Source organism: Bradyrhizobium sp. CCBAU 65884 (genome assembly GCF_028128835.1).
Lineage (GTDB): Bacteria > Pseudomonadota > Alphaproteobacteria > Rhizobiales > Xanthobacteraceae > Bradyrhizobium > Bradyrhizobium ottawaense.
On record NZ_LBJU01000124.1, the window covers coordinates 1 to 57,507 of the forward strand.

52 protein-coding genes and 1 pseudogene (1 of these 53 only partly in view) are annotated in these 57,507 nt (G+C 64.8%); 11 read left to right on the top strand and 42 right to left on the bottom strand.

The window, feature by feature from the left end; translation table 11 throughout:
* The 8 genes and pseudogenes from XI03_RS24940 to tolQ form a co-directional block, all read right to left on the bottom strand.
* Positions 1–530 (bottom strand): annotated as a pseudogene (locus tag XI03_RS24940) (tol-pal system protein YbgF); the annotation flags it as partial.
* Between the two features lie 204 nt (positions 531–734).
* The gene (pal, locus tag XI03_RS24945; RefSeq protein ID WP_018317777.1) at positions 735–1,223 is read right to left on the bottom strand and encodes a peptidoglycan-associated lipoprotein Pal; all 489 of its coding nucleotides are present in this window, start codon (positions 1,221–1,223) and stop codon (positions 735–737) included.
* Between the two features lie 305 nt (positions 1,224–1,528).
* The gene (locus tag XI03_RS24950; RefSeq protein ID WP_271593592.1) at positions 1,529–2,269 is read right to left on the bottom strand and encodes an N-acyl amino acid synthase FeeM domain-containing protein; all 741 of its coding nucleotides are present in this window, start codon (positions 2,267–2,269) and stop codon (positions 1,529–1,531) included.
* 190 nt (positions 2,270–2,459) lie between these two features.
* Positions 2,460–4,790, bottom strand: a complete 2,331-nt coding sequence (locus tag XI03_RS24955; RefSeq protein ID WP_038974611.1) for a putative bifunctional diguanylate cyclase/phosphodiesterase — start codon at positions 4,788–4,790, stop codon at positions 2,460–2,462.
* A gap of 252 nt (positions 4,791–5,042) precedes the next feature.
* Positions 5,043–6,389: a Tol-Pal system beta propeller repeat protein TolB gene (gene tolB / locus XI03_RS24960; RefSeq protein ID WP_028140320.1), complete on the bottom strand. Its 1,347-nt coding sequence runs from the start codon at positions 6,387–6,389 to the stop codon at positions 5,043–5,045.
* A gap of 41 nt (positions 6,390–6,430) precedes the next feature.
* A complete protein-coding gene (locus XI03_RS24965) occupies positions 6,431–7,390 on the bottom strand; it encodes a protein TolA (RefSeq protein ID WP_271593593.1) in 960 nt (319 codons plus the stop codon).
* A gap of 3 nt (positions 7,391–7,393) precedes the next feature.
* Complete coding sequence (tolR, locus tag XI03_RS24970; RefSeq protein WP_018317772.1) at positions 7,394–7,843, bottom strand: protein TolR; 450 nt, start codon at positions 7,841–7,843, stop codon at positions 7,394–7,396.
* 43 nt (positions 7,844–7,886) lie between these two features.
* A complete protein-coding gene (gene tolQ, locus XI03_RS24975) occupies positions 7,887–8,603 on the bottom strand; it encodes a protein TolQ (protein ID WP_018317771.1) in 717 nt (238 codons plus the stop codon).
* Positions 8,604–9,127: 524 nt separating this feature from the next.
* Here tolQ and XI03_RS24980 point away from each other — a divergent pair.
* Positions 9,128–9,646: a DUF2231 domain-containing protein gene (locus XI03_RS24980; protein ID WP_271593594.1), complete on the top strand. Its 519-nt coding sequence runs from the start codon at positions 9,128–9,130 to the stop codon at positions 9,644–9,646.
* A gap of 93 nt (positions 9,647–9,739) precedes the next feature.
* Here the strand turns inward: XI03_RS24980 and XI03_RS24985 are convergent, their stop codons facing one another.
* Positions 9,740–10,504, bottom strand: coding sequence for a serine O-acetyltransferase (locus XI03_RS24985; protein WP_271593595.1), 765 nt, complete (start codon positions 10,502–10,504; stop codon positions 9,740–9,742).
* A gap of 320 nt (positions 10,505–10,824) precedes the next feature.
* On the opposite strand from XI03_RS24985, the gene XI03_RS24990 reads away from it, so the two are divergent.
* Positions 10,825–11,988, top strand: a complete 1,164-nt coding sequence (locus XI03_RS24990) for an acyl-CoA desaturase (RefSeq protein WP_271593596.1) — start codon at positions 10,825–10,827, stop codon at positions 11,986–11,988.
* Between the two features lie 90 nt (positions 11,989–12,078).
* On the opposite strand, the gene XI03_RS24995 is transcribed toward XI03_RS24990, so the two are convergent.
* From XI03_RS24995 to XI03_RS25025, 7 genes are all read right to left on the bottom strand, one after another.
* Entirely contained in the window at positions 12,079–12,843 is a 765-nt protein-coding gene (locus XI03_RS24995) for a peptidoglycan-binding domain-containing protein (RefSeq protein WP_271593597.1), read from the bottom strand.
* A gap of 44 nt (positions 12,844–12,887) precedes the next feature.
* Positions 12,888–13,781, bottom strand: a complete 894-nt coding sequence (locus XI03_RS25000) for a peptidoglycan-binding protein (RefSeq protein ID WP_271593598.1) — start codon at positions 13,779–13,781, stop codon at positions 12,888–12,890.
* 391 nt (positions 13,782–14,172) lie between these two features.
* Entirely contained in the window at positions 14,173–14,664 is a 492-nt protein-coding gene (locus XI03_RS25005) for a DUF2852 domain-containing protein (protein WP_038948384.1), read from the bottom strand.
* A 122-nt stretch (positions 14,665–14,786) separates the two neighbouring features.
* Positions 14,787–15,527 carry a TetR/AcrR family transcriptional regulator gene (locus tag XI03_RS25010; RefSeq protein ID WP_028140328.1) on the bottom strand — a complete coding sequence of 247 codons (741 nt, stop codon included), beginning with the start codon at positions 15,525–15,527 and terminating at the stop codon, positions 14,787–14,789.
* Between the two features lie 129 nt (positions 15,528–15,656).
* Positions 15,657–16,022, bottom strand: coding sequence for a YciI family protein (locus XI03_RS25015; RefSeq protein ID WP_271593599.1), 366 nt, complete (start codon positions 16,020–16,022; stop codon positions 15,657–15,659).
* A gap of 58 nt (positions 16,023–16,080) precedes the next feature.
* Positions 16,081–16,485 (bottom strand): YciI family protein, encoded by a 405-nt coding sequence (locus tag XI03_RS25020; RefSeq protein ID WP_091956420.1) that lies wholly within the window; start codon positions 16,483–16,485, stop codon positions 16,081–16,083.
* Positions 16,486–16,611: 126 nt separating this feature from the next.
* On the bottom strand, positions 16,612–16,974 hold the full coding sequence (locus XI03_RS25025) for a nuclear transport factor 2 family protein (protein ID WP_271593600.1): 363 nt from the start codon (positions 16,972–16,974) through the stop codon (positions 16,612–16,614).
* A gap of 316 nt (positions 16,975–17,290) precedes the next feature.
* Here XI03_RS25025 and XI03_RS25030 point away from each other — a divergent pair, with 316 nt between their 5' ends.
* The 4 genes from XI03_RS25030 (at position 17,291) to XI03_RS25045 (ending at position 21,402) form a co-directional block, all read left to right on the top strand.
* Positions 17,291–18,955 (top strand): methyl-accepting chemotaxis protein, encoded by a 1,665-nt coding sequence (locus XI03_RS25030; RefSeq protein ID WP_271593601.1) that lies wholly within the window; start codon positions 17,291–17,293, stop codon positions 18,953–18,955.
* Between the two features lie 186 nt (positions 18,956–19,141).
* On the top strand, positions 19,142–19,930 hold the full coding sequence (locus XI03_RS25035; protein ID WP_152102389.1) for an SDR family NAD(P)-dependent oxidoreductase: 789 nt from the start codon (positions 19,142–19,144) through the stop codon (positions 19,928–19,930).
* 128 nt (positions 19,931–20,058) lie between these two features.
* Positions 20,059–20,496, top strand: coding sequence for a hypothetical protein (locus tag XI03_RS25040; RefSeq protein WP_028140334.1), 438 nt, complete (start codon positions 20,059–20,061; stop codon positions 20,494–20,496).
* 543 nt (positions 20,497–21,039) lie between these two features.
* Positions 21,040–21,402, top strand: coding sequence for a hypothetical protein (locus XI03_RS25045; protein WP_271593602.1), 363 nt, complete (start codon positions 21,040–21,042; stop codon positions 21,400–21,402).
* 112 nt (positions 21,403–21,514) lie between these two features.
* Here the strand turns inward: XI03_RS25045 and XI03_RS25050 are convergent, their stop codons facing one another.
* The 4 genes from XI03_RS25050 to XI03_RS25065 form a co-directional block, all read right to left on the bottom strand.
* Positions 21,515–21,928 (bottom strand): VOC family protein, encoded by a 414-nt coding sequence (locus tag XI03_RS25050; protein WP_028140336.1) that lies wholly within the window; start codon positions 21,926–21,928, stop codon positions 21,515–21,517.
* 30 nt (positions 21,929–21,958) lie between these two features.
* Positions 21,959–22,498 carry an SRPBCC family protein gene (locus XI03_RS25055; RefSeq protein WP_028140337.1) on the bottom strand — a complete coding sequence of 180 codons (540 nt, stop codon included), beginning with the start codon at positions 22,496–22,498 and terminating at the stop codon, positions 21,959–21,961.
* Between the two features lie 207 nt (positions 22,499–22,705).
* Positions 22,706–23,998 carry an RNA polymerase sigma factor gene (locus XI03_RS25060; RefSeq protein ID WP_028140338.1) on the bottom strand — a complete coding sequence of 431 codons (1,293 nt, stop codon included), beginning with the start codon at positions 23,996–23,998 and terminating at the stop codon, positions 22,706–22,708.
* Complete coding sequence (locus tag XI03_RS25065) at positions 23,995–24,363, bottom strand: YciI family protein (RefSeq protein WP_028140339.1); 369 nt, start codon at positions 24,361–24,363, stop codon at positions 23,995–23,997. Before XI03_RS25065 ends, XI03_RS25060 begins: the two co-directional genes overlap by 4 nt.
* Positions 24,364–24,505: 142 nt before the next feature.
* Here XI03_RS25065 and XI03_RS25070 point away from each other — a divergent pair, with 142 nt between their 5' ends.
* Together XI03_RS25070 and XI03_RS25075 are read left to right on the top strand one after the other, a co-directional pair.
* A complete protein-coding gene (locus XI03_RS25070) occupies positions 24,506–25,471 on the top strand; it encodes a 2-hydroxyacid dehydrogenase (protein WP_271593603.1) in 966 nt (321 codons plus the stop codon).
* Positions 25,472–25,767: 296 nt separating this feature from the next.
* A complete protein-coding gene (locus tag XI03_RS25075; RefSeq protein WP_161966359.1) occupies positions 25,768–27,735 on the top strand; it encodes a methyl-accepting chemotaxis protein in 1,968 nt (655 codons plus the stop codon).
* A gap of 167 nt (positions 27,736–27,902) precedes the next feature.
* Here the strand turns inward: XI03_RS25075 and XI03_RS25080 are convergent, their stop codons facing one another.
* Positions 27,903–28,565 carry a TetR/AcrR family transcriptional regulator gene (locus XI03_RS25080; RefSeq protein WP_271593604.1) on the bottom strand — a complete coding sequence of 221 codons (663 nt, stop codon included), beginning with the start codon at positions 28,563–28,565 and terminating at the stop codon, positions 27,903–27,905.
* Between the two features lie 103 nt (positions 28,566–28,668).
* On the opposite strand from XI03_RS25080, the gene XI03_RS25085 reads away from it, so the two are divergent.
* A complete protein-coding gene (locus XI03_RS25085) occupies positions 28,669–29,313 on the top strand; it encodes a glutathione binding-like protein (RefSeq protein WP_028140343.1) in 645 nt (214 codons plus the stop codon).
* Positions 29,314–30,293: 980 nt separating this feature from the next.
* On the opposite strand, the gene XI03_RS25090 is transcribed toward XI03_RS25085, so the two are convergent.
* The 9 genes from XI03_RS25090 to XI03_RS25130 all read right to left on the bottom strand — a co-directional run bounded on the left by XI03_RS25090 (position 30,294) and on the right by XI03_RS25130 (position 42,193).
* The gene (locus tag XI03_RS25090) at positions 30,294–31,598 is read right to left on the bottom strand and encodes a TRAP transporter large permease (RefSeq protein WP_271593605.1); all 1,305 of its coding nucleotides are present in this window, start codon (positions 31,596–31,598) and stop codon (positions 30,294–30,296) included.
* A 31-nt stretch (positions 31,599–31,629) separates the two neighbouring features.
* Positions 31,630–32,223 (bottom strand): TRAP transporter small permease subunit, encoded by a 594-nt coding sequence (locus XI03_RS25095; protein ID WP_028140345.1) that lies wholly within the window; start codon positions 32,221–32,223, stop codon positions 31,630–31,632.
* Positions 32,224–32,230: 7 nt separating this feature from the next.
* Entirely contained in the window at positions 32,231–33,229 is a 999-nt protein-coding gene (locus XI03_RS25100) for a TRAP transporter substrate-binding protein (protein WP_271593606.1), read from the bottom strand.
* A gap of 33 nt (positions 33,230–33,262) precedes the next feature.
* On the bottom strand, positions 33,263–34,921 hold the full coding sequence (locus XI03_RS25105; protein WP_271593607.1) for a hydantoinase B/oxoprolinase family protein: 1,659 nt from the start codon (positions 34,919–34,921) through the stop codon (positions 33,263–33,265).
* 2 nt (positions 34,922–34,923) lie between these two features.
* Positions 34,924–37,008: a hydantoinase/oxoprolinase family protein gene (locus tag XI03_RS25110; protein WP_028140348.1), complete on the bottom strand. Its 2,085-nt coding sequence runs from the start codon at positions 37,006–37,008 to the stop codon at positions 34,924–34,926.
* Positions 37,009–37,149: 141 nt separating this feature from the next.
* Complete coding sequence (locus XI03_RS25115; RefSeq protein ID WP_271593608.1) at positions 37,150–37,971, bottom strand: NAD-dependent protein deacetylase; 822 nt, start codon at positions 37,969–37,971, stop codon at positions 37,150–37,152.
* 76 nt (positions 37,972–38,047) lie between these two features.
* Positions 38,048–39,847, bottom strand: a complete 1,800-nt coding sequence (locus tag XI03_RS25120) for a cation:proton antiporter domain-containing protein (RefSeq protein ID WP_271593609.1) — start codon at positions 39,845–39,847, stop codon at positions 38,048–38,050.
* Positions 39,848–39,963: 116 nt separating this feature from the next.
* On the bottom strand, positions 39,964–40,800 hold the full coding sequence (locus tag XI03_RS25125; protein ID WP_271593610.1) for an SDR family oxidoreductase: 837 nt from the start codon (positions 40,798–40,800) through the stop codon (positions 39,964–39,966).
* A 73-nt stretch (positions 40,801–40,873) separates the two neighbouring features.
* The gene (locus tag XI03_RS25130) at positions 40,874–42,193 is read right to left on the bottom strand and encodes a solute carrier family 23 protein (RefSeq protein WP_271593611.1); all 1,320 of its coding nucleotides are present in this window, start codon (positions 42,191–42,193) and stop codon (positions 40,874–40,876) included.
* Between the two features lie 140 nt (positions 42,194–42,333).
* Here XI03_RS25130 and XI03_RS25135 point away from each other — a divergent pair, with 140 nt between their 5' ends.
* A complete protein-coding gene (locus tag XI03_RS25135) occupies positions 42,334–43,668 on the top strand; it encodes a dicarboxylate/amino acid:cation symporter (RefSeq protein WP_271593612.1) in 1,335 nt (444 codons plus the stop codon).
* Positions 43,669–43,854: 186 nt separating this feature from the next.
* On the opposite strand, the gene XI03_RS25140 is transcribed toward XI03_RS25135, so the two are convergent.
* The 10 genes from XI03_RS25140 to XI03_RS25185 form a co-directional block, all read right to left on the bottom strand.
* Entirely contained in the window at positions 43,855–45,468 is a 1,614-nt protein-coding gene (locus XI03_RS25140) for an ABC-F family ATP-binding cassette domain-containing protein (protein WP_271593613.1), read from the bottom strand.
* 161 nt (positions 45,469–45,629) lie between these two features.
* Positions 45,630–45,977 (bottom strand): RidA family protein, encoded by a 348-nt coding sequence (locus tag XI03_RS25145; protein ID WP_038951035.1) that lies wholly within the window; start codon positions 45,975–45,977, stop codon positions 45,630–45,632.
* 17 nt (positions 45,978–45,994) lie between these two features.
* Entirely contained in the window at positions 45,995–47,116 is a 1,122-nt protein-coding gene (locus tag XI03_RS25150) for an NAD(P)/FAD-dependent oxidoreductase (RefSeq protein ID WP_212474865.1), read from the bottom strand.
* Entirely contained in the window at positions 47,113–48,531 is a 1,419-nt protein-coding gene (locus XI03_RS25155) for an FAD/NAD(P)-dependent oxidoreductase (protein WP_271593614.1), read from the bottom strand. The genes XI03_RS25150 and XI03_RS25155 overlap by 4 nt, the downstream gene beginning before the upstream one ends.
* Entirely contained in the window at positions 48,528–48,824 is a 297-nt protein-coding gene (locus XI03_RS25160; RefSeq protein WP_028140357.1) for a (2Fe-2S)-binding protein, read from the bottom strand. Before XI03_RS25160 ends, XI03_RS25155 begins: the two co-directional genes overlap by 4 nt.
* A 29-nt stretch (positions 48,825–48,853) precedes the next feature.
* Entirely contained in the window at positions 48,854–50,050 is a 1,197-nt protein-coding gene (locus XI03_RS25165; protein ID WP_038951039.1) for an NAD(P)/FAD-dependent oxidoreductase, read from the bottom strand.
* 8 nt (positions 50,051–50,058) lie between these two features.
* Entirely contained in the window at positions 50,059–50,868 is an 810-nt protein-coding gene (locus XI03_RS25170) for an ABC transporter permease (RefSeq protein WP_271593615.1), read from the bottom strand.
* Positions 50,865–51,740, bottom strand: coding sequence for an ABC transporter permease (locus XI03_RS25175; protein ID WP_095426699.1), 876 nt, complete (start codon positions 51,738–51,740; stop codon positions 50,865–50,867). The genes XI03_RS25170 and XI03_RS25175 overlap by 4 nt, the downstream gene beginning before the upstream one ends.
* On the bottom strand, positions 51,737–52,777 hold the full coding sequence (locus XI03_RS25180; RefSeq protein ID WP_038951041.1) for an ABC transporter ATP-binding protein: 1,041 nt from the start codon (positions 52,775–52,777) through the stop codon (positions 51,737–51,739). Before XI03_RS25180 ends, XI03_RS25175 begins: the two co-directional genes overlap by 4 nt.
* Before the next feature lie 26 nt (positions 52,778–52,803).
* A complete protein-coding gene (locus XI03_RS25185; RefSeq protein WP_212474866.1) occupies positions 52,804–53,838 on the bottom strand; it encodes an ABC transporter substrate-binding protein in 1,035 nt (344 codons plus the stop codon).
* A 272-nt stretch (positions 53,839–54,110) separates the two neighbouring features.
* Between XI03_RS25185 and XI03_RS25190 the strand changes: the two genes are divergently transcribed.
* Positions 54,111–55,028 carry a LysR substrate-binding domain-containing protein gene (locus XI03_RS25190; protein WP_271593616.1) on the top strand — a complete coding sequence of 306 codons (918 nt, stop codon included), beginning with the start codon at positions 54,111–54,113 and terminating at the stop codon, positions 55,026–55,028.
* Here XI03_RS25190 and XI03_RS25195 read toward each other — a convergent pair.
* A complete protein-coding gene (locus XI03_RS25195) occupies positions 55,018–56,391 on the bottom strand; it encodes an amidohydrolase family protein (RefSeq protein WP_097668339.1) in 1,374 nt (457 codons plus the stop codon). The genes XI03_RS25190 and XI03_RS25195 overlap by 11 nt on opposite strands.
* Positions 56,388–57,507 carry the 3' portion of an ABC transporter substrate-binding protein gene (locus XI03_RS25200; protein WP_271593617.1) on the bottom strand. 464 nt of this gene lie beyond the right edge of the window, so 1,120 of the gene's 1,584 nt are visible here — the last part of the coding sequence; its start codon lies beyond the right edge, outside the window — the gene reads right to left on this strand; the stop codon is at positions 56,388–56,390. Before XI03_RS25200 ends, XI03_RS25195 begins: the two co-directional genes overlap by 4 nt.

Below are 57,507 nucleotides of genomic sequence, written 5' to 3' on the forward strand. Positions count from 1 at the left end.
CGGCCGCCGGGTGCTCCCGACGGCATCGGCTGCGGGCCGCCGCCGAGCGCGCGCGGCGCACCCGGCGCGTTCGGGTTCTGGTTCGGATCGAAGGCATCGCCGCGACGGCGCGTGCCGGGAGCGCCGGGCGCCGGCTGCTCCTGAACGATCGGCGCAGAAGCCGCGCTCTGCGGCTGCTCGTAATTCGGTTGCACGGCCTGCTGCTGCGGCTGCTGGCGATAGCCGGGCGCAACCTGACCTGGTCCGACCTGGGCGGGCGGCATCGCCGCGACATTGGGCGCCTGTCCGGGCGCGCCTTGGGCGCCGCCCTCGAGCGCCCGCAGCCGCTCTTCGAGCTGGCGGTTGCGGTATTGCAGCTCTTCGTTCTGGCCAGTGAGCTGGCGCAGCTGGTTCTCCAGCCGCTCGATCCGCATCTCGGGATCGGCATCATCCGACTGCGCAAAGACCGACTGCGCAGTTGCGGGCGAACACAAAGAGAGCAGCGCGACGGTTGCCACGGTGCCGGTAATTGCCTTGAATTTCGATGACATCTTGCCCTGACGACAAAAGCGACGTGGCCCACGGCGGACCATTCGCCGCGCCACATAATGAGGAAGGGAGTACGCCAAAACCGTGACTTGAACCAAGGGGTTTTAGGTCACGGTTTGCTGAAACGAAACCGGCGCCCGAGAGGGCGCCGGCATACTCGGTTTTGGAAGATGAACGGCGCCTGACTGAGTGTCAGTATCTCGGCGTCAGGAGCTCGCGTTCAGCACGGTGACGGCACGGCGGTTCTGCGACCAGCAGGAGATGTCGTTACAGACGGCGACCGGCCGCTCCTTGCCGTAGGAGATCGTGCGCATGCGGTTCGGATCGATGCCGCGCGAGGCCAGGAACGAACGCACCGACTGGGCTCGCCGGGCGCCGAGCGCGATGTTGTATTCGCGGGTGCCGCGCTCGTCGGCGTGGCCTTCGACGGTGAAGCTGTAGCGCGGATAGGTCTGCAGCCACTGCGCCTGCTTCTCCAGGGTCACGATCGCCTGCGGGGTCAGATCGGTCTGGTCGCTTTCGAAGAATACGCGGTCACCCACGTTGACGACGAAATCCTGCTGACTGCCAGGTGTTGCCGCATTGGCCATCGCATCCGTCGCGGCATTCTTGTTGGCGCAGGCGCCCATCGACAGCGCGACGGCGAGCACCGCGACCAGCTTCAATCCCTGGAGGATACGCATAGGATGTTTCATTCCGGAGCCTCCACGCTCACGTTAGTCCACTGCTGTCCGGTCTACAGGGGGTTGGTTAAGCGAACGTTCCGTCAACCTTGACGGAACCTTGCCTCAGCCGATCAAATGCCCCCAACCAGCGAAAAGCACCCGTCATGGTTAATGGGTTGTAAATGTGGCGCGAGGGTGAAGGCAAGCCGCGGCGGCCGGCAAAAACCCGGCTTTCGCCGGAATTTTAGGCCCAGGGCGCGATGCGTGGCGACGCGTGACGGGTAAGGGGCAGAGCCCAGGCTCAAACCTGGAGCCGCATCCACACTATCGCCGACTCAGGCGTGCGCGGCGTCCGCGTGCGCAGCGTCCGCCACGAGCACCGGCCGCTGCGGCACCTGGCGCTGGCCGCCGCGCCCGAACAGCATCCGCCGCTCGAAGGCAGTCGACCGCATGATTGGATAACGCTCGAACACCTTCTTGCGGAAGGTCGGGAAGTCCGCCGCCATCAGTCCGAACGGCTTGGTGAGGCCGGGAACCAGCCGCGGCTCGGCGATGGTCTCATGCAGGAACACCCGCCGGTAGAAGGCCTGATGCTCGGGGCGCACGATGGCGAGGCCGAGATCGGCATTGAAATGCTCACAGGCCATGTAAGCGAGACGCGTCGTCAGATAGGGCAATTCCGGGACCCGCTTGACCTGGTCGGGATCGGCGACGAAGCGGGTCGGGTCGATCATGACCTCGCCGCGATCGAGCCGCGGCAGCAGGATGTCCGGGAAGACATCGGCCGAGGTGGACTCGCGCCATTCCGATGTCAGCACGCTGATGCGCACCGAGCTGCAGAGTTCGCCATAGAGATAGACGCCGAAGGTCCACGCGTTCGGCAGTTCGTCGTAGCGGTCGGTCACCCGCGCATCGGCGGAGGGCTTCACCGCGCCTTCCCGCAGATAGGCGCGGTAGCGGAGATTGTAGATCTCCTCCTTCTCCGCGACGGTTTCGGCAAGATGATAATCGACGTCGGTCAGAAGCTCTGCTCCCCGTCCAACAGCCGAAATGACAGATCTGGCTGAGGACTGCATTCCAACTCCTTAAACACACTCACGTCGCGGCATTCGAAGGCAATTCCTGCAAGACAACTTACGCGCGCGCCATGATTTATTAACACCTTCTTAACAAGTATGCAAAGCAATCGAAGGGTTAGGGTTAACCTCCGTAGCACTACGGTACCCTGCAACAGTCTGAAATGATGGGACGTTCCGAGAAACGGAGTTAAGCGAAGGAGCGCGAGCTGGCGACGTGGAGCTGGCCTTCGCCGCGCCGCCCATGCGAGGCGTTGAGCAGCTGGCGCATCCGCACGGCGGGCACCGGACGGCTGAACAGATAGCCTTGCGCCTCGGAGACGGTGCCGTCGGCGCTGATCAGATCGAGCTGCTCGTTGGTCTCGATGCCCTCGACCACGACGGCCATGCCGAGATCGGCGGACAGCCGCGCCACGCCGCGCAGCAGCGTCAGCGGGCGGTCGGTGTCGATGCCTTCGAGGAAGGAGCGGTCGATCTTCACCTTCTGCATCGGGAAATTGTGCAGATAGCTGAGGCTGGAATAGCCGGTGCCGAAATCGTCGAGCGAGATGCGCACGCCGAGCGCATGCAATTGCGACAGGATGTCGTGGGTCAGCTGGGTGTTGCGCAGCAGCGAGGACTCGGTGATCTCGATCTCCAGCCGATGCGCCGGCAGGCCCGACACCTCCAGCGCGTAGCGGATTTCGCTCAGCACGTCGCGCTGGTGGAATTGCTGCGGCGAGAAGTTGACGGCGACGCTGACGCCCTCCGGCCACTTCATGCATTCCATGCAGGCGCGGCGCAGGATCCAGCGGCCGAGATCGACGATCAGGCCCATGTCCTCGGCGACCGGGATGATGTCGATCGGCGAGACCGTGCCGCGCACCGGATGATTCCAGCGCAGCAGCGCCTCGCAAGTGGTGATCTTGCCGGACTTCAGATTGACCAGCGGCTGGTAGAACAGCTCGAATTCCTCGTTGGCGAGCGCCTTGCGCAGGTCGAGCTCGAGGATGCGGCGGGCCTCGACGGTCGCCGCCATCTCGTCGCGGAAGAAGCAGAACGTGCCGCGGCCGTCGGCCTTGGCACGGTACAGCGCCATGTCGGCGTTCTTGAGCAGCGTATCGGCACTGGCATCGCCCGGCGAGGTCAGCGCGATGCCGACGCTGGCGCCGATCTCGACCAAATGATTGTCGATGCGGTAGCGCTCGCTCAGCCGCTCGACGATGCGGCGGGCCAGCGCGGCGGCGTCCTCGGGCGAGGAGATGTTCTGCTGGAACACGACGAATTCGTCGCCGCCGAAACGGGCGACGAAATCTTCGGGGCGCAGCATTTCGCGCAGACGGTTGGCGACGGCGCACAGCAGCTGGTCGCCGCAGGGATGACCGAGCGTGTCGTTGACCTGCTTGAACTGGTCGAGGTCGACGAAGAGCAGCGCGGAGAGCCGCTCGGCATGATGCGAATTCTTCAGCAGCCGCTCGATCTCGTCGTGAAAGCTGACCCGGTTGGGCAGCGCCGTGAGCTCGTCATAACGGGCGAGATGGCTGATGCGGGCTTCCGCATTGGTGCGTTCGGTGATGTCTTCCAGCAGCAGCACCGTGCCGCCGCCGGTCATCGGCTGGAACGTCCAAGCCAGGGTGCGGCCGCGCGAGGAATCCGGATCGGCGGTGACGATCTCGCAGATCCGCGCATGCTCGATCTCGGCCAGGATGTGGTTGCCGCTCTCCGCCGAGATCGACCCGGCGGAAACGCAGGCCGCCGCGATATCGGCGGCAGTGGCGCCGCGCTTAACGAGGTCCTCGGGCAAGGCCATCAGCTCGCCGAAGCGGTGGTTCATCACCGCAAGGCGGCCGTCGGCGCGGAACATGCACAGCCCGTGCGGCATGTTGTTGAGCGCGGTGTCGAACTGGCTCGCCAGCGCGGATTCGCGGAAGCTCGAGGTCAGCGCCTTGACGAAGATCGCATGCAGGCTGAGGTTGATGTTCTTGAGCCCGATGAAGAAGAACACCAGCAGGATGGCAAGACCGATGTGGTAGAAGCCGCCGTGCAGCAGCAAGGCGAGCGACATCGGACCGCAGGCCAGTGCGACGTGCCACTGGATCACCCGGGGCTGCCCGTAATTGCGGGCGGCGCCGCCCGCGGTGTAGCCGATGCCGATGGCGACACAGAGCATGTCGGCGACCGGATCGTTGTTGTTGTAGATGACGACGAAGGCCCACACACCGAGCACGGCCGCATAGCTCAGCGCGCCGATCCAGTAACGCGGCTCCAGGTGCTTGGCCTCTTCGAATGACAGCACCTCGGTGCGGTTTTCATATCCGCGCATCTGGAAGGCGCGCGCGGTGCCGATGGCAATCAGCAGGAATGCAAGCGGCCACAGCCAGACGTCGCCCGTCTTCAACGCAGTCATCACCGCGGCCACGGCCGCGGAGGCCGAGCCGAGGAAGATCGCCCAGAAATTCTGCACCATGGAGTTGATGAGAGCGGCGTAGAGTATCGGCTCCAGCTCGTCTCGATCACTCTGCTTCTGGTCGGCCAGTTGCATTGGCTTGTTACGCGTCCTGTTTGGCGCGTAGTCTTACCCAGCCCAGATGAAGTCTTTCTGAGGGAACATCGTTAAAGTCGAGTTGTTTTTCGGTATCAGCGAACCGATTTCCGCTTAAATATCAAGCAACTAGGCAAGCCTTGCCGAGCACAAGGTGAAGGAAGGCTTGCTTTGCGCAGAAAAGTCGAAAAAATCGGCGCGTTTTTCGACAACATCGCGCGTCTGAACGCGCGATGTTTTAGCGCTCTCTTGTCAACCCGCCGTCGAGGATAACAGCGGCGACCATGCCGGGTCGGAGGCGAAGCCGGGCGTCGGCACCTTGAGCTCGTTGCGGCCGGAGATGTCGACGCTGTACAGCGACGGCCCGCCATTGCCGCCGGGATCGCGGAAGAACATCAGCACGCGGCCGTTCGGCGAGAAGGTCGGGCCTTCATTGTGGAAGCCGGAGGTCAATAGCCGCTCGCCGGAGCCGTCGGGCTTCATGACGCCGATCGAGAATTGCCCGCCGCCCTGCCTGGTGAAGGCGATGTAATCGCCCTTCGGCGACCATACCGGGGTCGAATAGCTGGCGTTGGTATCGTCCTTGGAGAAGGAGATCCGCTGCGCCTGTCCTCCGCCCGCGGCCATCACATAGATCTGCGACCTGCCGCCACGATCGGACTCGAAGCAGATGCGGGTGCCGTCCGGCGAGTAAGACGGCGAGGTATCGATCGCCGGCGTGTCGGTGAGGCGCGTGGTCGAGCGCGAGCGCAGATCCATCACGAACAGGTTGGAATTGCCGCCCTGCTGCAGGCTCATGATGACGCGCTGGCCGTCCGGCGAGAAGCGCGGCGCAAAGGTCATGCCCGGGAAGTTGCCGACGATCTCGCGCTGGCCGGTCTCGATGTTGAACAAATAGACCTTCGGATCGCCCTGGCCGAACTCCATATAGGTGATCTCTTGCGAGTTCGGCGAGAAGCGCGGCGTCAGCACGAGGTCGGAGCCGCGGGTCAGGTAGCGCACATTGGCGCCGTCCTGGTCCATCATCGCGAGCCGCTTGACGCGACGCTCCTTCGGGCCGCTTTCGTCCACGAACACCACGCGGCTGTCGAAATAGCCCTTCTCGCCCGTCATGCGCTCGTAGATCTGGTCGGAGATGATGTGGGCGATGCGGCGCCAATATTCCGGCGAGGTGAAATATTGCTGTCCGGCGAGCTGCTGGCCGGAGACCACGTCCCACAGGCGAAATTCGGCCTTGAGCCGTCCATCTGATTGCCGCGTCATGCGGCCGGTGACGAGAGCCTGCGCGTTGAGCGTCTTCCAGTTCTGGAATTGCGGCGCGACGTCGATGTTGCTGATGCGCTCGATGAAGGCGGCCTGGTCGATCGGGGCAAACAGGCCCGAGCGCTTCAGATTGTTGGTGATGACCTGAGTGACGCCGTTGCCGACGTCGCCGTCGGACGGCGAGCCCGGCACGAAGCCGGTGATCGCGATCGGGATCGGCTGGAATGCCGTGGGATCGATGCGGATGCGGCCGTCCTGGCCTTGAGCGAGGGCACGTCCGCCCCCGAGCATCGCGAGCGTTGATCCGGTCAGGGTCATGAAGCGGCGGCGGTTCATCGATCGGACGTCATTCATTGCAAAATTCTTTTGTTCGGATGTCACAACATATCTTTCAGGCCGAAAGTCATCGGAATGAGCTTCCAGCTCTCGTACTGCTGCTTCGGCATGAACGCGTAGACCTGACACTGCACGATGGCGCGCCTGGCGCTCTCCGCCACCGCCTGGGCGATCGACCGCGACGGCCCCCTCACCGCGACCACGATGGGTTCGGACGCCAGCGATCCGTCGATCTTCATGGGAATGTCGATGTCGGCTTCGTACTGGTCGGCGTCCTGCCCGTTATAGGTCGGCGTGAAGCAGCGCTTGACCGCGGCCTGGAACGCACCGCGCCAGGTCGCAATGTTGTTGGCGGCAGTGCCGGTCGCCGATCCCAGCGAGGCCGAGGCGTTCAGCGCCGTTCCCGTGAGCTCGTGCCGGGTCGCGGCACGCTTGTCGAGGTCGCGCTGGATCTGCGCGGGATCGAAGCTGCGCTCCTTGGGCTTGGGCTGCTGCTGCGGCTGCACCGCCGCAACCTTCTGCTCCACGGGCTTGGGCGGCGGCTTCTTGGTCTCCAGCTTCTTCTGCAGCTCGGCGATCGGATCTTCCTTGGCCGGATCAGGCTTCTTTTCCTGCGGCTTCGGCTCTTCCTTCGGCTTCGCCTCGGCCACAGGCTTCGGCGGCTCGGGTTTCTTCTCCACCGGCTTCTCGACCGGCTTCGGCGGCGGATCCGGCTGCGAATTGGTCTTGATCAGCTCTTTCTTCTCGGTGACCTTGCCGACGGCGTCTTCCTCCGGCTTGGGCTCGGCGATCTTCTCGACCTTGGGCTTGGGCTCTTCCTTCTTGCCGGTCTTTTGCCCGGCCATCATCTTCGCGAGCTGATCGGTCGAGATGATGTCGATCGGAAGTGACTCTTCCGGCGCGACGTAGGCCTTGCTGCTAAAGGTGACCAGCCCCCATCCCAGCACGAGGACATGCAGGGCAATCGACGCAACGAGTGTCTTGTCGACCTTCACCTTCACGGCCTACCCCTGATCCGCTTCCGTGACGAGGGCGAGCTTCTTGAACCCGGCGCCGGACAACTGGCCCATCACCCTGGCCACCGTGCCGTAATCCGCCTTCTTGTCGGCGCGCAGATAGATGCGCTCCTCGAGCCCGCCGCGCGCGTCGGTGATCGCCTTCAGCTTTGGCACCAGCTCGTTGATCGCGATCTCGGCGTCGTTGATGAACACCTTGCCCTTGATGTCGATCGACATCTGGATCGGCTTCTGGTCGTTGTTTTCGAGGCTCTTGGCCTGGGTCTGCGGCAGGTCGAGCGGCACGCCGACCGTCAGCATCGGCGCCGACACCATGAAGATGATGAGCAGCACCAGCATCACGTCGACCATCGGCGTGACGTTGATCTCGGCCACGACGGGCTTGCGCCGGCCGCGGCGGCCGCCGCCTCCGGACGAACTCGCAACGTTCATCGCCATGATCGCGTGCCCAAATTGCCCTTCACACTATACATGCCGCCCGTCAGCCCCGCTCGTCGATCTGACGCGACAGGATGGCGGAAAATTCATCGGCGAAGCCTTCCAGCCGCTGGGCCTGCCGGTTCACCTCGGACGTGAACTTATTGTAGAAGATAGTGGCAGGAATGGCGGCGATAAGGCCGACCGCGGTCGCAAACAGCGCCTCCGCGATGCCCGGTGCCACCACCGCCAGAGAGGTATTTTTCGACGCCGCGATCGACTGGAAGCTCGACATGATGCCCCAGACGGTGCCGAACAGGCCGACGAAGGGGCCGGCGGAGCCGACGGTCGCAAGCACCAGCAGGCGGCGTTCCAGCCGCTCGACCTCGCGGGCGATCGAGACGTTCATGACCTTGTCGATGCGCATCTGAAGGCCGGCGACCGAGCGGGCCTGGTTCTCGAACGAGCGCTTCCACTCGCGCATCGCCGCCACGAAACAGGCCGCCATCGAATGCGTCGGCTTGGCAGAGAGGGTGCGATAGAGCTCCTCGATCGATTCGCCGGACCAGAACGCCTGCTCGAAACGGTCCATCGAGCGGCGGGTGCGGGCAAACAGGAAGATCTTGTCGATGGCGATCGCCCAGACCCAGACCGAGCAGGACAGAAGTCCCAGCATCACCGCTTTCACGATCCAGTGAGCCTGCCAGAACAGCGCGATCAGCGACACGTCCGCGGAAGCGGCAACCGGAAGGGCTGACTGAGCCACGTCGGCCGGATTCATAAGCAGTATCCTCTCAAGGCGATCGTTTACCCGATGTGCCGGCCAGCAAATGGCTGCCGGTTCCCCAATGGCCGCGCTAGCACCGGCGCGGCCGGCAAGCCCGCTCAAAGCCTTGTCTTTCTGGGTGCAGGGGCTCGTCCAGAGCCGGCCGTCTGCATTCCCTGCCAAGATGTCAAAACTATGGGCCTTTGGCCCCGGGCCTTGACGGTCCCTGGCTTCGGGCTTTGGGCGCGATTGTCCGCCCTTACCAGAGCCCGCCGTTGGTTAATGCGGGGTTACCAGGGGTGAATTTGGTTGCCGGAAAGGTAGGTGGCGCAGGGGGATGGGCGGACAGGCCTGGTCCGTGTCCCGGACCCGGGATGCGGCGTGCATGTGCGGTGAGATGGGCCCCGGCTCAGCAGCGCATCGTCAAAGAGACGCTGCGGTGCGTCCGGGGCGCGAGAGTTCCGCGTGTCCGTGCGACCGGAGGAACCAGCCCTCGCCCGAAAAATTGTCCCAAAAATCACTTTCCGCGAGGTGTTGCCATGACCATCAACCCCAAGACGACCGCCGCCATCGGCGATCACCCGCTCCACCCCATGCTGATCCCGTTCCCGGTCGCATGCCTGGTCGGCGCGCCCATCGCCGATCTGGCCTTCATCGGAACCGGCGACAATTTCTGGGCCAGAGCCGCGATGTGGCTGATCGGGGCTGGCATCGTCATGGCGCTCGTCGCGGCTGTGGCCGGCTTTACGGACTTCTTCGGCGAGCCCCGCATCCGCCGCCTCAACGATGCCTGGTACCACATGGTCGGCAATCTCGCGGCGGTCGTGCTGGCCCTGGTCAATTTCTACCTGCGCTACGCGCAAGGCGCCGAGGCTGCGATCAAGCCGTGGGGCGTGGTGCTCTCCCTGATCGTGGTCGGCATCCTCCTGTTCACGGGATGGAAGGGCTGGGAGATGGTCTATCGTCACCACGTCGCGGTGCTGGATGCGCCGGGCCAGACCAGCTCGGAGCCGGTCACGCCCCAGCATGGCGGCGAGAGCCATCGCCGCGCCGCCTGAGGCAACGGGATGTCGCCGGGGGCAGACCTCGGCGACCCTGCCTTTGCGGCTGATCGGGCCGCGCTCCGCCGCATCTCATGACGTGACGGCGCCTCAGGCCGCCGAAGCGGGCGCGGGACAATTGGTCAACCGCGCAGGATTTCCAACCGCGGTGCAGCCGCCGGGAACGTCGGAAGTCACGACCGTGTCGGCGCCGATCCTGGCGAAATCGCCGATCCGGATATCGCCCAAGATGGTCGCGCCGGCGCCGATGAAGACGCCGCGGCCGATACGCGGCGAGCGCGTCGGCAGTTCGCTGCCGCGGCCGATGCTGACATTCTGGAGAATGGTGACGTCATCGCCGATCAGCACATTGGCGCCGATCACGATCCCGGTGGCGTGGTCGAGATACACGGACGAGCCGATGCTGGCCGCCGGGTGAATGCTGACCTGCAGGACGTTCGCGGCCTCGTTCTGAAACAGCAGCGCCGCGTCGCGCTGGTCATGACGCCAGAGCCGGTGCGAGACGCGCCAGGCTTGTAGCGCCACGTAGCCCTTGAAATGCAGCAGCGGCGGCAACAGGCCGGCGACGGCGGGATCGCGGAGCACAATCGCCTGCAAGTCGCGGCCGGCCGCTTCGATCAATTCCGGCGCGCCACGAAAGGCGTCGATAGAAAAGGCCGTGAAGCGTGCCTGCCCGGCGGCGTTGCCGCCAAGCCTGCGCCCGATCAGATCGGCCAGAGCCGCGGCAAAACTATCATGCGCCAGCACTGCATCGGCAAGCGACTTGCTGAAGACGGGATCGGATTCGCACACGCGCTGCGCCTCCGCGCGTATGTTCTGCCAGAGGCGATCGTTCGTTGCGGTCGCAGCTGCCATCAAGGCCGCCTCCGGTGCTTTGGTGCTTCCTTCACGTGTCGAATATAGGCCGCGGACGACCCGCGCGCCACGCGGCAGCCGCCGTGACTACCTGAGCACCATGCCGCAGCTCCCCGTGAGGCTACGAGCTTGCATGCCAGCCATCCGCGCCCATATATTCAGTCGGATTTTCGGCTGATGCTGCTTTAGCCGGGATAACACGCAAAGCAGCTCGCTCAAGCCCCGCGGTGGTCCGCCATCCGCGGGTTTTTCGTACCCGGCAGCCCTCGGTGCTGCCGATGCAAATTCCGGATCCCCGTTACCTGAGGTCACGCTGAAACATGTTGCCCAACGCGCCCGCCGACGACCACCACGACGACGTCATGTACCCCTCCGCCATACCGTTCGTGCTGGTCCATCTCGGATGCTTTGCGGCGATCTGGTCAGGCGTCACGTGGCAGGCCGTCGCGATCTGCGGTTCACTGTATGTCGTGCGGATGTTTGCGATCGGCGCCGGCTACCACCGCTATTTCTCCCATCGGGCTTTCGCCACCGGCCGCGTGTTTCAGTTCATCCTTGCCTGCCTTGCGCAAAGCACCGCGCAGAAGAGCGTGTTGTGGTGGGCGGCCAAGCATCGGCATCATCATCTGCATTCCGACACCGAACTGGATGTGCATTCGCCGCGTCAGCGCGGTTTCCTGTACAGCCATCTCGGCTGGATCTTTTACCGGGAGCACGACGCGACCGATCTCGTGAAAGTCGGCGATCTCACGGTTTATCCTGAGCTGATGTGGCTGCATCGGCTGGAGCTGCTGCCGGCCTTCGTGCTTGCAGCGCTCTGCTTCCTGGTGGCCGGGTGGTCGGGTCTGATCGTCGGCTTCCTGTGGAGCACGGTGCTGGTCTATCACGCGACCTTCTGCATCAATTCGCTGGCCCATGTGCACGGACGCAAGCGCTACGTGACGGGCGATGATTCCCGCAACAACTGGCTGCTGGCGCTGCTCACCATGGGCGAGGGCTGGCACAACAATCACCACGCCTATCAGAGCAGCGTGCGGCAGGGTTTTCGCTGGTGGGAGATCGACGTCACCTATTACGTGCTGACGGTATTGTCCTGGTTCGGAATCGTCTGGAACATGAAGGCGCCGCCCGAACAGGTGCTGCGCAATGAGCAACCGCTCGGCGCCCGCGTCATCAATCGGGCCGCCCGCGAGCTTGCCGGGCGGTTCGACGCGCCGAAGCTTGCACACGCGATCTCTTCGGCGCTGCACCGGGCCGACCCGACCCAGCTGCAGCTGCCGACGCTGCACGACATCCTCAATCGCGCGCATGACGGCGTCGACGCGCTGACACACCTGCATCTGCCGACGATACCGACCCGCGAGGAGTTTCTCGCCGAGGCCAAGGCGATGTTCGCACGAACGCGATCGCTCAACGAGATCGTGGATCACGCCTACGAACAATTCCTGGCTTCGGTTCACGCGCAGCTGGCCACCGCTCGCTGAAGCTGGCGGTCATGCGATGCAGCCCGGCGCCAGTCATGCCGCCGGGACGCCTCCGTCGCGCGCGGAGCAGGTGGAAGAGTCCGCCGATCCCTAGAGTTCGATCTTCAACCGTTTTGCGGTCTGCGGTCCTACCTGTCCGTCGACAATGATTCCTTTGGTCGCCTGAAACGCTGCGACCGCCGCCACCGTCAGGTCATTATATTCACCGTTGATCGGCCCCGGATTGAACCCCAGCTCTTTCAACGCGCGTTGGATGTCCCGAACGACGGACGCCTTCATATTCGGCTGCCCAAGCGCATACAGCTGGCTCGGCTCAACCAGGTCGAGTGCTCCGCCCGCCGCCCCATACGTGAAGTTCGGCAGCAAGACGCCGGTATCCCAATTCCGGCCCGACACCTTGCCGCGACGAACGCCATAGGCCGTTCCCATCGCCTCCACGGTGCCGCCCTCGCCGTCACAAACGACGATGTGCCCCATCATGCCCGGTCCGGGCGGATAGCGGAGAAGAATGCCTCCCACCGTAGAGGCTGCCTGCCGCCACGGCACGCGCTTTCCAAGTTTTTGTGAATCGCTCTTCCAGGCGCCGGTATAGGCCTCGACCGTTGCTGGATTGCCGTTGTCGTCGACGCATCCATACAGGAATCCACCGACCTGATACACCAACCAGGACATGAACTCCGCGCAGTCCCATGGACCGTGCCAGTTCTTGTTGTTTTTGGGAACGCAGACATTGACGTATTTCTCGCCGATGCGGGACTCGGCCAGCTTCAGCATCTTTTCGCCGTCGGTCATGCTCAATTCCTTCTGCGTAATAAGACTTGCTAAAATTCGACCCTCAATAATCGAGACATCCATTTGCGAAGCTCCGGCGACCTTCGCGCGTCAAAGGCGGCACGCTCTCAGGGGCGCTCTGAAGCCGTCCGGGAATTCAGGCGGAGATTCAACGCCGCCTGCGTCACCACGCCTGCATTTCCATCGACCGGGATCTTGGCGTGGTTTTGAAACCACTCGACCGCCTGCGCGGTGGCGGGACCATATCGTCCATCCACGACAAGCGCCGGCTCAGCCCCGAGATCGTTCAGGGCCTCCTGAAGCTCGCGCGTTTCGTCCGACGTGGTTGCGGCTTTCCAGGCCACCTGGTTCGCGCCGCTCTTGCCTATTGCGCTCCACACGATCTCGAACAGTTCCGTGCGGCCGCTCAAGCCGTTGTAACCGCCGTTAATGGTCCGCGTGATCGCACGGATGTTGTTCTGATCCGCATAAGTGTTCATGCCTCCCTCATTCCATTCGTTGAGCGCGGGAAGGAGGGCCGCTTCTGGAGCGACAATCAGATCCGGGTTGTTGTAGAAATCCACGCCGGCAGGTTTGCCCATGCGTGCGTAGTTGGCTCCGCCCGTCGTCTGCAACAGGCCGCCGCCGCGATATTTGTATCCGTCTCCTTGCTTGGTATTGCCGAGCTCCTTCGCCTTCTTCGGATTGCCCAGTCCATAGACGCGCTCGGCCAAGGCGCGATCGTTGTTGAGATATTGATCGACTTCATCGGGCCGGATCGCCGCGCTGTGACGGCCGATGCCGAAAATCTCGAGAAGTCGCGCCGCGGTTTTGTATTTGAGGCTCTCGAACAGAACCGTACCGCGGCCGGTTTCATATAGCGCCTGAGCCAGGAAGTGCGCGATGCGAAGCGGAGTGTTGATCTTGAAGCGGTCGAAGATTTCGTCGCCGTCTTCAAAAGCCTTGAGGTAATTGGGATAGCAGCGAGGGGCTACCTTCCGAACGATCGTTACGATCCGCACGAAAATACTCCCTAATATTCAGCCAAATATCATCGATTGAAAAACGTCCCAAGATTATGCACAACACCCTTTGGTTGCAAGAGGAGATTCGATTTTCCGGACAGACCACACCGCCGCAACCGGGCGGCATTCTCGGCAACGTCCGGTCTAGTGCTTGTCAGTTGCCACCGCGATAAATTGCAACCTGCATCTCGCGACAGGACTAGGCGCGGCACGACGAGCAATGCGAGCAACGATGGCGGCCGATGCCTGCTCTCGCGCACGCGAGAGATCGAAGCAAGATCCCAAAAACCAAACCGCCCGCCTGCGGGTTGCGCAGACGGGCGGCTCGGGGCCATCAGGACTTTGGGGGCATGCGCCTGAAGGCTTTGAGAGGTGTCAGCCTTGAAGGTCAGCCCTGCTGCTGGTCGGTCGGCGGCGGGGTCGGACGTGTCTTGTGCTGCGCCATGAACTGGTCGAACTCTTCCTTGTCCTTGGCGTGGCGCAGACGGTCGAGGAAGTTCCTGAACTCGACCTGCTCCTCCTCGAGCCGCTGCAGCGTTTCCGATCGGTACTCGTCGAAGGCGCGGTTGCCGGAGGACGGCGGGCCGAAGCCGAAGCCGAAGCCGCGGCGCTCCATGCGGCCGCGCATGCGGTCCATCTTGTACTGCATCTTTTCCATCTTGTTCTGCCAGCGATCCTGATGGCTCCAGCACGACATTCTTCTGCTCCCGAGTGTGAAAAAGAGAAGGGCAAGTCCGATCGGCCACCAGATGATGAAGCCGAGGATGGTCACGGCGATCCAGCCGGGATGCCAGGGCGTATCGAGCATGCGGGGACGCTCGTATTGTTGGTATTGGTCCGAAGGGCCGCGCCAGCGATTAACGTCAGCGGTGTAGGCCATTTCCCATCTCCATCACGGCACCAGCGCCGTTGTGAATGTAAATAACATTTACATAGCTAGACCATCCCGCGATTTTGTCAAGCTGGCCGCCAGACACGCCCGCGTGATTATTTTGCGCAATCTTATTTCGGCTTGCCCCAGGGACCAGCCGGCGGCACACCTGAACCGGAGGACGCCTCCGGCGGCACCGGCGGCGGCTCGGCGCCCTTGCCTGCAGGACGGCGGTCGGTCGGGAAGCCGAGGCCGCGCAGATAGATCAGCACCTCGGCCTCGAGCAGTTCGTCCGGCGACATCGGCAATTTTCGTCGCGCGGCGTCGCCACGGGAGAACAGCGAAGCCACGCCGTGCGCCATCGACCAGATGTGCAGCGCCATCATCATCGCCGGCGGCCGCGGCCTACCCGGCGGCGTCAGCGCCGCGAGCCGCTCGGCTGCAGCGCGAATGATGTTGAAGGCGCGTTCGCTGGCGGCCTGAAGTGCGGGATTGGCGTCAACCGGCACGCCCGATTCGAACATCGCGTTGTAGAACGCGGGCTCCTCACGGGCGAAGGCGAGATAGGCTTTGCCGACGCGCTCGAACGCGGTGACCGTGTCGGGGCGTCCGTCGTCCCAGGCCGCGGTCAGGCGCTGCTCGAACTGCTCGAAGCCGCGCTGGGCAATCGAGGACAACAGCTCGTCACGGTCGCGGAAATGCCGATAGGGCGCCGCTGCGCTGACGCCGGCCATGCGTGCGGCATCGGCGAAGGTGAAGCCAGCCGCGCCCTTCTCGGCGATCAGCCCGAGAGCGGCCTGCAACAGGGCTTCCTTCAGATTTCCGTGGTGATAGCCGCGCTCGGCGCGGCGCTGCTCCTTGCGCCAGCTCATGTGAACGATCTTTACATGAGCCGGCGGTGAAGGTCACTAGCAGGAATCGGGCGTGATTAACCCCGTACTTTCACGGGCGATGCCGGCCCGGAGCGACGGCATCGCACCCGGAATTGGCCTCGTCCGCAGCTACATCTGCGGAATCGGAAGCACGGGCATGACCTCGATCGCCTCGCCCGGGAAGATCGCAAAATGCGGATGGTTCTCGAACAATTTTGCAGCTTCCTCCTGCGAGGCGGCCCGCACCACCGTGAAGCCGGTCAGCGCATTGCTGATCTCGGCAATGCCGCGTCCGTCGATCCGGCGGGTCTTGCCGAGCGGGCCGCCCAGATCGACGATGACGTCCTTGTGCTTCTCGACCCAGCCGTGCCAGGCGGCCATGCCTTCGCGCTCTTTTGCCTTCCGTTCAGCCTCGGGCATCGCATGCCAGGCCTTCATCTTTTCGCCGCTCATGCTGCCGAGATAGACGGCGAGGAATTTATGTTCGGTGCTCATCGGTTCTCTCCTTGCTGATTGACTGACGACAGACGCGATTTCATCGCGATCGCTGTGGCTACCTCTTCAGGTCGCCGAAACCGGCCGCGGCCTCCTGCACGTCGGGCGGAAAGTCGCTCATCTCCTGGACTTGCCGGATCTCGATGATCTCGTTGGCCGAAGCCGGACACTTCTTCGCCCAGGCAATCGCCTCGGCGCGCGAGGCAACCTCGATCATCCAATAGCCGCCAAGGACTTCCTTGGCTTCAGTGAATGGGCCGTCGGTCACGACAGGCTCGCCGGTCGCAAACGAAACCCGCGCGCCCATCGACGGCGGATGCAGGCCATCGAGCGTGATCAGCACGCCCGCGTCCTTCAGCGCCTCGTTGTAGCGCATCATCGCCGCGACGCGCTCGGGATCGAGCTGGACGTCCGGCGGCGCGGCCTCGTAGCCGAGCGGGATCATCAACATCATGAATCGCATGGGTCGTATCCTGGCTTCTGCGGTGGTTCCGGGATGCGCCGTGAGGCGCAGGCCCGCTCGCCTTCAAGACGAACGAACTCTCACCGAACCGACACGCCCGCGGAAATAATCTGGAGGGGCCCGGCCCTAGCGCGGCTGCGGCAGGAAACGACCATCCTGCCGGGCAGCGCCGAAATAGACATCGATGCGACGGATCTTGCCGCTTGCGAAGGTGAAGAACTCCGTGTTGCGAAAACTCCTGCCATCTGTCGCAAGGCAGAGATAAGTAACGAAGGCCTCCTCACCCCGGGCGAAGATGCGCTCGATGTCATGCCGTGCAATCCAGCCGCTGTCGCTCCAGCAGCGTTCGAAATAGGTCGCCTTGTCGAGGTCGTCGTCGAACGGACTGGTGAAGCGGAAATCGTCGGCCAATGCGTCGGCGACCCGCCGCCGGTCGTTGGCGAGATAGGCGGCGAAGAGGTCTCGGATCAGGCGTCCATGGTCGGGCATCGCTAGTCTCCGCAACGAGGCATCCTGTTAAAGACGGTTCGCCTCTGACCGCGCCGACACCGCCATGCAAGGCGACGCGAAAAATATCTCGGCTGCGCCCCCGTACAAGTACGGCTCCGCATTGTGAACTCCACCGTGCATATAAACCAAGAGCAGCTGTCAGTTGAAGTAGTTGGCTGTCGCACGCGGACTCGCGGAGCTCGTCGCAGCGTTATTCAGGATTTACCGATGCTCAACGATAGCAATGCAACTTTTCAGCTCAGGGGAAACGGTATGGCGATCCTGTCGGATCGCATCCAAGCATTGCGGGGCTTACGTGTTCAATTTCCTGAGCAAGAAGGTCAGGCACGCCATCGCGGAGGTCGAGGCGCTCGACCGGTCGCAGGCGGTCGTCGAATTTGGGCTCGACGGCACCATCCTCGATGCCAATGAGAACCTGCTCAAGATGAGCGGCTACACGCTCGCGGAGATCAAGGGCAAGCACCACAGCATCTTCGTCAGCCCGGCCGAGCGCGAAAGCGCCCGCTATCGCGACTTCTGGGCCAGCCTGAACCGCGGCGAGTTCCAGACCACGCAATACAGGCGCTACGGCAAGGACGGCAAAGAGCTCTGGATCCATGCCTCCTACGCGCCGCTGCTCGACGAGACCGGCAAGGTGGCCAGCTTCATCAAGTTCGCCACCGACATCACGGCCTACAAGATGCGGACCATGGAGGACGCGGGCAAGCTCGCGGCGATCAGTCGTGCGCAGGCCATGATCGAGTTCAACATGGACGGCACCATCGTCACCGCCAACGAGAACTTCCTCAAGACGATGGGATACTCGCTCGACGAGATCAAGGGCAAGCACCACTCCATGTTCGTGACGCCGCAGGACCGCGCGGGCTCCGCCTACAAGGATTTCTGGGCGCGGCTGAACCGCGGCCAGTTCGAGGCGGCCGAATACAAGCGGCTCGGCAAGGGGGCCAAGGAAATCTGGATCCTGGCGACCTATAACCCGATCCTCGACGAGATGGGCAGACCGCTCAAGGTGGTGAAGTTCGCCACCGACGTCACCGCGCAGAAGATGAAGGCAGCCGACAATGACGGTCAGCTCGCCGCGATCCAGAAGTCGCAAGCGGTGATCGAGTTCAACATGGACGGCACGATCCGCACCGCCAACGAGAATTTCCTGAAGGCGATGGGCTATTCGCTGGCCGAGATCAAGGGCCAGCACCATTCCATGTTCGTCGAGCCGAACGAGAAGAATTCGGCCGCCTACCGCCAGTTCTGGGAAGCGCTCAATCGCGGCGAATACCAGGCGGCCGAATACAAGCGCATCGCCAAGGGCGGCCGCGAGATCTGGATCCAGGCGTCCTACAACCCGATCTTCGATCTCAACGGCCAGCCGTACAAGGTGGTGAAATACGCCACCGACATCACCGCGCAGGCGATCGGCCGCAAGAAGGCCGACAACGCGCGCGGGCTGATCGAGGCGGTCGCCGCCGGCAGCGAAGAGATGAGCGCATCGATCCGCGAAATCTCCGAGACCATGACGAAGTCGCGCGAGACGTCCAAGGTCGCGACCACAAGGGTCGAGTCCGCCGACCTCCAGGCCCAGAAGCTGACGGCCGCCGCACAGGCCATGAGCGGCATCGTCGAGATGATCTCGGGCATCACCAGCCAGATCAATCTGCTCGCGCTCAACGCCACGATTGAATCGGCCCGCGCCGGTGAAGCGGGACGCGGCTTTGCGGTGGTGGCGTCCGAGGTGAAGAACCTCGCGAGCCAGGCCAAGCAGGCGACCGACACGATCACGTCCGAAATCGACGCGCTGAACACCATCTCCGGCGACGTCGCGAGCTCCCTGACCGCGATCAAGGCCGCGATCGCAGGCGTCAACGAGTTCATCGCCTCCACCGCAGCCGCGGTCGAGGAGCAGAGCATCGTGACCGCGGACATGTCGGCCAACATGCAGCGTGCCTCGGCGGAACTGGCGTAAGGGCGACTTCCCCTCCATGTTCGTCATCCTTCGAGGGCCGCGAAGCAGCGGCCGCCTCATGGGTGACGGATTTGGCATTTTGCCAGCCATACGCAGCCCTCGGCTGCCCCTTCCTCGTCAGCACAAAAGCGCAGTAAAAGGAGCCAGCACTCCTGCGCCCATATGCTACTCGAGGACAAATCTCCCATGCCGCAAGCCCCGCAGAAAATCGCCCTCGTCACCGGAGCCGCCCGCGGCATCGGGCTTGCGACCGCGAAGAAGTTCCTTGGCGAGGGCTGGCGCGTGGCGCTGCTCGACATCGAGGGCGAGTTGCTCGGCCGGGCGGTCGCCGAAATCGACCAAAGCGAGGCGACGTTGGCGCTGACCTGCGACGTATCGGACGCCGCCGCGGTGAGCGATGCAATGAAGGCGGTCGAGCGCCGGTTCGGCCGACTGGATGCACTGGTCAACAATGCCGGCATCGCGGTGTTCGCACCGCTGATGGAGACGTCCGAGACCGATTGGCGCCGCGTGCTCGAGGTCAATCTCACCGGCCCGTTCCTCTGCACCAAGGCCGCGGTTCCCTTGATGCGCGAAGGCCATGGCGGCGCGATCGTCAACATCACCTCGATCTCGGCGGTGCGCGCGTCGACGCTGCGCTCGGCCTACGGCACCAGCAAGGCCGGGCTCGCGCACCTGACCAAGCAGCTCGCGGTCGAGCTCGCCTCCCTCAACATCCGCGTCAACGCGGTCGCGCCGGGACCGGTCGACACGGCGATGGCGAAGCAGGTGCATTCCAAGGAGATCCGCGCCGACTATCACGACGCCATTCCGCTCAACCGTTACGGCCTGGAGGAGGAGCTTGCGGAAGCGATCTACTTCCTGTGCTCGGAACGATCGAGCTACATCACCGGTCAAATTTTGGCCGTTGATGGCGGGTTCGATGCGGCGGGTATCGGCCTGCCGACGCTGCGCGGGCAAAGGCGGAACGGGTAGGCACAGTTTCTGTAGGGTGGGCAAAGGCGCTCTTGCGCCGTGCCCACCACGTTCTTCCGGATCTGCGATGCTGAAGGTGGGCACGCTACGCTTTGCCCACCCTACGAAACCGAGTTGGTGGAGAGTTCATGCGACGCGTCACCTCCCTCAAAGCCCTGATCCTCGCATCCGCCCTGCTCGCCGCCGCGCCCGCGTCCGCTGAAATCCGCATCATCCAGTCTCCGGGCGGACAGGTCGGGCCGTTCCTCGATTTGTTCGAGAAGGTGCGCGAGAGCGGCGAGCGCGTGGTGATCGATGGTCCCTGCCTGTCTGCCTGCACGCTGGTGCTGAGCATCGTGCCGGGCGAGCGCATCTGCGTCACCAAGCGCGCCGTGCTCGGCTTCCATGCGGCACGTTCGGTCGACCGGCGCGGGCGCTTTTATGCCGAGCCGGAAGCATCGGTCGCGGTGCTTGCCGCCTATCCCGGCCCAGTGCGCGACTGGATCAGCCGCCGTGGCGGCCTCACTTCGCGGCTACTCTTGCTCAAGGGGCGCGATCTCGCCGCGATCTATCCGCGCTGCCGCTGACGAATGTGGCAGCCGCCACGCATGTGACGTGAATGAGTTCTGTGAACCGCGTCACGTCACATCAAAGGCATTGGCCTGGCCGGCCCGAGGCCACACGGCAGGTTCCCCGTGCTCGCACCCAATGTGCGCACCGGGGTCTCCACGCCATTACACTTTGGCTGCCGTCAATAAAGAGTCTGGATCACCGGCCCCAGCTTCATGCTGACGCAGATAAGCATCCCCCACAGGGCAAAATTGATCTGTAGCGCCGCCGCCATCGGTCGCTCCCCTTCCAAGTGACGTCCACCCCAGCTTTTTAGATTTTGTGAGTCACCAATAGCGATTCTGACGTGCAGATTACAGCCCAATATTGCGTCAATTGTTGTGCGATGCAGTCCGCATGGTTTCACGAAGCGGCCTCACTGCTCCCGCAAGGTGATGCGAATCGCGCGTTCATTCCTCGGCCACGCCGGCCAATCGTTTGCCTTAAGTTCCATTTGACCGACGCGATGCAAGTTTCCCGTGCGGAAGCTTGCGCATTGCGCATCGAACTTTGGGTCCGGCATGATACGACGCGGCTTCATCTTGCTTACTTTCTGCACAGCGCTGCTTGGATGTGCAGCCGCACCGGCGCAGGAGCGCCGCCCGATCGCATGGGATGGCCTCGGCCAGGACCCCAACAAAGGCTCGAACCGCCCGCATGCCGCCAAGCGGCGCGCGACGAACCCCGCGCCCGCGGCAAGTGATCCCAATCAGGAGCGGCAACGAGTGCTCGGCACCTTGCGGCCATACTCGGAGGCGTGGTGGGCGGTCCATGACGAGATCGAAGCCGAGAACGACAAGCAGCTCGGCACCAAGCTCGTGATCTGCCCTCGCTGCGTTCAGCCGCCGCAGCAAAGCGAGGACGCGACCGGATCGATCCGTTGAGCGAGCGCACGACCGATCCGGATATGACGCGATAAATCCAGGCGTCCCCTCTCGCGCGACAGTGCAGAGAGGGGATTGCGGACTCAACAGATCATGCAGGCGGTCGCGCCTGTCACATCCCTTCGGCCGGGCAGTTCACCATCCAGGGAATGCCGAACTTGTCGACGCACATGCCAAAGCCCTTGGCCCAGAACGTCTTGCTGAACGGCATGGTGACGGTGCCGCCATCGGCGAGCGCGTTGAACTTACGCTCGCCATCTGCGGGATCCTTGACCGTGAACGAGATCGAAAAACCTTGTGGCTTGGCGAAATGCTCCGGCGGCGCGTCGGAAGCCATCAGCACGCTGCCGTCGGGCAACGACATTCGCGCGTGCATGATCATCTTCTCGCGGCCGGGCGCGGCGGGCATGTCCGGCGGCGCGTCCGATGACCGCATCATGGCGTCGATCTTGCCGCCCAGGACCTTGGCGTAGAAGTTGAACGCAGCTTCGCAAGTGTCCTGATAGAACAGATAAGCGTTGAGCATCGTTTCTCTCCTCTTCGTTTGCAGTGAGGCTTATTGCTTCTCGGTCAGCTTCTTCAGGCTGGCGAGGCCGGCATCGAAATCCTTGCCGATCATGCTGTCCATGTTGATGAACACCTGCATGATCTTGGACATGAACGGAGCCGGACCGTACATCGCCCATGTGACCAGAGTGGCATCGCCTTGCGGCACAAAGGTGAACTCGGCGGTGTTGTGACCTTCGAACGGCCGCTCGAAATCGAGCTTGATGCGAAGCTTGGACGGCCCCGTCGCCTCGAGGATCTCCATGCGGCCGGCGCCGACATTGTTGTTGCCGTCCCAGGCATAGGTCGCGCCCTTGCCTCCCTCAGATCCACCGAAGGTGCGCTTCATGGCGGGATCGCGGGTCTCATAGGGGGACCAGTTGGTCCAGCGGCGGAAATCGGCGACCTGCGGATAGATCGCACCGGCCTGCGCCTTCACCGCGAGGCTCCGCTCGACGCGGAAAGTGTCAGGTTTTGTCAGGGCAAAGGCGAGGACGCCCGCAAGTCCGGCGGCGAGCAGGATGGCGATGACGGCGACGGCTTTCAGCATGAGGAGCTCCGTGGATACGGGCTTAGGACGAACGGGAACGGCGGAGGCCGACAATTGAAGACGAAATTATTCTGCCGTCATTCCGGGGCACCCGAAGGGTGAACTATGGTGCGCTGTTGCGCACCTGAGAATCTCGAGATTCCCCGGTGCGCCAGTGCGCACCTGAGGTCTGGCCCTTCGGACCATCCCGGAATGACGCGTGCGGCGTCACTTCACTTTCGCACCCTGCCGCGCGCCAGCCTTCGGCTGGCTGTCCCGGATCAGGCGATCGATGTGCATGCGGATGTGGGCCGCTTCTGCGGACGTGTTGGCAAGCGCGATGGCGCGGTCGAAGGCGACACGCGCCTCCTCGTTGCGGCCGAGTTGCATCAGGAAGGCGCCGCGCACGCCGTAGAAATGGAAGTAGTTGGAGAGCTTCGGCGCAAGCGGCTCGATCAGATCGAGCGCGGCTTGCGGCCCCCGCACCTTGGAGACCGCGACCGCGCGGTTGAGCGTCACCACGGGAGACGGCTGCACAACTTCCAGTGCGCCATAGAGCAGGTCGATCTGCGTCCAGTCGGTCTCCTCCGGCGTCGACGCGCGGGCATGCAGCGCGGCGATCGCGGCCTGGATCTGATAGGGCCCGCTGCGGCGGTGGCGCATCGCCTTGTCGATCAGCGCCAGCCCTTCCGCGATCATGGTGTCATTCCAAAGCGAACGATCCTGGTCGTCCAGCAGGATCAGCGAGCCGTCGGCGGCAAAGCGCGCGGCACTGCGTGCATGCTGCAGCAAGATGAGCGCCGTGAGCCCCATGATCTCCGGCTCGCTCGGAAACAGCCTGAGCAGCAGGCGCCCCAGCCGGATCGCCTCCTCGCAAAGCGGCTTGCGGATCTCCGCGGTGTCGCCGCTCGCCGAATAGCCCTCGTTGAAGATCAAATAAATCATCGCCGCGACACCGGCGAGCCGCTCGGAGCGCTCGATTGCGCCGGGCGCTTCGAACGGCGTCCCGGCTTCCGCGACCTTCGTCTTGGCGCGGGTGATGCGCTGCTCCATCGCCGCGTCCGACACCAGGAAGGCGCGCGCGATCTGCTTCACGGTAAGCCCCGAGACGATGCGCAGCGCCAACGCGATCTGCTGCGTCGCCGGCAATTGCGGATGGCAGCAGATGAACATCAACCGCAGGATGTCGTCGCGGTAGTGCGAGCCGTCCAGCCGTTCGGCCAGCGCGCCTTCGGCGTCGTCGAGATCGGAGATCGCCTGATCGTCCTCCGGCAGCGGCTGCTGCTTGCGGGTCCGGCGCACCTCGTCGATGGCCGCATTGCGGCCGACCATGATCAGCCAGGCCGCAGGATCGCGCGGCGGTCCGTTCTGCGGCCAGGTCTTGAGCGCGCGCAGGGAGGCGTTCTGGAACGCCTCCTCGGCGGTGTCGAGATCGCGGAAATAACGCAGCAGCGCGCCGACCGCCTGGGGGCGCGCCGAGGTCAGCGCGGTCTCGATCCAGGCGGTGTCGGTCTCGCTCACGTCAGGTTTCCTCCGGGCCGGAACACGCCGACGGGACGCACCTCATAGGCGCCGCCGGGATTGGCCGCGCCAAGGTCGCGGGCGACGTCGAGCGCCTCATCGAGATTCTTGCAGTCGACGATGTAGAAGCCGAGCAGCTGCTCCTTGGTCTCGGCATAGGGGCCGTCGAGCACCAGCGGCGGATCTTCCTTGCGCAGGGTCGCCGCTGCCGTGGTCGGCAGCAGCCGCGCGACCGGCCCGAGCCGGCCCTGCTGGGTGAGCTTCTCCTGCACCACGGCGAGCTTCTTCATCACGGCCTCGTCCTGCTCCTTGCTCCAGGAGCCGACGAAGTCCTCATCGTGATAGCAAAGGATTGCATAAAGCATGGGCGACATTTTCCTCGGGTCTTGTTGTGAAGACGATCCACTATGCCCCGGTCCGACAGGACTGCGGAAAAAAATAGCAGGAAAAATCCGGCAGGTCGTGCCAAGGAGGGCCTTCTTGCGCGGAACCGACGAGGCACTTCGAATGACCAAGGGCACACTGGCCGTCCTGATCAACAGCACGCAGCAGAACTGGTTGCCCGAGCGCTGGAAGGCCCGGTTTGACGCTGTCTGCGGCGGCCGCCGTGTGGTGCTGCTGCCGGATTCCACGCTCGATCCCGCCGAGGTGCACTATGCCACGGTGTGGAAGCCGGTGCCCGGCGATCTCGGCGCCTTCCCCAATCTGCGGGCGATCTTCAATCTCGGCGCCGGCGTCGATGCGCTGATGGCGGACAAGAGCCTGCCCGATGTGCCGCTGGTCCGGGTCGCCGTACCCGACCTGACCGGCCGCATGACTGAATATGTCGTGCTGCACGTGCTGATGCATCACCGCCAGGAGCTCTATTTGCGGGACTCGCAGCGCGCAAAACGCTGGGAGCCGAAATATCAATGGCCTGCGAGCGCGGTCACGGTTGGCGTCATGGGGCTCGGCACGTTAGGAGCGGATGCGGCCGACGTGCTGCGCCGGCTCGGCTTCCGCGTCGCCGGCTGGAGCCGCAGCCCGCGCGCGATCGACGGCGTCGAATGCTTCCATGGCTCGGCCCAGATCGATACGTTCCTGCGCGCGACGGATATCCTGGTCTGCCTGCTGCCGCTTACGCCGGAGACGCACGGCATCCTCAACCGCGACGTCTTCACCAAGCTCAACCGCAACAGCCCGCTCGGCGCTCCGGTGCTGATCAATGCCGGCCGCGGGGGCTTGCAGAACGAGGCCGACATCCTCGCCTGCCTCGACGACGGCACGCTGGGCGCCGCCTCGCTCGATGTCTTCGTGCAGGAGCCGCAGCCGCCGGACAGCCGGTTCTGGACCCATCCCAAGGTGGTGCTGACGCCCCACAACGCAGCCGACACCGACGCGGACGCGATCTCGGCCTATGTCGCCAAGCAGATCGCACGGTTCGAGGCCGGCGGCACGCTGGAGAACGTGGTGGACCGGGCCAGGGGCTATTGAGGCGCTCGGAATTTTGCGAACGCTGGTTCTGCAAATTCCGTGTCATCCCCGCGCACGCGGGGATCCATAACCACAGGGTGAAGTTTTGCGAAAAGTCGCAGCTCGGTACTGCGAATGTCTTTACTTGATAGATTCCGCGGTATGGGTCCCCGCGTTCGCGGGGACGACCCGTGGGGAGGCAACCGGGCTGGCTAACGATCGCCCACAACCACAGCGCTCCGCCGGTATCCCGTTCACCCTCTCTTAGCGAGAAGTTGATAAGCGTTGTTAACCAACGCTCAAACAACGAGTCGAACATGCGCGCGAGCCTCGGCCTCAGGATGCGGATCACGGTTGCCCTCGCGGTGACGGCGGCGGCAACCGCCCTGTTTGCGGTGCTCGGGGCGATGTGGATCATCGCGGGGATCATCGACCGCGCCGATCAGCGCGAGCTGCACAGCCATTATGATGCCCTTCAGTCGCGCATCGCCGAGGAATCGCACCGGGCCGCCGCCATGAGCACGGTCGTGGCCGCGATGCCGGCGACGCAGGATGCGATGGCCAAGCAGGACCGCAACGCCCTGATAGCCCTGTTCGGGCCGGTCTTTGCCGCGACCAAATCGGAATACGGTGTCGAGCAGTTCCAGTTCCATGTGGCGCCGGCGACCTCGTTCCTGCGCGTGCACCAGCCCGCCAAGTTCGGCGACGATCTCAGCGGATTCCGCAAGACCGTCGTCGTCGCCAACCAGGATCGCAAGGTCGTGGTCGGCCTCGAAGGCGGCGTCGCCGGGCTCGGCATCCGCGGCGTGGTGCCGATCGCGCAAGGGGCCAAGCAGCTCGGCTCGGTCGAATTCGGCCTGACCTTCGGCCAGTCCTTCCTCGACGATTTCAAGACCAACCGCCATGTCGACGTCGCCTTCCACCTCGCCGACGGCTCGGGCTTCAAGCTGTTCGGCGGCACGCTGAAGGGCAAGAGCTTCTTCGACGCGGCCGATTACGGCCGCGCTACCACAGGCAGCTTCACGGTGAAGCGGGCCAAGCTCGACAACACGCCGGTGGCAGCGCTGCTCGGCCCGATCAGGGATTTTTCCGGAAAGCCGCTCGGCGCCGTCGAACTGGTGATGGACAATGCCGATTACGAGGCCTCGGCCGACCGCGCCTGGATGCTCGCGATTGCGATCGCCGCGATCGGGCTCGTGCTTGCCGCCATCGTCGGCTATCTCATCGCCCGCAGCATCTCGCGTCCGATCCTCTCCATCACGTCCGTCATGCGCGAGCTCGCAGACGGCCGGACCGACGTCACCATCCCCGCCAGCAAGGCGAATGACGAAGTCGGGGCGATGGTGAAGGCGGTCGCGGTGTTCCGCGACAACGCCGTCAACTTTGGCAAGCTTCAGGCCGAGCAGCTGGAGGCCAAGGCGCAGTCCGAAGCGGAGAAGCGGCGTGCCTTCGCCGCGCTTGCCGACAATTTCGAGGCCAGCATCCGCGACGTCGTCACCACGGTGTCCTCGGCTGCGGTCGAGATGGAGCATACGGCGCGCTCGATGTCGGCCATCGTCGAGCAATCCCGACAGCAGACCGGCGCCGTATCATCCGCGTCGGCGCTGGCCTCGGAAAATGTGCAGACCGTCGCCGCAGCAGCCGAGGAATTGTCCTCGTCGATGACCGAGATCAGCCGGCGCCTCGCCCACGCGACCGAAGTGGTGGGCAAGGCCGCGAGCGACGGACGGCGCTCGAACGAGCGCGTGCAGAGCCTGGCGGACGCGGCGCAAAAGATCGGGGACGTCGTCTCCTTCATCAACGGCATCGCGGGCCAGACCAACCTGCTGGCGCTGAACGCGACGATCGAAGCGGCGCGCGCGGGCGAAGCCGGCCGCGGCTTTGCCGTGGTCGCTTCCGAGGTCAAGGCACTGGCGACGCAGACGGCGAAAGCGACCGAGGAGATCGGCGCCCAGGTCAACGCGGTGCAGGGCGAGACATCAGGCGCTGTGGACGGCATCCAGTCGATCTGCGCGACGATCCAGCAAGTCGACGAAATCTCCGCCGCGATCGCCGCAGCCGTCGGCCAGCAGGGCACGGCGACGCAGGAGATCGCACAGAACGTCCAGCAGGCGGCCGCCCGCACCGGCGAGGTCTCGCAGAACATCTCCGGTGTCACTGCCGGCATCGCCGCAACGGGCACGGCGGCCGAGGAGGTGCTGGGTTCGGCGATCGAGCTGTCGAAGCAGTCGCAGCGGCTGCGGGACGAGGTGGATCGCTTCCTCGCGCAAATCCGCGCGGCGTAGTTGAGCGCGGGATCGCGCGACATACTCGCTGTCGTCCCCGCGAAGGCGGGGACCCATAACCCCAGGGAGAAGTTTGTTAGGCGAGCTGGTACCTCCTAGTCTTCGCCAAACACCTCCCTGGGGCTATGGGTCCCGGGCTCGCGCTACGCGCGCCCCGGGACGACAGCCTAACTCTTGGCCCCCACCATCACGTCGATCGCCCCCTTCACGATCGCCTCCAGCTCCTTGCGCGACACGCGCGCGCGCGAGCGGATGGCGATGGTGTGGACGGTGGCTGATGCGATCTGCGCCAGCACGACCGGATCGGCGCTCTCCGGCAGCTCGCCGTTCTGCTTGGCGCGGCGGAAGCAGTTTGCAAAAGCCTTGTCGAGCTCGTTGAGACCGTCGAGCACCATGGCGCGGATCTCGGGATCGCCAACGGCTTCTGACGCCGCGGTCACCACCGTAAAGCAGCCGCGCGGACCGGTCTCGCCCGAGAGATAGATGTTCAGCGCGGAGGCGAAGATGCGTTCCAGCCGCTGACGCACCGGCATCTCCTCGCGGAAGATCGCAGCCATGGAAGCCCGCGCATCCTCGCGGTAGCGCTGGTAGCTCTTGATGTAGAGCTCCCGCTTGTCGCCGAAAGCGCCATAAAGGCTCGGGCGGTTCATCCCGGTCGCTTCGCTCAAATCATCGAGCGAGGTCGCGGCAAAACCCTGCCGGCGGAACAGATCCAGCGCCTTGCCGAGCGCGATATCGGGCTGGTAGGCGCGCGGACGGCCGCGGCGCTTAGGTTGGCCGCCGCCCTCGGGTTGATTGGCAGCAGCTGGCGGCTTCGATTTTTGTACCATTTCGCAAACTAATCCTTGACCGATCCCATATTATGCAACATGGTACAAAAATCAATCTGGCCAGGTTGAGCGAAATCTCGGAAATTGCCCAAGGAGGCTACAGATGGATCTCTATTTCTCGCCGCTCGCCTGTTCGATGGCAACACGCGTCGCGCTGTATGAAGCCGGCGCCGAAGCGAACTATCTCGAGGTCGACCCGCCGACCAAGACCGTGCTGAGCGACGGCTCCGACTTCCGCGCCGTCAATCCGATCGGCCTGGTGCCGACGCTGCGCACCGACGAGGGCGTGGTTCTGACCGAGAACGCGGCAATCCTGCAATACGTCGCCGACCGCTTCCCGCAATCCGGGCTTGGCGCCGCAGAGGGCATCGAGCGCACGCGGCTGCATCAATGGCTGTGCTTCATCGGCACCGAACTTCACAAGGGCCTCTTCATCCCGGTGCTCGATCGCAAGGCCCCGCAGGAGACCAAGGCCTATGCCCTCGAGAAGAACCTGTCGCGGCTCGACTATCTCGACAACTACCTGAAGGGGCGCGACTTCCTGCTCGACCATTTCAGCGTTGCCGACGCCTATCTGGTCACGGTCATCAACTGGACCATGGCAACGCCGCCGATCGAGCTCGCCAAATGGCCGAACGTGAAGGCCTATTACGAGCGCCTGCGCCAGCGGCCGTCGGTCGCGAAGGCGGTTGCAGAAGAGTTCGAGCTGTACAAGGCCGAGCTCGCGCGCAAGAAGGCGGCGGCCTAGGCCGAGCCGAACACCCCTTCGCTCTTGCTCGCGCAAGTCGTCCCGGTCGACAAGCCGGGACGACGTTTGGCGCGCCTCTCTCGTGTCCCGGACGCGCTGCAGCGTTCTTACGCTGCTGCGCAGAGCCGGGACCCAGAAGGCTACACACTTCGCTGATGCATGGGCCCCGGCTCTGCAGCGCACCACGCCGCGAAGACGCGGCGCGTTGCACTGCGTCCGGGGCACGAGACCGTTGTTTAGCGATGGACATGACTGCTTATTCTCGCGGCCTGACTTGCCCGAGCTTTGCTGATCTCTTCCGCCCTTTAAAAGCAAGGGCGCAGGGAAGGCCGGGCGCCGGCTGGCACCCGAGGTCCCGCGTGTGCGAAAGAAACGCGCACGGGGTGGACGACAGGTGATGCCGGTCGCCCGGCCTTCCCTGCGCGATGGTTTTCACGGTGTCCTTCGTGCTCTCCCCGGGGAGCGATGCACTATTGCCCCCGTCGCCTTGCAGATGGCTGATGCACGCGCCCGGTCGGGCCGCCACATCACCGCAAGCCTTGACGCACAGACCCCGGGCGTCAGGACCACACGACTTCTCCGTCCGCGCACATCCCCATCCGCATCCCCGACGGCTGGCGTGCGCTCGCCATCGGGGCCGAACAAGGACGCTGTCAGCGCCGTGTCGTATCGCGCCTGCCGCTGCTCACGGTTTCCCGCCCTGCAGCCATCATCGCGCGCCGACGCCGTCGCGGCCACCGCATCCCGGCCCGCGTCTCGTGACGATCGCGAAACGCCCCTTGTGGCGGGCGGGATGTCACGGCTTGTACGGCAAAACAGAACTTCTGTAAATTCGAATATTTTTGAGCGCACCTATCGACCCAGCGCTGGCGTGTTTTGCCCGTCAGGCAACACAACGGATGGTAGGTGGGCAGGCCTGCGATCCCCGCCGCACCGCAACGCCATCCCGCTGACGGCTGCGGCACCCGCCCTCGACCAATTTACCCGTACAGCACCCGCGGCAGAATCGTGACGATGCCGGGCCACAGCGTCAGCAGCAGCACGAAGCCGATCATGATGACGAGATACGGCAGCGTCACGCGCGCGATGTAGCCGAGGCCATCTTCCGTCAGGCCCTGGATCACGAACAGGTTGAAGCCGACGGGCGGGGTGATCTGCGCCATCTCGACCGCGAGCACGAGGAAGATGCCGAACCAGATCTCGTCGAATCCCGCGCCCTTCACGATCGGCAGCACGATCGGCAAGGTCATCACGATCATCGAGAAGCCGTCGAGGAAGCAGCCGAGGATCAGGTAGAAGACGACCAGCACCACGATCAGCATGAACGGCGACAGGCCGAGCCCCTTGACGAAGGCGGCAACCGCCTGAGGGATGCCGAGGAAGGCCGCGGCATTGCCGAGGATCGAGGCGCCGAGCACGATCAGTGCGATCATCGAGCAGGTCACGACCGAGCCGATCAACACGTCGCGCATCACCTGCTGCGACATCGATCCCTGCGCCCAGGCCACCAGCGCCGCGCCCAGCACGCCGACGGCGGCGGCCTCCGACGGGGTCGCAAGCCCGCCATACATCGAGCCGAGCACGCAGGCGATCAGGAACAGCGCCGGCGCAAGGTCCTTCAGCGCGGCAAAGCGCTCGCCCCACGGCACCTGCGAGAGCTTTGCTTCCGTCTCCGGCACCATCGCGGGCTTGAGCGTGGTGTGCAGCATCACCCAGCCCATGAAGGTTGCGGCGAGCAGAAGTCCGGGCAGCACGCCGGCGGTGAACAGCTTCAGGATCGAGACGTCGCCGAGCACGCCGTAGATGATCATGATGTTGGACGGCGGGATCAGGAAGCCGAGCGTGCCGGCACCGGCGAGCGATCCGATCGCGATGTCGCGCGAATAGCCGCGGCGCAAGAGCTCGTTGAGCGACATGCGACCGATCACCTGCGTGGTCGCGGCCGACGAGCCCGAGATCGCCGCGAAGATGGTGCAGCCGATCACGTTGACATGCAGCAATCGGCCGGGCAGCAACCCCGCCCACGGCGCCAGCCCCTGGAACAGCGAGCGCGACAGGCGGGTGCGGAACAGCAGCTCGCCCATCAGGATGAAGAGCGGCAGCGCCAGCAGCTCCTGCGTGGTCAGGATGTTCCAGGCGTATTGCGGCAACAGCTTGTCCAGCGGGATCGAGCGGAACATCGCGAGCAGCAATGTCGCTGTCAGCGCGAGCGTGAGGCCGATCCACACGCCGCAGGCCAGCAGCGCAAACAGGATCGCGAAGAGGGCGACGACTTCGATGGTCATGCGATCTGGAATCCAGGAGCGAGCAAAGCTGTCATTCGACGGGCGAGGCCTTCATGCGGTGATCCTCCAGCGGCAGGCCGAGCACGGCCTGGATCGCGCGTGCCAGGAATTGCAGCGTGAGCAGCAGCATGCCGAAGGTGACGACGGCTTCCGGAAACCACAGCGGCGTGTCGCTCGAGGTCGAGACCTGGCCGCGCACATAGGCGCCGAAAGCGAACTTCGCCATGGCCGAGGTCAGGAACGCCATGAAGGCAAAACCGGCCGCGGCGGACAGGATCTCCAGCGCGCGTTGCAACGGCGCCGGCGCGTTCTTGAGCAGTAGCACGACACGGATGTGGCCGCCGACGCGCAAGGTCATGGCGGCGCCGAAGGTGAACGACGCCGCCATCAGATAAGATGAGTATTCCCAGGCGATCGAGATCGTCGGGGGAAAGAACGGCAGAAAATTCGACAGGAAGCGCGTTGCGACCTCGCACAGCATCAGCAGTGTCAGCGTCAACAGGCAGCCGCCGCCGATCCAGCCGTCGAGCCGGCCGAGACGGTCGATGCCGTCGAGCAGAATGCGCAGCGGCGCCGGCGCCGCGGCGTTGAGACTTTGTGAAGCCGCGGGCGAAACGCTGACCATATCGGCCTCAGCGCTTCATTTCGGCGAGATAGGCCCGCACCGGCTTATCGGCCGCCGGCACGCGCTTGAGGAAGGCGTCGAGCTGCGGCGCGGTCTTGGCCCGGATATCCGTCATCATCGCGCCCGAGACCGGCACCACCTCCATGCCGCCCTCCTTCAGGCGGTTGAGGCTGTCGGCATCGGCCTTGAGCGAGTTCGCCCAGAACCCCGGCTCCATCTTCGCGGCGATGCCGGCGACCATCTGCTGTTGGTCGGCGCTCAGCGCCTTCCAGGAATCGAGATTGACGGTGAGCATCTGCGAGGACCAGACGTGATTTGTCGGGTAGACGTATTTCAGGAATTCCCAGAACTTGCCGTCGACGCCCGAGACCGCCGAGGTCGAGACGCCCGCGACGGCGCCCGAGGCGAGCGCGGGGATGGTCTCGCCCCAGGGGATCATCACCGGCGCCATGCCGACCACGGCCAGCATGTCGACGGCGTTCTTGTCGGGCACGCGGATCTTGATGTTCTTCAATCCGTCGACATCGGCGACCTTGACCTTGAGATGCAGATACTGCGTCGGCCACGGCACGATGTAGAGGATCTTCTGGTTGTTGCGTGCGGCGACTTTCTCGTATTCGGGCCGCACATATTTGTGCAGCACCTTCAGTTCGTCCATCGAGCTGCAGAGGAAGGGAATGCTCTCGACGCCCATGAAGGGCTCGTCGCCGACCTGCTGGATGTTGAGGACGTCGGCAAGCGGCACCAGGCCGTCGCGCACGGCGCGCAGATGTTCGGGTCCCTTGAAGCCGAGTTGGCCACCGGCCTTCACGGTAATCGCGACCGAGCCGCCGCTCTGCTTCTTCACCTCCTCGGCGAAGGCCATCGCGTTCTGGGTGTGGAAATTGCCGTCGGGCCAGACCGTCGACATGTCCCAGGTCGTCGTCGCCGCCCGGGCGCGGGTCGAGATGTGGCCGGCGGCGAGCAGCGTCGCTGCGCCCGCGGTGAAGTTCCGTCGCGTGATCATTGCTCCCCTCCGTTTACCAAGCGCACTGGTTTGTCAGCGCGGGTACCCATAAACTGCAGCCGCATTGTCGGCGGACACGAGCCCGCTTTCGATGTCGTCCCTGACCGCCGCGCGATCGCGCGTCGTGGGAGCGCCGATGCCGGCGCCGCCCGGCGTCAGCACAACAAGCCGGTCGTCCGGCGGCACCTGCTGAAATCCTTTTCCACGCAGCTTCTTGCCTGACTTGAGGCCGACATAGCCGGCCTCGCCGTTCTTGCCGCCATCGCGCCCGCGCGGCGGATGATCGATGCGGTCGAACGCCGCCAGGATGTCGAACGGCGCATCGACGCCGCTGCCGACCTCGATGATCTGGCCGAGGCCGCCGCGGGTGCGCCCTGCCCCGCCGGAATCCGGACGCAGCTCCTTGCGCCAGCAGATCAGCGGCGTCTGCGTCTCCGCGATCTCGACCGGGGTGCCGCGCACGCCGCTGGGATAGGCGGTGGCCGACAGCCCATCCTTGCCGAAGCGCGCACCGGTGCCGCCATTGGAGGTCACCGCCATCGAGAATCCGTAATTGCCGCCGACGCCGGAGCGGGTCTGGCCGCGGACGTTGAGATTCCACAGGCACGAGGTGCCTTCGGCCGGAACGCGCTCGGGAATGATCTGACGCAGGCAGCCGAACACCACGTCGGGCAGCATCTGCCCGATGATGTGGCGCGAGGCGACCGGCGCGGGCTTCGGCGCATTGAGGATCGCACCTGCGGGTGCCGACACCGTCAGCGGCGACAGCGAGCCGGCATTGTTCGGGATCTGCGACGCCACGACACAGCCGAGGCCGAACACGGTGTAGGCGGTGGTGTAGGACAAGGGCACGTTGATGCCGAATTTCGAGGCCGCGGAGGTGCCGTCGAAATCGACATGGATGCCCGCATCCGAGATCGTCAGCGTCGCAGCCAGCGTGGCCGGGGCATCATAACCGTCGACCACCATGGTGTTGCGCCAGCTGCCCTTCGGCAGCTTGGCGATCTCGGCGAGCACCGCCTCGCGCGAGCGGTCGCAGATGTAATCGCCGAGCCCGTCGAGCGTATCGATGCCGAACTCGGTCATCATCTCGACCAGGCGCTCGCAGCCGACGTCGTTGCAGCCGGCCAGCGAATAGGTGTCGCCTTCGGTATCGATCGGCAGCCGCGTGTTGGTGCGGATCATCGCCATCAGCGTCTCGTTGACGACGCCCTGGTCGATCAGCTTCAGCATGGGGATGTAGAGCCCCTCCATGAACACGTCGGTGGCGTCAGGCCCGAAGCCGATGCCGCCGATGTCCATCAGGTGGCTGGTGCAGGAGAACAGCGCGACCGGTTTGCCGTCCTTGAAGCAGGGCGTGGTGACGACGAAGTCGTTGAGATGACCGGTGCCCATCCAGGGATCGTTGGTGATGTAGGCATCACCCTCCTTCATCGTCTCGATCGGGAAGTGGTTGATGAAGTGCTTGACCGATTCCGCCATCGAGTTGACGTGACCGGGCGTGCCGGTCACCGCCTGCGCCAGCATCCGCCCCTTGAGGTCGAACACGCCGGCCGAGAGGTCGCCGCATTCGCGCACGATCGGGCTGAAGGCGGTGCGGAGCAGCACCTGGGCCTGCTCCTCGACCACGGCGATCAGCCGGTGCCACATGATCTGAAGGTCGATCAGGCTCGCGCCATTTGCCTTGCTCATGATCAGGCCGCCTTCCGTTCCATGACGATGCTGCCGGCACCGTCGATATGGGCATCAAAACTGGTGGAAACGAAGGTGGAGGTCTCGTCCTCCGCGATCACGGCCGGGCCTGCGATGGTCGCGCCCGGCACCATGTCCTCGCGGCGATAGAGCGGGATCTCGATCACCTCGCCGGCGCGGCCGTCGAAGAATTTGCGGCTGCCGACAGCCTTGCCGGCAGGCTTGCGCGTGACGGCGGCGACAGCAGATGGATTGCGCGCCTCCGTCGTAGCGAGCACCGACCAGCTCAACACCTCGATCGCGGCGCCCGGGATCGGCCGCTCGAACATCGCGGAATAGTCCGCCTCGAACTTCTGGCGCAGGCCGGCGAGATCGGCCCCCGTCAGCCGCCGGTTCGGCAGCTCGACCGAGATCTCATGGCCCTGGCCGACATAGCGCATGAAGGCGGCGCGTCGTTCGCGCACCGGCGCACCGGCAGCACCAGGCTCGACCAGCGCACGCGCCTCGGTCACCATCTCCTGCAGGAGATCCGACACCGCTTCGGTGTCGAAATCATCGAGCCGGACATGTCGACTGCGCACCAGCTCATAGGCGATCGGTGCCGCAAGGAAACCGACGGCCGAGCCGACACCGGCATTCGACGGCACGATCACGCGGGAGACGCCGATCTTCTCGGCGACGCGCGCCGCATGCAGCGGTGCCGCGCCGCCAAAGGCGATCAGCGTGTGCTGGCCGACGATCTCGCCGCGCTCGACCGCATGCACACGTGCCGCACTCGCCATGTTCTCGCAGACGACCTCGTGCACGGCATAGGCCGCAGTCTCTGCCGACAGGCCGAGCGGCTCGCCGACGCTGCGCAGCAGCGCCTGCTTCGAAAGCTCCGGATCGAGCTTGATCGTACCGCCGGCAAATGCGTCGGGATCGATCATGCCGAGCGCGACGTCCGCATCGGTCACCGCCGGACGCTGGCCGCCGCGGCCGTAGCAGGCCGGGCCCGGCTCGGACGATGCACTCTCGGGCCCGACGGTGACGCGCTTCATCGCGTCGACATGGGCGATCGAGCCGCCCCCGGCGCCGATCTCGACCATTTCGATCACGGGGATTCGCACCGGCAGGCCGGAGCCTTTGAGGAAGCGCGCGGCGCGATCGACCTCGAACACGCGCGAGGTCTCGGGCTGGTACTTTTCGATCAGGCAAATCTTTGCCGTGGTGCCGCCCATGTCGAAGGACAGCACCTTGCTCTCGCCAAGACGCGCCGCGATCTGCGCCGCGAAGATTGCGCCGCCGGCAGGCCCCGACTCGACGAGGCGCACCGGAAAGCGCCGCGCCGTCTCGATCGAGGTGACGCCGCCACCTGAGGTGACGAGATAGATCGCGCCGCGGAACTGCTCGACCTGCAAGGCGTCGGCCATGCGGGCGAGATAGCCGTCTATCAGGGGTTGCACATAGGCGTTCGCGACCGCTGTCGATGTGCGCTCATACTCGCGAATCTCCGGGCAAACGGCCGAGGACACGGTCACGGAGATATCAGGCATCTCCTCGGCCAGGATCGCGGCCGCACGTCGCTCGTGCTCGGGATTGGCATAGGAGTGCAGGAAGGCGATCGCGACGCTCGCGACGCCCAGCTCACGCAATTTCGGCGCGAGTGCACGCACCGACGCTTCGTCGAGCGGGAGACGGACGGCGCCGTGGGCGTCGACGCGCTCGGGCACGGTGAAACGCAGGCTGCGCGGCGCCAGCGGCCTCGGTTTGTCGATGCCGAGATCATATTGATCGTAGCGGCTCTCGGTGCCGATATCGAGCACGTCGCGAAAGCCTTCGGTCGCAATCAGGGCCGTCTTGGCACCGCGGCGCTCGATGATGGCGTTGGTGGCGAGCGTGGTGCCGTGAATGAAGACGTCGATGTCGCTGATATGCGCGCGCGCATCGGCGAGAATGAGACGCATCCCGTCCAGCACGGCCTGTTCGGGGCGCTGCGGCGTCGTCAGCAGCTTGCGCGTCTTGCGATCCTGCCCCACGTCCAGCACGATGTCGGTGAACGTACCACCGATATCGACGGCAAGCCGCACCTCGGCTCCCTCAAGCATTCCAAATTCTCCGCGCTGATCGTCAAGACTGAGGTCGAAAGCGCAGCAATTTCCATGCCATGGACGACGAGGACAACGCCGCGCCCGGCCATTCTGCTTGGCACCTATGCAATAGGCAAGCTGAGTTCACCGCCTGCGCGATCAGAGCAGGAATGCAAGCGCCGCCTCGCAGCGCTCCTCGACCTTGAGCGTCAGGAGATCGTCGGCGCGGGTGCGGCCGAGATTGACCGCCGCAATCGGAATATTGCGCTGCGCGGCAGCCTGCACGAAGCGGAATCCGGAATAGACCATCAGCGAGGAGCCGACGATCAGCATGGCGTCGGCCTGCGCCAGATGATCCTGCGCGGTGGCGACGATGTCGCGGGGCACGTTCTCGCCGAAGAACACGACGTCGGGCTTGAGGATGCCGCCGCAGGCTTCGCAAGGAGGCACCTGGAAGGACGAAAAATCCTCGTGCTCCAGATCGGCGTCGCCATCAGGTGCATCGGCGGCATCGAGCGTCAGCCACGCCGCATTGGCGCGACCAAGCGCGTGCTGAAACTCATCGCGAGGCGTCTTGCGGCCGCAGCCCATGCAGCGAACCAGATCGAGCCGGCCGTGCAGGTCGATCACCTGGCGGTGGCCGGCGGACTGATGCAGCCGGTCGACGTTCTGGGTCAGCAGCATCCCGCACCGGCCGTTCGCCTCGAGCCGGGCCAGCGCACGATGCGCATCGTTCGGGCGAGCCTGGCCGAACCGCCGCCAGCCGATCAGGCTGCGCGCCCAATAGCGCCGCCGCGTATGCTCGTCCGAGATGAAGGACTGGAAGTTGACCGGCTGGGTCCGCTTCCAGTTGCCGTTGCTGTCGCGATAATCGGGAATGCCAGAATTGGTGCTGCAGCCGGCGCCGGTCAGCACGAACAGTTTTTCGTGCCGGCCGACGAAATCCTGGAGCGGGGAGCTTGCCAGTGGAGCGTTTGCCATGGCGCAGATGTAGTCTGCGCGGGCGGGTTTTGCCAGATCATCGCAGTCCGCAGCGCATAGCGACCCGGATGGGCGGTTATCGCGGGGACCGGCGCCCCGTGAGATCGAGCGGGCGCACTTTCTCCTGTCCGGCAATGCGGGCGGCTTGCTGCAGCGTCAGCCGGAATTCATCCCGCTTCTCGTGCACCGAGGCTATCGCATTCCCGACCGCAACTCCGAGGCCGACCAGTGCGGCTTCGGAAAGCTGGAGGCTTGCCTCGATGGTTTCCGGCACCGCATCGGTTGCGCCGATCGCATAGAGGTGACGGGCATGGTCGGCATCCCGCGCACGTGAAACGATCAGCACATCCGGCCGCACCGCCCGGATCCGCTCGACGACAGCATCGATCGCCGGCCGCGACTGGATGGTGATGATCACACCGGTCGTCTGCATCAGGCCGCAAGCCTCGAGGAAACCGAGCTCTGTCGCATCGCCAAAATAGACCTTGTGACCGTCGCGGCGGTCGCGCGCCACGGCGACGGCCTCGTGATCGACCGCGATGTAGTTCAGGCCGTGGCTGGTCAGCAGCGAACAGACGACTTTTCCAACGCGGCCGTAGCCGACCACGATGGCCTGCGCCCGGTCGCCGGGCGGCCGGACCGCCAGCTCTGGATCGGGCGAGCGCTCAGGACCCAGCTTCGCGGCCAGTCGGCGTCCGAGCGCGCCCAAAAGCGGCGTCAAGGCCATCGTCACGGCGGTGATGGCGACGGCAAAGCTCGACACGCGCGGCTCGATCAGACCGCCGGCCGCCGCCATTCCGATGCTGACGAACGCGAATTCACCGACGGGACCCAGCAGGAAGCCGATCTCGATCGCCGTCGCCCAGGACAGCTTGAAGAGCCGGCCGAGCATGATGAGCACGATCGCCTTGCCGACGAGAATGCCGATGACCGCAGCCAGCAGCCAACCAGGCTCGCGCATGAACACGCGGAAGTCGATGGCCATGCCGACCGTGAAGAAGAAGATGCCCAGCAGCAGGCCCTTGAACGGCTCGACGGTGGCCTCAATGGCCTTGCCATACTCCGTTTCCGCCAGCATCAGTCCCGCAACGAATGCTCCGAGCGCCATCGACAGGCCCGCCTGGTGCGCGGCAATCCCTGCGCCGACGATGACGAACAAGGTCGCGGCGACAAACAGCTCCGTCGAGTGGGTGCCCGCAACCATCTGGAACAGCGGCCGCATCAGCAGCCGTCCGAGCAGAGTGAGGACAGCGACCGCCAGCGCGGCCTTCAGGATCGCGCTGGAGATGTGCGCCAGGACGGAGCCGCCACTCTCCGCGCCGAGCACCGAGACGAAAACCAGAATGGGAACGACTGCGAGGTCCTGGGCCAGCAGCACCGAGAAGCTGGCGCGACCGGCAGTGGTCGCAAGTCGTTTCTCGGTGGACAAAAGCTCGAGCACGATCGCCGTCGAGGACAACGCAAGGCTCGCGCCCAGGATGACGGCAGTATCCGAGCTCTGCCCGGAGAGAAGCGTCACGCCGAAAATCATAGCGGACGTCGCCAGCACCTGCAGGCCACCAAGCCCGAACACCAGGCGCCGCATCGTGACGAGCCGCCTGAAAGATAGTTCGAGCCCGATCAGGAACAGCAGGAAGACGATGCCGAGATTGGCGATACCCTCGACGTTCTGCGCGTCGGCGACGGTGACCCAGTACAGCAACGGGAGCTGCTGAACGAGCGAGCCGAGCCCGAGCGGACCGAGAATGGCGCCGGCACCGAGATAGCCCAGCACGGGATTGATGCCCCAATGGCGGACAATCGGCACCACGACGCCGGCAGTGCCGAGGACCACCAGCGCGTCGCTGTAGGCATTGATGTTGATGGTTGTGGTCACGAGCCCTTCATGTGTCGACGCTTGCCAATAGCGGCAGCGTCGTCCACGGTCGATAGCACACGGCGCCGCAGACCCCTACCCGGCCCGACCGCCATCCTCACAGTCCCAAACTGAGATCAACTCGCCCAGTTCTCGCGGAATTCCGGAAAGAGCGTCAGGCCTCCGCAGGCGTAGAGGGTCTGCCCGGTGATGTAGCTCGCATCGTCCGAGGCGAGGAAGGCGAACACGGCGGCGATCTCCTCCGGCGTACCGACGCGTCCCATGGGAATGTGGCTGGTGACGACGCCGCGCTTTTCGGGATCGCCGGTCCAGGCCGCGTTGATCGGCGTGTCGATCGCGCCGGGCCCGACCGCGTTGACGCGAATGCCGCGGCCGGCGAACTCCAGCGCCAGCGTGCGCGTCAGATTGGCCATGCCGCCCTTGCTGATCGAATAGGCGAGATAGCCGGGTTTCGGGATGATCTGGTGCACGCTGGAGCAGTTGATGATGGAGCCCCCTCCCCCGCGCGCCACGAAATGCGCGAGCGCCTTCTGGGCGCAGAGCACGGCGCCGTTGAGATTGACGTCGATGATGCGCCGATAGGTCTCGACGTCGAGCGCCTCGCTCGGCGATTCCTTCTGGAAGCCGGCATTGTTGACGAGACAATCGAGGCGCTTCCAGCGCGCCAGAATCGTCTCGAACATCGCGGCGATCTCCTGCTCGTTGCCGACATTGGCCCTGACGATGAGATGATCGAGCTTGCCATGGCCACGATCGCCCGATGCCGTGCGTGCATGCGCCAGCGTCTCCTCCGCCCGCTCCTCGTGCTCGAAATAATTGATGGCGACGGTCGCACCTTCCTGGGCGAGCCGGATGGCGACGGCGCGACCGATGCCTTGCGAGGCGCCGGTCACCAGGGCGTATTGGCCAACGAGGCGCGAGGGAAAGGAGGTCGAGCGATCGGTTTGCGGCATGGGTTCTCTCCGGGATGTCTCATCATCGATGGAACCGGCGTTTTGTTCCATCCCTTTCGTGCATCCCTGGGAATCACTCCGCGCGCCGCGCCAGCGGCGAGGTCAGGATCTGGTAGAGGATGATGGCGCCAAAAGTTGCCGTGCCGATCCCGCCGATCGTGAATGCGCCGAATTTGAGCGTGAGGTCGCCCGCACCGGCGGTCAGCGCCACGGCGACGGTGATCAGGTTTGCAGGATTGGCGAAGTCGACCTTGTTCTCGACCCAGATCCGGCCCGCCATCGCCGCGATCAGTCCGAACAGCACGATCGAGAGACCGCCGATGACGGGCCCCGGGATCGACAGGATCAGCGCGCCGAATTTCGGCGAGAAGCCGAGCAGGATCGACACCATGGCGGCGAAGGCGAACAGCAATGTCGAATAGACCTTCGTCGCCGCCATGACGCCGATGTTCTCGGCATAGGTGGTGACGCCGGTGCCGCCGCCGCAGGCCGCCACGATGGTAGCTAAGCTGTCGGCGAACAGGGCGCGGCCGAGATAGGCGTCGAGACTCCGGCCCGTCATGGCGCCGACGGCCTTGATGTGCCCGAGATTCTCGGCGACGAGAATGATCGCAACCGGCGCGATCAGGAAGATCGCATCGGCCTGGAATGTCGGCGTGGTGAAGCTCGGCATGCCGAACCATGGCGCGGCTGAAAGCTGAGTGAAGTCGATCGGCTTGCCGAAACCGAGCCCGTTGGCGAACAGCAGGTACAGAAGATATCCGCCGATCGCGCCAAGGATGATCGGCAGGCGGCGCCACAGGCCTGGCGCCGCAACGGCCACCACGCCGATGATCAGAACGGTCGCAAGCCCGATCCACGTATCGAAAGTGCCGGCGCTTACTGCCTTGACCGCCACGGGCGCGAGGTTGAGGCCGATCGCCGCGACCACCGCACCGGTGACAGCCGGCGGCAGCAGCCGCTCGACCCAGCCGACCCCCGACCACATCACGATCAGCGCGATCACGCCATAGAGCACTCCGGCTCCGACGATACCGCCAAGCGCCACCGACAAATTCGGGTTCGGCCCCTGCCCGGCATAGCCTGTGGCCGCGATGACGACGGCGATGAACGCGAAGCTCGAGCCGAGATAGCTCGGCACGCGCCCCGCGACGATGACGAAGAAGATCAGCGTGCCGATGCCGGAGAACAGGACGGCGACATTGGGATCGAAGCCCATCAGCAGCGGCGCGATGATCGTCGAGCCAGACATCGCGACGCAATGCTGGAGACCGGAGACGAAGGTCTGGCCCCATGACAGCCGCTCCTCCGGCATGATCACGCCTGAGGTCTTCAACGTCCAACGCGGGAAATAGCCTCGCTGTTGCCGGCCGGCGCCTGATGAAGTCGACATGTTCCCCCCAGTTGCGGTGCAGCGACCGATCTTCGTGCGAACAGACAAAAATGTGATTGTCGCTTCTGCGGCGACCATCACATGATGCAAGCCATGCAAGATCGAAATCACGCGAACTCAATGCGTTCCTGGGCCACTCTATGACACAAGTCGCGATCCAGCCAGCCATCCATCGCCGGCATCAGCCCTGGTACAAGATCCTCTACGTCCAGGTGCTGATCGCAATCGTGCTCGGCGTGCTGATCGGCTATTTCTACCCCGATCTCGGCAAGGCCTTGAAGCCGCTCGGCGACGGCTTCATCGCGCTGATCAAGATGATGATCGCGCCGGTGATCTTCTGCACCGTGGTGCACGGCATCTCCTCGATGGGCGACCTCAAGCGCGTCGGCCGGGTCGGGCTGAAGTCGCTGATCTATTTCGAGACGGTCTCGACCGTCGCGCTCGCGGTCGGCCTCCTGGTCGGTGAGATCCTGCAGCCCGGGCACGGCTTCAATATCGATCCCGCCACGATCGACCCGAACTCGGTCGCCACCTACGTCACCAAAGCCAAGGAAGAGGGCATCGTCGCTCATCTGATGGCGATCATCCCCGACAGCTATCTGGGCGCGATCGCGCGCGGCGACCTTTTGCAGGTGCTGCTGATCTCGATCCTGTCCGGCTTCGCCATCGCCTTTCTCGGCAAGGCCGGCGAGCCCATTGCGGACGCGATCGACAAGGCCGCCAAGATGTTCTTCGGCATCATCCGCATCATCGTGCGCGTGGCGCCGATCGGCGCCTTCGGCGCGATGGCGTTCACGGTCGGCGCCTACGGCCTCGGCTCGCTGATCAATCTCGCCGCCCTGATCGGCACGTTCTATCTCACCAGCATGCTGTTCGTGCTCGTGGTGTTAGGTGCGATCGCGCGGCTCGCCGGCTTCTCGATCCTCCGCTTCATCGCCTACATCAAGGACGAGCTGCTGATCGTGCTCGGCACGTCGTCCTCCGAGACGGTGCTGCCGCAGATGATCCAGAAGATGGAGCATCTCGGCGCCTCGCGGTCCGTGGTCGGCCTCGTGATTCCGACCGGCTACAGCTTCAACCTCGACGGCACCAACATCTACATGACGCTGGCGACGCTGTTTCTGGCGCAGGCGACCAACACGCATCTGACCATCTGGCAGGAGCTCGGCATTCTGGGCATCGCCATGATCACCTCGAAGGGCGCCTCCGGCGTGACCGGCGCGGGCTTCATCACGCTCGCCGCGACGCTCTCGATCGTGCCAGACATCCCGATCCAGTCGATCGCGATCCTGGTCGGCATCGACAAGTTCATGAGCGAATGCCGCGCGCTGACCAATCTGATCGGCAACGGCGTCGCCTGCGTGGTCATCAGCATCTCCGAAGGCGAGCTCGACCGCGAGGCGCTGCACGAGACCATGGCCCACCCGCTCGAGATCGGCGAGGCGATGGAGCCGGGCGGGAGTGCAGCATCGTAGGTTGCAAACCAGCCGTCTCAGCGCGATTCCGACGCGGTAGTTTCCCGGAGTGGTCAATTGCTGCGGGACGCGTCACAACAGTTGCGTTGGGATCACGGATTGATACTCATTTTTTCCACCCGACGCGCTGGGGGCAGGGCGTCGGGTTTTTGAAAATCACTGCCATATCAGGACCGCCGGCCGGGATCAGACGATCCCGCCGTGAGTGCGCAACACCTTGGCGGCGAGGTCGAGCCGCCGCGTGACCCCGATCGCCTGCAGGAACGCTTCGTCATGACTGACGACGAGCAGCGCGCCGTCATAGGCCCTCAAGCCGGCTTCGACCGCTTCGATGGACTCGATGTCGAGATGATTGGTCGGCTCGTCCAGGATCAGCAGCGACGGCGGCGATGACCCGCCCAGCACGCAGGCGAGGCCCGCGCGAAACATCTGCCCGCCACTCAGGCTTCTGGCGACTTGCAAGGCGGCATCGGCGCGAAACATGAACCGCGCCAGCGCGGCATGGCATTCGTTCGCTCCCGCCTTCGGATTGAGGCGCCGAAAATTCTCCAGGATGGAGATCGAGGGATCGAGCAGGCTGACCTTCTGGTCGAACAGCGCGAAATCCGGCCTGACCCGCAGGGTGCCCGAGAGCGGACGCAGATCCCCCGCGATGAGTTTCAACAGCGTCGTCTTGCCGGAGCCGTTGGGCCCGACCAGCGCGACCCGCTCCGGGCCGACGACGGCAAATGAGAGATCGCGCAGGACCGGCTGCTCCGGCCGATAGCCGGCGCTGACGCGGTCGAGCCAAAGCACCTCCCTGGCCGCCGGCAGGCCGGTCGCGGGCAGCTTGACGGAGAGCGGCTGAAGAATTTCGATGCGCCCGCGCGCCGTGTCGACGGCTTGAAGCGCTTCCGCGCGCAGCCGCTCGGCGATTTGTGCGGTCTTGCCGCCGGTATCCTCGCTGCGATCCTTGCGCGCCCCCGCCAGGATGCGCGGCATGTCGCCCTTGGCGCGCTTCTTCCTGCCGCCGCTGTCCTTGCGCGCTTTCTTCTCCGCGGCCTCCTGCGCCTTGCCGTCGATCTCGGATAGCTTCCTCTCGGCATGCGCGAGGTCGTGCCTGACGGCGGCGAGCTCGACCGCCTTCTGTTCGCGGTAACGGCTCCAGTTGCCGCCGTATCGCGTGGCTCCGAGCGACGTCAGCTCGACAATCGCATCCATCGTATCGAGCAGGCGCCGATCGTGGCTGACGACGATCGCACCGCCGCGCCAGGCCGCGAGGAGATCGATCACGGCCTTGCGGCCGTCCTGGTCGAGATTGTTGGTTGGCTCGTCCAGCAGCAGGAAGTCCGGCTCGGCAAAGACCAATGCGGCGAGGCGAACCCGCGTGATCTGGCCGCCGGACAGCCGCTCCAGCTCGGTGTCGGGAGCGAGATCAAACCCGAGACGTGCAAGCGCAGCCTGTAGCCGTGCCTCGAGAGTCCAATCGACCTCGGCGAGGTCGTCGGCCGAGACTTCCCCCCGCTCGGCGCGGCGAAGCAGCGCGAGGTGACCTCGCACTCGGAACAAATCGGCCACCGTCGCACCGGCAAGGAGCTGGACATCCTGGCGCAGCAAACCGACGGTTCCGTTGACGACGACGCGCCCCGCCTGGGGAAGATGCTCCCCGGAGATCGACGCGAGCAACGTCGTCTTCCCGACGCCATTGCGGCCGACGAGGCCGGTCCGCTCGGCGCCGAACGTCAGATCGATGTTTGAGAGAAGAGGACGGCCGTCAGGCGTGGACAGCGACAGATTCGACAGGATGATTGAAGCAGGCATGGAATTCCCCGTGAGCAAGGCGGATGGGCTTTGCGGTCGGGGTAAAATCCATGGCTGCGAAGTTCCTGATCGGGGACCCTCTAACTAGTCCCATCGAAGCGCGAGATCAAGGCGCGGCTCGAGGGACGACGGCGCGGAGAGCGCCGACGTCCCTGTCGCGATCAGCCCTTGAGCGCGGTCACCACCACCTCGATCAGCGCGCTGCCGCCGAGATCGGCGACGCCGACGGTGGCGCGGGTCGGCAGATTGTCACCGAAGAACTCGGTCCAGGCCGCGTCCATCTCCTTCTTCTTGGAGAGATCCGTGACGAAGATCGACGCACTGACGATGCGGCTCTTGTCGGTGCCGGCTTCTTTCAGATAACCGGCGATCTTGCCGAGGATGTTGCGGGTCTGATCGCCCATGGACACGCTGGTGTCATCGGCGATGGTGCCGCCGAGGAAGACGAAGCCATTGGCCTCGACGGCGCGGTGCATGATGGGCGTGCGGATGCTGCGGGTGATGCTCATGAGATATCCTCTTGTTGCTAGAGCGTTGAGGGATGGAAGCGGTCGATGCCGAGATCACCGACGCGGGTCTGGGTGCCGCCGTTGACGATCAGCTCCGCCATCACGGCACCGGCGCCGGGGCCGAGCTGAAAGCCGTGCAACGAGAAGCCGAACTGGTGATAGAGGCCCTTGTGACGGCTGCTCGGTCCGAACACGGGAATATCGTCCTTCATCTTCGCTTCGATCCCGGCCCAGGCACGGACGATGGTGGCGCTGCGCATCACCGGAAACAGCTCGAACACGGTGCGTGCGCTGGTCGCGAGGCTCTTCCAGTCCAGCACCGTCTCGTTGCGATCCTGATAGGGCGTTGCCAGATGACCGCCGCCGATCAGCACCGTGCCGTTGGAGAACTGCTTGAAGGAGAGCTTTCGCCCGCGCAGGATCACGACGGGGTCGATGAAGTGCGGCACGCGCGAGGTGATCATCAGCATCGGTGCCACGGTCTCGACCGGCACGGGCTCGCCGAGCGCGGCCGCGATCTTGCCGGCCCAGGCGCCCGCGGCGTTGACCAGCACCGGCGCGGCAAAGGCTTCAGTGCCGACGTCGACATGCCAGAGCCCATCGCTGTACCGGATGTTGCTGGCGGCCACGCCTTCGCGCACGGTCGTGCCGAGCTGCTGGGCCTTGCGCCGGAACGCCGTCGTCGTCTGCGCCGGATTGGCCGCGCCGTCACGGCGCGAAACCACGCCGCCGGGACAGCTTTCAGCCACCGCCGGCACCAGCCGGCGCAATTCAGTCGCGTCGATCAGCTCTTCGTGGGTGAAGCCGAGCGCATTGAGCTCGGCCACGCGCACGCGGCAGACCGCGAGCTCCTCCTCGTTCTCGGCGACCAGCACCTGGCCGTGGCTCTCGAAACTGCAATCGTCGTCGAGGAGATCCTTGATCTTCTCCCAGATTCCCATCGAGCGGATCGAGAGCGGAATCTCCGGGATGTGCCGCGCGAGCTGGCGGACGCCGCCGGCATTGACGCCGGAGGCGTGGCGTCCGGCATAATCCTTCTCGATCAGCACCGGTTTCAGGCCGGCGAGGCACAGATGCAACGCGGTGGAGCATCCGTGGATGCCGCCGCCGACGACGATCGCATCCACGCATCTTGTCATCCGCGCACCACCGCCTTGACGTCGGCCTCGCTTTTCGGAACGGCCGCGAGCTCGGCGAGCGTGATTGGCTTCACCGGCGCGCGCAGCCGGTAATAGCCGATCTCCTGCGGAGACTTGCCGCGCGCCTGCGCCATCAGCTCGGTGACGGTGAGGCCGCAGAGCCGGCCCTGGCACGGGCCCATGCCGGTGCGGCGATAGGCCTTGAGCTGGTTCGGCCCGGTCGCGCCGATCGCGACGGAATCGAGAACGTCCTTTGCCGTGACCTCCTCGCAGCGGCAGACGATGGTGTCGCCGGAGGGAATACGGAACTGCGGCGCGGGGCGGAACAGCGTATCGAGGAAGATACGACCACGCTCGGCCTTGGCGAGATCGGTACGCAACGCTGCCATCGACGGAAATTTTGCGGCAGCCGCGGGTGCCAACGCTTCGACTGCCGCGCGCGCCGCGATGCGGCCGCGCACCACGGCGGCATTGGCACCACCGATGCCGGCGCCGTCGCCGGCGATCGCAATGCCGGCGACCGACGAACTGCCGCTGGCATCCAGCACCGGCGACCAGCACAGTTGCAGATCGTCCCAGCGATGCTCGACACCTGCGGCCATCGCGAGATTAACGTTGGGCACGACGCCCTGATGCAGCAGCAGCAGATCGGCGGGAATGGTCTCGCGCTTGCCGCCGGCGACATAGCCCACGCTGGCGAGCTGGCCGTCGCCGGCCGCCGAGAGCTCCGCGACGCCGGAGACGACCTGCACCTTGGCCTTCACCTCGCGCATCATCGCGAGACCCTTGGCGAAATAGGGTGAGGTCAGGAACGCGAAGGCGTGCGGAAGCGCTGCGAAGTAATTGCCGCGCTCGGTGGTGTCGAGGATGCGGTCGATGCGGCCGCCGAGGCGAAGGATCTGCGCGGCCAGCAGCCAGAGCAGCGGCCCCTGGCCTGCGATCACCGTGCGGCCATCGGGAACCAGAGCCGACGATTTCAGCATCGTCTGCGCGGCGCCCGCGGTCATCACGCCCGGCAGCGTCCAGCCGGGTATTGGAAACGGCCGCTCCAGTGCGCCGGTCGCAAGGATCACGCGCTGCGCCTTGACGAAGGCGGAGGCGCCGCCGACCGAGACGGCGATCTCGAGGTTGCGGTCGAGGCTCCAGACCGTCGCGCGATGAATGACCTCGGCGCTGGTCGCACGCAGCGACTGCACGAGATCGGCACCGACCCAATAATCGGCGCCGAGCTGATTGCGATCGGTTACCGGCGTCGAAGAGATCGCGCGAAACACCTGACCGCCCGGGCCGACATTCTCGTCGAGCAGCAGCGTGGACAAGCCGGCTTCGGCGGATGTCGCAGCGGCGGCAAGGCCCGCTGGTCCCGCGCCGATCACCACGACGTCATAGTCTTCGCGCTTGGGAGCCACAGTCATTTTCCGATCTCCCGCTTGCCCTTCTGGATCTCGATCTGCATGCCTTCGGCAACGGGCACGAGGCAGCCTTGGCGGTTGCCGACACCGTCGATGGTGACGAGGCAGTCGAAGCACACGCCCATCATGCAATAGGGCAGACGCGGTGCGCCGCTCACAGCGGTGGAACGCCGTGCGTCGCGGCCGGAGGCCAGTAGCGCAGCCGAGACGGTGTCACCTTGGCGCGCCGCAACGGCAACGCCGTCGACGAAGATCTCGACCTGCGGTCGCTTGTCCTGTTCGGATCGTCTAAACATGGGGATGCCTCTTGGCTCCTTCAAAATCTCTAATAGCCGCTGTTGTTCGCAGCGCCCGCGGCGCCGAACCGGCTGGCCGAGAACGCGCCGACCAGCTCGGGCTCGAGCGCGCCCTGCGCCACCATGCGCGCGATCTCGAAGGCGTGGTTGGAGGCCAGCGTCACGCCGGAATGGCAGCAGGCGACGAAGGCGCCGGGATGCGTCTCCGACTGGTCGTAGATCGGAAAGCCGTCCTGCGGCATGACGCGAATGCCGGCCCAGCTCCTGACCACGTTGAGCCGCGACAGATGCGGGAACATGCGCTGGGCGCGATCGGTCATCACGGCGCTGATCGAATGCTTCAGCGCACGATCATCCAGCTCGTCTTCCTTGCTGTCGCCGATCATCACCGTGCCCTCGTCGGTTTGGCGGATCGTGGTCAGCGGATGCGGCAGGAACGGCATGGTGCGCTCGGTCACCACGATCTGGCCGCGGGTCGGGCCCATCGGCGCGTAGAGGCCGACCATGGGCGCCAGCGTCTGATTGGCATTGCCGGCGGCGAGCACGATCTTGGCCGCGCGCAGCTCGCCCTTCGGCGTGGTCAGGCGGAATTCGCCGCCGCTCCTGCTGATCGCCGAGACCGGACGCTCCGGAAAATAATCGATGCCGAACGCCCTGAAGCCGGTGTGGAAGGCGCGGAACGTGCGCAGCGAATTGACGTGGCCGTCGAGCGGGCAATAGCTGCCGCCGGAGACCTCCGGCCCGATCAGCGGCAGCGACTTCTTGACCTCGGATGCGGAGAGCATCTCCATCTTGTAGTCGGCAGCACCGGCCTGGTTGTGCATGCGCTTGACCAGCTCGGTGCGCTGGCCGAACTCCTCTTCACCAAGGGTGAGATGAAAACCGCCATTCTGCTGAAGCGAGACATCAAGGCCGGTCTGTTGCTTTAACTCCTCCGCCAGCCGACCCCACGCCTGCGACGCCTGCACGGTCCACACCGTATAGGCGGGCATGCCGAGCCCCTTGCTCTGGACCCAGACCAGCGCAAAGTTTGCGCGGGAGGCGCGTTTGGTGATGTCGCCTTCGTCGAGCACGGCAACGGACTTGCCAAGCCGGCCGAGGCCCCAGGCAATCGCGGAGCCGAGCAACCCGCCGCCGACGACGGCGACGTCGTAATCAGATTTTTGTTTAGACGCGTTTTCTTTACGCGAACCGGCGTCCACTTCGCTCGAAAACGCTTTAGACATAAGTTCTCCTATCGCCCCGTATCGCCGCCCTTGCCGGCGAGCACACGGTCGAGCCCGTAGAAGCGGTCGAGCAGAATGAGGGCGGTCATGGTCACAGCGATCACGCAGGCCGAGACCGACGTCACCAGCGGATCGATGTTGTCCTGGATATAAAGGAACATGCGCACCGGCAACGTCTCGGTACCGGGTGCCGCGAGGAAGACGGTCATGGTGAGATCGTCGAAGGACTGGATGAAAGCGAGCGCCCAGCCGCTGATGACGCCGGGGAGGATCAGCGGCAAGGTCACGCGGCGAAACAGCGTCCAGCCGCCGGCGCCGAGGGAGACCGCGGCTATCTCGACGGTGCGGTCCATGCCTGTCGCTGCCGCAAGCGTCAGCCGCAGCGCGAACGGAAACACGATGATAACATGCGCGATGATCAGCGCGACAAAACTGCCGCCCAGGCCGGCCGAGGTGAAGAAGCGCAGGAAGGCGATGCCGAGCACGACATGCGGGATCATCAGCGGCGACAGGAACAGCGCGGCGAGCGCATCGCGGCCGCGGAATCGATAGCGCGCGATCGCCAATGCCGCCGGCACCGCGAACAGGAGCGCGACGAAGGAGGACAGCGCGCCGAGGCCAAGGCTGACCCAGAAGGCGTGGATGAATTCGGGGTAGTTCGCGATCGTCCTGAACCAGCGCAGCGAAAAGCCGTTGGTCGGCAGCGACAGGAAGCCTTCGGGCGTGAAGGCGACGAGACAGACCACCAGGATCGGCGCCACCATGACGATGACGAAGAAGGTATGGAAGATCAGCGCCAGCGGGCCGTTCCGTCTCATCGGAACACCTCCGCGTAGCGCCGCTCGATCAATGCGTTGCTGCCGACGACGATCAGCACCAGCGCGACCAGCAGCAGCGTCGCGACCGCTGCGCCGAGCGGCCAGTTCAACGTGTTGAGGAACTCGTCATAGGCGAGCGTCGCGGCGACCTTGAGCCGGCGGCCGCCGATGATCGCGGGCGTCGCAAACGCGCTGGCCGAGAGCGAAAACACGATGATCGCACCCGACAGCACGCCCGGCATGATCTGCGGCATGATGATGCGGCGAATGATGGTGGCGGGGCCGGCGCCGAGCGACATCGCGGCATTCTCGATCTGCGGATCGAGCCGCTGCAGCGCAGCCCACACCGAGAGCACCATGAACGGCATCATCACGTGTGCGAGCGCGACCACCATGCCGGTTTCGGTGAACATGAAGGGAATGGGCGAGCTAATCACCCCGAGCGACATCAAGAGCTTGTTGACGAGGCCGTTGTTGCCGCCGAACAGCAGCGCCCAGCCCAGCGTGCGGGCCACCACGGAGATCAGAAGCGGCCCGAGGATGACGAGCAGGAAGAAGCTTTTCCAACGGCCGCTCATGCGGTTGAGGATATAGGCTTCGGGCGCCCCGAGCAGCGCGGTGAGCAGCGTGGTCAGGATCGCGATACGAAAGGTGCGCCAGAACATCTCGGCGTAATAGGGATCGGTCGCGATCTCGTGCCAGTTCTTGAGGATGAAGACCGGCTCGATGCCCTTGTACTGGCCCCAATCGTGGAACGACAGCATCACCGTCATCGCCAGCGGAATCAGCAGCACGCCGACGAACAGCATCAAGGCAGGCGCCGTCAGCGCCCAGGGCGCACGCGCGCTGCGTTCCTCGGCGACCGTGCTCATGCGCCAGCCCTCGCGCGGACGCTCATATCCTCGGGCCGCCAGGTAAGACGAACCGTCTCGCCTTCGGCCGGCTGCGCCTTGCCGTCATTCTGGCGGATCACGATTGCCGGGCCGCATTCGCTGTCGCACTGGAACAGCCAGTGATTGCCCTGGAAGATGCGCGTGACGATTTTTGCGCTGAGGCCGGCATCGCCGAAGCCGATTCTTTCAGGGCGAATGCTGACGGTGACGGGACCGCTGAGGCCCGCCGGGGCCGGCGCACTCCAGGAGCCCGCCGTCACCCGCGCTGGCGTGGCGGTCCGATCGACCGCCGCGGCGAAATCGTTGGTCTTGCCGAGGAATTGCGAGACGAAGGCCGAGGCCGGCTTCTCATAGGTCTCCTGCGGCGTCCCGATCTGCTCGATCTTGCCCTGGCTCATCACCACGATGCGATCGGACAGCGACATCGCCTCGTTCTGGTCATGGGTGACCAGGATCGTGGTGGTGCCGATGGTGCGCTGGATCTGACGCAGCTCGATCTGCATCTCCTCGCGCAGCTTGGCGTCAAGGTTGGACAGCGGCTCGTCGAGCAAGAGCACGCTCGGCTTGATCACCAGCGCGCGGGCGAGTGCCACGCGCTGCTGCTGGCCGCCGGACATGCGGCGGGGATGGCGGTCCTCAAAGCCGGCAAGGCCGACCATCGCGAGCGCGGCACGAACGCGCTCGGCTCTTTCAGTGCGCGGCACGTTGCGCATCTCGAGACCGAAGGCGACGTTCTCCGCCGCCGTCATGTGCGGAAACAGCGCGTAGCTCTGGAACACGATGCCAAGGCCACGCTTGGCCGGATGGATCGCGGTCAGGTCCTTGCCCTCCAGGCGGATCGCGCCGCGGGTGGGATCGAGGAAGCCCGCGATCATCTGCAACGTCGTGGTCTTGCCGCAGCCGGACGGGCCGAGGAAGGAGATGAACTCCCCCTTCCCCACCGAGAGACTGAAGTCATCGACCACAGTCTGCGCCCCGAATTGCTTGGCGACCCGATCGAGCTCGAGATAGGCCATACGCTGTCTCCGCTGCGACGATCAGATCAACGCTCGACCTCGCGATTCCAGCGCTTGGTCCACTCCTCGCGCTTCTCGTTGATGACGGTCCAGTCCGGATTATAGAGCTTGGCCGCACGCTCGCCGATCGGCGCCATCTTGCCGAGCTCCGGCGGGATCACCAGCGACTTCAGCACCGGGCCGTAGCCGTAATCCTTCAGCATCACGAGCTGGATCTTGGGGTCGAGCAGCATCTTGACGAAACTTGATGCCAGCGGCGAGGCGTTCGGCTTGGTGATCGGACACGCCGTGGTCAGCAGCGTCGCAGCGCCTTCCTTCGGGTAGACGAAGTCGACGGGGAAGCCGGTGTTGGCAAAGCTCTGCACACGGCCGGTACCCCACACCGCGATCACGGCCTGGCCGGACTGGAACAGCTCGGTCATCTTGCCCGGCGACGGCTCGTAAGCGAGCACGTTCGGATTGATCTGCTCCTTGAAGATCTTGAAGCCGGAATCGACATTGGTCTCGCCGCCGCCGTTCATCTTCGACAGCATCACCAGCGCTTCGAGACCGTAGGTGTTGTTGATCGGCGGGATCACCAGCTGTTTTGCGTATTTCGTATCCTTCAGGTCATTCCACGAGGTCGGCGGCGCCCAGCCTTTCTCCTTGAACACCTTGGTATTGTACATCAGCCCGGTCGCGACGATGCCGATGGCGACTGCGCGATCGTCCTTGAAGCGCGCGGTGTCGTAGAGATCGGCCGGCAGTCCCTCGAGCTTGCCGCAGAAGCCGAGCTGGATCGCCTGGTACATCGGGCCGTCATCGACGATGGCGACGTCGATCTGCTGGTTGCCCTTCTGCGCCTGGAGTTTTGCCAGCGTGTCGGTGGAATTGCCGGCGACGTATTCGACCTTGACGCCGTTCTCCTTCTCGAAGGCCGGAATCACCTCGTCGCGGATCGTCTTCTCGAACGAGCCGCCATAGCCGGCGACGTAGAGCGTCTTTTGCTGGGCCGAAGCGGCCGACGGGGCGGCAATGAGCGCTGCGATGCTGACCGCGGTCAGAAGGCGAAGAGTCTTCATGTGGACCGATCTCCATACCGGAATGAGGTGACGTGCCGACGAGTCTCGCTGGCTGAAGCCTCTTCCGCATTTCCTTCCGCGCAATCCCGTCTCCAAGCAGGCTCCGGCGCCCGTACGGCGGGTTTTGACGCGATCTGGAGGCTTGAACCCCTCCAATCTGCCGAAAAAGCGGGCTGTCTCCAGTCCTGATGAAAAAGATCGCAACCTATACTTCCATCGTCCAATGAATAATGGCAACCTCTGTATGCCTAAATGTTATGGATGGATTTGGAATGGCGCGGATCAATTCGCGGCAGGTGGAGGCCTTCCGCGCGACCATGCTGACCGGCAGCGTCACCGAGGCCGCGAAGCTGATGGTGGTGACGCAGCCCGCTGTCAGCCGGTTGCTGCGCGACTTCCAGGCCCTCTTGAAGATGGAGTTGTTCGAGCGGCGCGGCACCGGCCTCGTGCCGACCGCCGCGGCAATGGCGCTCTATACCGAGGTCGAACGGTCCTTCGTCGGTCTCGAACGCATCACGGCTGCGGCCGAAGAAATCCGTGGCCGCCGCACTGGCTCGCTGCGCATCGCCGCGCTGCCGGCGCTGGCGAACGGCTATCTGCCACGACTTGCCGGTCATTTCCTGATGGAACGGCCCAACCTCAACCTGGCCTTCTTCGGCGTAATCTCGCCGATCGTGGTCGACTGGGTCTTGAACAATCAATGCGACATCGGCTTTGCCGAGGTGCCGATTGCCCATTCCGGCCTGCCGAGCCTGCGACTGCCGGCGCTGGCGCGCGTCGCGGTGCTGCCGACCGGACATCGCCTCGCAGAGAAGGAAGTGCTGGAGCCGCGCGATTTCGAGGGCGAGACGTTCATCTCGCTGTCGGCGGGATCGTCGAGCCGGCACCTCGTCGACCAGGTGTTTCACCGCAGCGACGTCCGCCGCGTGCTCAGGGTCGAGACCACGCTGTCGGAGATCATGTGCGGGATGGTGTCATCGGGGCTCGGGGTCTCGATCTGCGATCCCTTCACCGCACAGGAGTTCGCGACGCGCGGCGTCGTCGTGCGGCGCTTCCTGCCGCGCATCGACTTCGAATTCTCCGCCGTCTTCCCGGCGCAGCGCAGTCCGTCGCCGGTGGCGCTGGATCTGGTGGAGACCATGCGCAAGGCGCTGATGGAGTTCGAGGGCGACGCTGGCCTCAGCCGTTGAACGCGGCCTGCGCCTCCGGCAGATCCCAGATCTTGCCGATCGCGGCGCTGCCCGCTGCGGTGATCGCCGCTTCTTCGGCGCCGAGATAGCGGCCGGCATCGACCAGCACGCGGCCATCGACGATCACCTGATCGATATTGGCGCGGTTGGCGAGCGCGATCAGCGCGCGGCGGGGATCGAACAGCGGCTGGAGATGCGGATGGGTGAGATCGACCACGGTGAGATCGGCGGTCGCGCCCGGCTCGATCCGGCCGAGATCCGGTCGCTTGATGACGTCGGCGGCCACGGCCGTGTTCGCTTCGATCAACTCGGGCGAATTGGCGACATCGGCGCGCTGCGAGGTGGTCTTGGAGATCAGTGACGCCGCATTGAGCTCACCGAGCAGATCCATGTTGTAGCCGTCGGTGCCGACCACGGTGCGCACGCCATGCTCGGCGAACCGGCTGAAGGCCGCGGTGACGCCGGCGCGCGCGAACACGCGCGGGCAATTCAGAACGGTCATGCCGCGCGCGGCCATCAACTTGAGATCGTCGTCGCTGCTGAACATGCAATGCGCCGCCATCAAATCGGGCGCGAGCAGGCCGAGCCAATCCAGATATTGCGCCGGCGTGCGGCCGCCATAGCGCCTGCCGATGGTCTCGACCTCGGCGCGGCTCTGCGCCATATGGGTCGTGACGGGCACGCCGAGCTCGCGCGCTCGCACGGCGCAAGCTCTCAGGAGGTCGGGGCCGCAGGTGTCGGTGGCGTGCGGGCTCATGGCGAGGCCGATGCGGCCGTCGCCGCGATTGTTCCAGCGCTGGTAGAGCGCATCCCACGTCGCCATGTCGGCGGCGCCGTCATCGCCGGAATATTGCACTACGCCGTCGGGGCCGGCCTTGGCGTCCGACGTCGAGAACAGATAGGGCGCGCCATAAAAGCGAATGCCCATCTCCTCGGCGGCGTCGAACATTTCAGGGATCGAATTGCGGAACGGCTCCATCACCGTGGTGGCACCACCCTTGAGGAGCTGGAGGATGCCGAGCCGCGCCACCGCCATGCGTTCTTCCGCCGACAGCAGATCGGCGCCGCGCTTGGTCAGCGGCAGCAGCACCGTGTAGACGATGCTCTGGTTGTTCTTGCGGCCGTTGCCGTCCTCGGTATGGCTGCGCGCTACCGCCTCGCTGAAGCAGTGATTGTGCAGGTTCAGCAAGCCCGGCAGAACGAAGCGGCCGGGGCGGTCGTAGACCTCGTCCGCGCGCGGCCTGTCGCGCGTGACCGCGGCGATCCTCTTGCCTTCGATAAGGACCCAACGGTCGCGCAGCACATCCTGCGCACCGTCTTTCCGTGACAGCACATAGCTGCCGAAGATTGCGATCGTGCTCATGCGGGGCGTACGTTCCAGAAGACGGCGGTGCCGTCGAGAATGCCGGTGATGGCCTTGCGATAGGCGGTCGGCTGCTTGTACAGGCCGATCGGGATGTAGGGAATCTCCTCGAACGCGACTGCCTGGATCTCGCGGCAGATGCGCTGCTGCTCGGCGAGCTCGGAAGCGGCCAGCCATTGGCTGCGCAAGGCGCCCATCTTCTCGCTCGCATACCAGCCGGCGACCTTGCCCTCGCCGCGGATGTTGGTGTTGCCGGCCGGGTTGAGCCAGTCGATGCCCTGCCAATTGCCGACCGCCGCGCTCCAGCCGCCCTGCCCGACCGGATCCTTCTTGAGCTGGGGCTGTAGCACGACGGCGAAATCGAGCCCGGCATATTCGACGTTCATGCCGGCCTTGCGCAAGCTATCGACCGCGATCTCGCCGAGCGGCTTCTGCGCCAACGAATTGGTGGGCACGAGCACCACGATCTTCTCGCCCTTGTAGCCGGCCGCCTTCAGGTCGGCCTTGACCCTGGCATAGTCGCGGGCCCCGCGGAACACATCGAGGCCGACCTCGCTCGCCATCGGCGTACCGGGCGCGAAGTAGCCGATCGGCGAGACCTGAAAGGCGGGATCGACACCGGCCACCGCCGTCATGAACGCGGACTGGTCGATCGCACCGAGCAGCGCGCGGCGGAGGGCGGGATTGTCGAACGGCGGCTGCAGATGATTGAGCCGCAGCATGCAGGCGTAACCGCGGGGATCAAGAATGCGCGTCTCGATGTCACCGGCAGCCTTGATCACCGGCAACAGATCGTGCGGCGTGGTCTCCTGCCAGTCCTGCTCGCCGGTCTGCAGCGCGGCGACGCCGGTGCCGGCATCGGGCGTGGTGGTCCAGACCACGCGGTCGTAGTGCACGATCTTCGGGCCCGCGGTCCAATCCGGCTTGCCGTCGGTGCGGGGCTGATAGCGCTCGAATTTGGCGTAGGCGTTGCGCGCGCCCTGCACGCGCTCGTCGGCGAGGTAGCGGAACGGGCCGCTGCCGATCACCTCGGTCAGCGGCTTGAACGGATCCTGGCTCGCCAGCCGCTCCGGCATCATGAAGCAGGCATTGATCGCGGCCTTGCCGAGCGCCTGC

Coding starts and splice junctions, on each gene's coding strand:
- pal (WP_018317777.1), bottom strand. CDS start 1,223: ATGAAACATCCTATGCGTATCCTCCAGGGATTGAAGCTGGTCGCGGTG.
- XI03_RS24950 (WP_271593592.1), bottom strand. CDS start 2,269: ATGCAGTCCTCAGCCAGATCTGTCATTTCGGCTGTTGGACGGGGAGCA.
- XI03_RS24955 (WP_038974611.1), bottom strand. CDS start 4,790: ATGCAACTGGCCGACCAGAAGCAGAGTGATCGAGACGAGCTGGAGCCG.
- tolB (WP_028140320.1), bottom strand. CDS start 6,389: ATGAACCGCCGCCGCTTCATGACCCTGACCGGATCAACGCTCGCGATG.
- tolR (WP_018317772.1), bottom strand. CDS start 7,843: ATGGCGATGAACGTTGCGAGTTCGTCCGGAGGCGGCGGCCGCCGCGGC.
- tolQ (WP_018317771.1), bottom strand. CDS start 8,603: ATGAATCCGGCCGACGTGGCTCAGTCAGCCCTTCCGGTTGCCGCTTCC.
- XI03_RS24980 (WP_271593594.1), top strand. CDS start 9,128: ATGACCATCAACCCCAAGACGACCGCCGCCATCGGCGATCACCCGCTC.
- XI03_RS24985 (WP_271593595.1), bottom strand. CDS start 10,504: ATGGCAGCTGCGACCGCAACGAACGATCGCCTCTGGCAGAACATACGC.
- XI03_RS24990 (WP_271593596.1), top strand. CDS start 10,825: ATGTTGCCCAACGCGCCCGCCGACGACCACCACGACGACGTCATGTAC.
- XI03_RS24995 (WP_271593597.1), bottom strand. CDS start 12,843: ATGGATGTCTCGATTATTGAGGGTCGAATTTTAGCAAGTCTTATTACG.
- XI03_RS25005 (WP_038948384.1), bottom strand. CDS start 14,664: ATGGCCTACACCGCTGACGTTAATCGCTGGCGCGGCCCTTCGGACCAA.
- XI03_RS25010 (WP_028140328.1), bottom strand. CDS start 15,527: ATGAGCTGGCGCAAGGAGCAGCGCCGCGCCGAGCGCGGCTATCACCAC.
- XI03_RS25015 (WP_271593599.1), bottom strand. CDS start 16,022: ATGAGCACCGAACATAAATTCCTCGCCGTCTATCTCGGCAGCATGAGC.
- XI03_RS25020 (WP_091956420.1), bottom strand. CDS start 16,485: ATGCGATTCATGATGTTGATGATCCCGCTCGGCTACGAGGCCGCGCCG.
- XI03_RS25025 (WP_271593600.1), bottom strand. CDS start 16,974: ATGCCCGACCATGGACGCCTGATCCGAGACCTCTTCGCCGCCTATCTC.
- XI03_RS25035 (WP_152102389.1), top strand. CDS start 19,142: ATGCCGCAAGCCCCGCAGAAAATCGCCCTCGTCACCGGAGCCGCCCGC.
- XI03_RS25040 (WP_028140334.1), top strand. CDS start 20,059: ATGCGACGCGTCACCTCCCTCAAAGCCCTGATCCTCGCATCCGCCCTG.
- XI03_RS25045 (WP_271593602.1), top strand. CDS start 21,040: ATGATACGACGCGGCTTCATCTTGCTTACTTTCTGCACAGCGCTGCTT.
- XI03_RS25050 (WP_028140336.1), bottom strand. CDS start 21,928: ATGCTCAACGCTTATCTGTTCTATCAGGACACTTGCGAAGCTGCGTTC.
- XI03_RS25055 (WP_028140337.1), bottom strand. CDS start 22,498: ATGCTGAAAGCCGTCGCCGTCATCGCCATCCTGCTCGCCGCCGGACTT.
- XI03_RS25065 (WP_028140339.1), bottom strand. CDS start 24,363: ATGCTTTATGCAATCCTTTGCTATCACGATGAGGACTTCGTCGGCTCC.
- XI03_RS25070 (WP_271593603.1), top strand. CDS start 24,506: ATGACCAAGGGCACACTGGCCGTCCTGATCAACAGCACGCAGCAGAAC.
- XI03_RS25075 (WP_161966359.1), top strand. CDS start 25,768: ATGCGCGCGAGCCTCGGCCTCAGGATGCGGATCACGGTTGCCCTCGCG.
- XI03_RS25080 (WP_271593604.1), bottom strand. CDS start 28,565: ATGGTACAAAAATCGAAGCCGCCAGCTGCTGCCAATCAACCCGAGGGC.
- XI03_RS25085 (WP_028140343.1), top strand. CDS start 28,669: ATGGATCTCTATTTCTCGCCGCTCGCCTGTTCGATGGCAACACGCGTC.
- XI03_RS25090 (WP_271593605.1), bottom strand. CDS start 31,598: ATGACCATCGAAGTCGTCGCCCTCTTCGCGATCCTGTTTGCGCTGCTG.
- XI03_RS25095 (WP_028140345.1), bottom strand. CDS start 32,223: ATGGTCAGCGTTTCGCCCGCGGCTTCACAAAGTCTCAACGCCGCGGCG.
- XI03_RS25100 (WP_271593606.1), bottom strand. CDS start 33,229: ATGATCACGCGACGGAACTTCACCGCGGGCGCAGCGACGCTGCTCGCC.
- XI03_RS25105 (WP_271593607.1), bottom strand. CDS start 34,921: ATGAGCAAGGCAAATGGCGCGAGCCTGATCGACCTTCAGATCATGTGG.
- XI03_RS25110 (WP_028140348.1), bottom strand. CDS start 37,008: ATGCTTGAGGGAGCCGAGGTGCGGCTTGCCGTCGATATCGGTGGTACG.
- XI03_RS25115 (WP_271593608.1), bottom strand. CDS start 37,971: ATGGCAAACGCTCCACTGGCAAGCTCCCCGCTCCAGGATTTCGTCGGC.
- XI03_RS25125 (WP_271593610.1), bottom strand. CDS start 40,800: ATGCCGCAAACCGATCGCTCGACCTCCTTTCCCTCGCGCCTCGTTGGC.
- XI03_RS25130 (WP_271593611.1), bottom strand. CDS start 42,193: ATGTCGACTTCATCAGGCGCCGGCCGGCAACAGCGAGGCTATTTCCCG.
- XI03_RS25135 (WP_271593612.1), top strand. CDS start 42,334: ATGACACAAGTCGCGATCCAGCCAGCCATCCATCGCCGGCATCAGCCC.
- XI03_RS25140 (WP_271593613.1), bottom strand. CDS start 45,468: ATGCCTGCTTCAATCATCCTGTCGAATCTGTCGCTGTCCACGCCTGAC.
- XI03_RS25145 (WP_038951035.1), bottom strand. CDS start 45,977: ATGAGCATCACCCGCAGCATCCGCACGCCCATCATGCACCGCGCCGTC.
- XI03_RS25150 (WP_212474865.1), bottom strand. CDS start 47,116: ATGACAAGATGCGTGGATGCGATCGTCGTCGGCGGCGGCATCCACGGA.
- XI03_RS25155 (WP_271593614.1), bottom strand. CDS start 48,531: ATGACTGTGGCTCCCAAGCGCGAAGACTATGACGTCGTGGTGATCGGC.
- XI03_RS25160 (WP_028140357.1), bottom strand. CDS start 48,824: ATGTTTAGACGATCCGAACAGGACAAGCGACCGCAGGTCGAGATCTTC.
- XI03_RS25165 (WP_038951039.1), bottom strand. CDS start 50,050: ATGTCTAAAGCGTTTTCGAGCGAAGTGGACGCCGGTTCGCGTAAAGAA.
- XI03_RS25170 (WP_271593615.1), bottom strand. CDS start 50,868: ATGAGACGGAACGGCCCGCTGGCGCTGATCTTCCATACCTTCTTCGTC.
- XI03_RS25175 (WP_095426699.1), bottom strand. CDS start 51,740: ATGAGCACGGTCGCCGAGGAACGCAGCGCGCGTGCGCCCTGGGCGCTG.
- XI03_RS25180 (WP_038951041.1), bottom strand. CDS start 52,777: ATGGCCTATCTCGAGCTCGATCGGGTCGCCAAGCAATTCGGGGCGCAG.
- XI03_RS25185 (WP_212474866.1), bottom strand. CDS start 53,838: ATGAAGACTCTTCGCCTTCTGACCGCGGTCAGCATCGCAGCGCTCATT.
- XI03_RS25190 (WP_271593616.1), top strand. CDS start 54,111: ATGGCGCGGATCAATTCGCGGCAGGTGGAGGCCTTCCGCGCGACCATG.
- XI03_RS25195 (WP_097668339.1), bottom strand. CDS start 56,391: ATGAGCACGATCGCAATCTTCGGCAGCTATGTGCTGTCACGGAAAGAC.